Annotated in this window: 45 protein-coding genes and 1 pseudogene (1 of these 46 only partly in view); 11 read left to right on the top strand and 35 right to left on the bottom strand. The window is 39.5% G+C overall.

Translation table 11 applies throughout. The features are described 5' to 3' along the window. From BLR54_RS08535 to BLR54_RS08595, 13 genes are all read right to left on the bottom strand, one after another. A protein-coding gene (locus BLR54_RS08535; protein WP_090419563.1) for a response regulator transcription factor crosses the window boundary here: on the bottom strand, positions 1-1,519 show its 5' portion. It extends 62 nt beyond the left edge of the window; 1,519 of the gene's 1,581 nt are visible here — the first part of the coding sequence; its start codon is at positions 1,517-1,519; the stop codon falls past the left edge of the window. Next, the gene (locus tag BLR54_RS08540) at positions 1,519-3,126 is read right to left on the bottom strand and encodes a sensor histidine kinase (RefSeq protein ID WP_090419566.1); all 1,608 of its coding nucleotides are present in this window, start codon (positions 3,124-3,126) and stop codon (positions 1,519-1,521) included. Before BLR54_RS08540 ends, BLR54_RS08535 begins: the two co-directional genes overlap by 1 nt. Positions 3,127-3,145: 19 nt before the next feature. Then, positions 3,146-4,699, bottom strand: coding sequence for a glycoside hydrolase family 43 protein (locus tag BLR54_RS08545; RefSeq protein WP_090419568.1), 1,554 nt, complete (start codon positions 4,697-4,699; stop codon positions 3,146-3,148). Positions 4,700-4,866: 167 nt separating this feature from the next. Continuing rightward, positions 4,867-6,570 carry an SGNH/GDSL hydrolase family protein gene (locus BLR54_RS08550; RefSeq protein WP_242871222.1) on the bottom strand — a complete coding sequence of 568 codons (1,704 nt, stop codon included), beginning with the start codon at positions 6,568-6,570 and terminating at the stop codon, positions 4,867-4,869. A 13-nt stretch (positions 6,571-6,583) separates the two neighbouring features. Then, a complete protein-coding gene (locus BLR54_RS08555) occupies positions 6,584-8,725 on the bottom strand; it encodes a glycoside hydrolase family 3 C-terminal domain-containing protein (RefSeq protein ID WP_090419571.1) in 2,142 nt (713 codons plus the stop codon). Continuing rightward, positions 8,697-9,350, bottom strand: coding sequence for a DUF624 domain-containing protein (locus BLR54_RS08560; protein ID WP_090419574.1), 654 nt, complete (start codon positions 9,348-9,350; stop codon positions 8,697-8,699). The genes BLR54_RS08555 and BLR54_RS08560 overlap by 29 nt, the downstream gene beginning before the upstream one ends. 157 nt (positions 9,351-9,507) lie before the next feature. Continuing rightward, positions 9,508-11,175 (bottom strand): type 2 periplasmic-binding domain-containing protein, encoded by a 1,668-nt coding sequence (locus tag BLR54_RS08565; RefSeq protein WP_090419578.1) that lies wholly within the window; start codon positions 11,173-11,175, stop codon positions 9,508-9,510. A 75-nt stretch (positions 11,176-11,250) separates the two neighbouring features. After that, positions 11,251-12,216, bottom strand: a complete 966-nt coding sequence (locus BLR54_RS08570; protein ID WP_242871223.1) for a carbohydrate ABC transporter permease — start codon at positions 12,214-12,216, stop codon at positions 11,251-11,253. A gap of 11 nt (positions 12,217-12,227) precedes the next feature. Continuing rightward, positions 12,228-13,187 (bottom strand): ABC transporter permease, encoded by a 960-nt coding sequence (locus tag BLR54_RS08575; protein WP_090419581.1) that lies wholly within the window; start codon positions 13,185-13,187, stop codon positions 12,228-12,230. A gap of 146 nt (positions 13,188-13,333) precedes the next feature. Further along, positions 13,334-14,014 (bottom strand): GntR family transcriptional regulator, encoded by a 681-nt coding sequence (locus BLR54_RS08580; protein WP_090419584.1) that lies wholly within the window; start codon positions 14,012-14,014, stop codon positions 13,334-13,336. Between the two features lie 253 nt (positions 14,015-14,267). Further along, positions 14,268-15,533: a serine hydroxymethyltransferase gene (glyA, locus tag BLR54_RS08585; RefSeq protein WP_090419587.1), complete on the bottom strand. Its 1,266-nt coding sequence runs from the start codon at positions 15,531-15,533 to the stop codon at positions 14,268-14,270. Between the two features lie 96 nt (positions 15,534-15,629). Further along, complete coding sequence (locus BLR54_RS08590; protein WP_090419591.1) at positions 15,630-18,263, bottom strand: bifunctional diguanylate cyclase/phosphodiesterase; 2,634 nt, start codon at positions 18,261-18,263, stop codon at positions 15,630-15,632. Next, a complete protein-coding gene (locus BLR54_RS08595) occupies positions 18,242-19,306 on the bottom strand; it encodes a branched-chain amino acid aminotransferase (RefSeq protein WP_090419594.1) in 1,065 nt (354 codons plus the stop codon). Before BLR54_RS08595 ends, BLR54_RS08590 begins: the two co-directional genes overlap by 22 nt. A 313-nt stretch (positions 19,307-19,619) precedes the next feature. On the opposite strand from BLR54_RS08595, the gene BLR54_RS08600 reads away from it, so the two are divergent. Further along, a complete protein-coding gene (locus tag BLR54_RS08600) occupies positions 19,620-21,452 on the top strand; it encodes an EAL domain-containing protein (protein ID WP_176761900.1) in 1,833 nt (610 codons plus the stop codon). 20 nt (positions 21,453-21,472) lie between these two features. Continuing rightward, positions 21,473-21,997, top strand: a complete 525-nt coding sequence (locus BLR54_RS08605; RefSeq protein WP_090419600.1) for a hypothetical protein — start codon at positions 21,473-21,475, stop codon at positions 21,995-21,997. 718 nt (positions 21,998-22,715) lie between these two features. Here the strand turns inward: BLR54_RS08605 and hisS are convergent. The 4 genes from hisS to BLR54_RS08625 are packed head-to-tail and all read right to left on the bottom strand — an operon-like array spanning position 22,716 to position 28,400. Continuing rightward, positions 22,716-23,975 (bottom strand): histidine--tRNA ligase, encoded by a 1,260-nt coding sequence (gene hisS, locus BLR54_RS08610; protein WP_090419603.1) that lies wholly within the window; start codon positions 23,973-23,975, stop codon positions 22,716-22,718. After that, complete coding sequence (gene hemZ, locus BLR54_RS08615) at positions 23,966-25,405, bottom strand: coproporphyrinogen dehydrogenase HemZ (RefSeq protein WP_090419604.1); 1,440 nt, start codon at positions 25,403-25,405, stop codon at positions 23,966-23,968. Before hemZ ends, hisS begins: the two co-directional genes overlap by 10 nt. 57 nt (positions 25,406-25,462) lie before the next feature. Next, positions 25,463-26,089 (bottom strand): MBL fold metallo-hydrolase, encoded by a 627-nt coding sequence (locus tag BLR54_RS08620; RefSeq protein WP_090419608.1) that lies wholly within the window; start codon positions 26,087-26,089, stop codon positions 25,463-25,465. A 1-nt stretch (position 26,090) separates the two neighbouring features. Continuing rightward, the gene (locus BLR54_RS08625) at positions 26,091-28,400 is read right to left on the bottom strand and encodes a RelA/SpoT family protein (RefSeq protein ID WP_090419611.1); all 2,310 of its coding nucleotides are present in this window, start codon (positions 28,398-28,400) and stop codon (positions 26,091-26,093) included. Positions 28,401-28,570: 170 nt separating this feature from the next. On the opposite strand from BLR54_RS08625, the gene BLR54_RS08630 reads away from it, so the two are divergent. Then, entirely contained in the window at positions 28,571-30,211 is a 1,641-nt protein-coding gene (locus tag BLR54_RS08630) for an ABC-F family ATP-binding cassette domain-containing protein (protein WP_090419616.1), read from the top strand. Between the two features lie 128 nt (positions 30,212-30,339). Here BLR54_RS08630 and BLR54_RS15230 read toward each other — a convergent pair whose 3' ends face one another. Further along, positions 30,340-32,241 carry a glycoside hydrolase family 11 protein gene (locus BLR54_RS15230; protein WP_090419618.1) on the bottom strand — a complete coding sequence of 634 codons (1,902 nt, stop codon included), beginning with the start codon at positions 32,239-32,241 and terminating at the stop codon, positions 30,340-30,342. 203 nt (positions 32,242-32,444) lie between these two features. On the opposite strand from BLR54_RS15230, the gene BLR54_RS08640 reads away from it, so the two are divergent. Next, on the top strand, positions 32,445-32,960 hold the full coding sequence (locus BLR54_RS08640; protein WP_090419620.1) for a hypothetical protein: 516 nt from the start codon (positions 32,445-32,447) through the stop codon (positions 32,958-32,960). A 43-nt stretch (positions 32,961-33,003) separates the two neighbouring features. On the opposite strand, the gene BLR54_RS08645 is transcribed toward BLR54_RS08640, so the two are convergent. Next, positions 33,004-33,447: a hypothetical protein gene (locus tag BLR54_RS08645; RefSeq protein WP_090419623.1), complete on the bottom strand. Its 444-nt coding sequence runs from the start codon at positions 33,445-33,447 to the stop codon at positions 33,004-33,006. Between the two features lie 220 nt (positions 33,448-33,667). On the opposite strand from BLR54_RS08645, the gene BLR54_RS08650 reads away from it, so the two are divergent. Then, positions 33,668-34,936, top strand: coding sequence for a hypothetical protein (locus tag BLR54_RS08650; RefSeq protein ID WP_090419625.1), 1,269 nt, complete (start codon positions 33,668-33,670; stop codon positions 34,934-34,936). Positions 34,937-34,958: 22 nt separating this feature from the next. After that, the gene (locus BLR54_RS08655) at positions 34,959-35,933 is read left to right on the top strand and encodes a hypothetical protein (protein WP_090419628.1); all 975 of its coding nucleotides are present in this window, start codon (positions 34,959-34,961) and stop codon (positions 35,931-35,933) included. A gap of 93 nt (positions 35,934-36,026) precedes the next feature. On the opposite strand, the gene BLR54_RS08660 is transcribed toward BLR54_RS08655, so the two are convergent. Further along, positions 36,027-38,528 (bottom strand): DUF1266 domain-containing protein, encoded by a 2,502-nt coding sequence (locus tag BLR54_RS08660; protein ID WP_090419631.1) that lies wholly within the window; start codon positions 38,526-38,528, stop codon positions 36,027-36,029. Between the two features lie 305 nt (positions 38,529-38,833). On the opposite strand from BLR54_RS08660, the gene BLR54_RS08665 reads away from it, so the two are divergent. Further along, on the top strand, positions 38,834-39,520 hold the full coding sequence (locus BLR54_RS08665) for an immunoglobulin domain-containing family protein (RefSeq protein ID WP_090419634.1): 687 nt from the start codon (positions 38,834-38,836) through the stop codon (positions 39,518-39,520). Between the two features lie 86 nt (positions 39,521-39,606). Here the strand turns inward: BLR54_RS08665 and BLR54_RS08670 are convergent, their stop codons facing one another. From BLR54_RS08670 to BLR54_RS08685, 4 genes are all read right to left on the bottom strand, one after another. Continuing rightward, positions 39,607-40,080 (bottom strand): hypothetical protein, encoded by a 474-nt coding sequence (locus BLR54_RS08670; RefSeq protein WP_090419637.1) that lies wholly within the window; start codon positions 40,078-40,080, stop codon positions 39,607-39,609. 89 nt (positions 40,081-40,169) lie between these two features. Beyond that, positions 40,170-40,796, bottom strand: coding sequence for a GNAT family N-acetyltransferase (locus BLR54_RS08675; protein WP_090419639.1), 627 nt, complete (start codon positions 40,794-40,796; stop codon positions 40,170-40,172). A gap of 170 nt (positions 40,797-40,966) precedes the next feature. Next, positions 40,967-41,440 (bottom strand): flavin reductase family protein, encoded by a 474-nt coding sequence (locus tag BLR54_RS08680; RefSeq protein ID WP_090419642.1) that lies wholly within the window; start codon positions 41,438-41,440, stop codon positions 40,967-40,969. A gap of 937 nt (positions 41,441-42,377) precedes the next feature. Then, positions 42,378-44,252: an AAA family ATPase gene (locus BLR54_RS08685; RefSeq protein ID WP_090419645.1), complete on the bottom strand. Its 1,875-nt coding sequence runs from the start codon at positions 44,250-44,252 to the stop codon at positions 42,378-42,380. A 239-nt stretch (positions 44,253-44,491) separates the two neighbouring features. Between BLR54_RS08685 and BLR54_RS08690 the strand changes: the two genes are divergently transcribed. Next, on the top strand, positions 44,492-44,695 hold the full coding sequence (locus BLR54_RS08690; protein ID WP_090419648.1) for a helix-turn-helix domain-containing protein: 204 nt from the start codon (positions 44,492-44,494) through the stop codon (positions 44,693-44,695). Positions 44,696-44,823: 128 nt separating this feature from the next. On the opposite strand, the gene BLR54_RS08695 is transcribed toward BLR54_RS08690, so the two are convergent. The 11 genes from BLR54_RS08695 to BLR54_RS08745 form a co-directional block, all read right to left on the bottom strand. Beyond that, positions 44,824-46,338 (bottom strand): sodium/proline symporter, encoded by a 1,515-nt coding sequence (locus BLR54_RS08695; RefSeq protein ID WP_090419651.1) that lies wholly within the window; start codon positions 46,336-46,338, stop codon positions 44,824-44,826. A gap of 162 nt (positions 46,339-46,500) precedes the next feature. Further along, positions 46,501-47,262, bottom strand: coding sequence for an amino acid ABC transporter ATP-binding protein (locus BLR54_RS08700; RefSeq protein WP_090419654.1), 762 nt, complete (start codon positions 47,260-47,262; stop codon positions 46,501-46,503). A 14-nt stretch (positions 47,263-47,276) separates the two neighbouring features. After that, positions 47,277-47,933, bottom strand: coding sequence for an amino acid ABC transporter permease (locus tag BLR54_RS08705; protein WP_090419657.1), 657 nt, complete (start codon positions 47,931-47,933; stop codon positions 47,277-47,279). Between the two features lie 20 nt (positions 47,934-47,953). After that, complete coding sequence (locus BLR54_RS08710) at positions 47,954-48,796, bottom strand: transporter substrate-binding domain-containing protein (protein WP_090419660.1); 843 nt, start codon at positions 48,794-48,796, stop codon at positions 47,954-47,956. A gap of 290 nt (positions 48,797-49,086) precedes the next feature. Then, positions 49,087-49,854, bottom strand: a complete 768-nt coding sequence (gene nadE, locus BLR54_RS08715; RefSeq protein WP_090419663.1) for an NAD(+) synthase — start codon at positions 49,852-49,854, stop codon at positions 49,087-49,089. Positions 49,855-49,978: 124 nt separating this feature from the next. Continuing rightward, positions 49,979-51,742, bottom strand: a complete 1,764-nt coding sequence (aspS, locus tag BLR54_RS08720; RefSeq protein ID WP_090419666.1) for an aspartate--tRNA ligase — start codon at positions 51,740-51,742, stop codon at positions 49,979-49,981. Between the two features lie 110 nt (positions 51,743-51,852). Continuing rightward, on the bottom strand, positions 51,853-52,173 hold the full coding sequence (locus BLR54_RS08725) for a hypothetical protein (RefSeq protein ID WP_090419669.1): 321 nt from the start codon (positions 52,171-52,173) through the stop codon (positions 51,853-51,855). Between the two features lie 2 nt (positions 52,174-52,175). Continuing rightward, positions 52,176-52,571 carry a hypothetical protein gene (locus tag BLR54_RS08730; protein ID WP_090419672.1) on the bottom strand — a complete coding sequence of 132 codons (396 nt, stop codon included), beginning with the start codon at positions 52,569-52,571 and terminating at the stop codon, positions 52,176-52,178. A gap of 108 nt (positions 52,572-52,679) precedes the next feature. Next, entirely contained in the window at positions 52,680-53,249 is a 570-nt protein-coding gene (locus BLR54_RS08735; protein WP_090419676.1) for a hypothetical protein, read from the bottom strand. An 8-nt stretch (positions 53,250-53,257) separates the two neighbouring features. After that, on the bottom strand, positions 53,258-54,190 hold the full coding sequence (locus tag BLR54_RS08740) for a leucine-rich repeat protein (RefSeq protein ID WP_090419679.1): 933 nt from the start codon (positions 54,188-54,190) through the stop codon (positions 53,258-53,260). Between the two features lie 21 nt (positions 54,191-54,211). Then, positions 54,212-54,640, bottom strand: coding sequence for a hypothetical protein (locus BLR54_RS08745; RefSeq protein ID WP_143008415.1), 429 nt, complete (start codon positions 54,638-54,640; stop codon positions 54,212-54,214). Between the two features lie 185 nt (positions 54,641-54,825). On the opposite strand from BLR54_RS08745, the gene tnpA reads away from it, so the two are divergent. From tnpA to BLR54_RS08760, 3 genes and pseudogenes are all read left to right on the top strand, one after another. Then, a complete protein-coding gene (gene tnpA / locus BLR54_RS08750; RefSeq protein ID WP_242871224.1) occupies positions 54,826-55,209 on the top strand; it encodes an IS66 family insertion sequence element accessory protein TnpA in 384 nt (127 codons plus the stop codon). Continuing rightward, positions 55,206-55,553 (top strand): IS66 family insertion sequence element accessory protein TnpB, encoded by a 348-nt coding sequence (gene tnpB / locus BLR54_RS08755; protein ID WP_143008416.1) that lies wholly within the window; start codon positions 55,206-55,208, stop codon positions 55,551-55,553. The genes tnpA and tnpB overlap by 4 nt, the downstream gene beginning before the upstream one ends. A 77-nt stretch (positions 55,554-55,630) precedes the next feature. After that, positions 55,631-55,989: pseudogene (locus BLR54_RS08760) on the top strand (IS66 family transposase); the annotation flags it as partial.

Below are 55,989 nucleotides of genomic sequence, written 5' to 3' on the forward strand. Positions count from 1 at the left end.
AGTAGTCTGAGTCTTTGTAGCCAACGGCTTCTGCCACCTCATATATTTTCATATCGGTTTTACGAAGTAGGCGTGCGGCCTCCTCGATTCGTTTTCTGTTAAGATAATCCTTGAAGGAACAGCCGTATTTCTTTCTGAAAAGCTGGCCTAAATATGCAGAATTTACAAAGTACTTTTCACTTAAATCCTTAAGGGTAAGATTTGATGCGTAGTTCTTTTTAATCTCCTCTTCCACATCACCAAGAACACCTCTTGATACGTTTTTACGAAGCTGAGATAAATACTCTCCATAAGCATATGACATTCTGCAAAGGTGAGTCTTTCCACCACGGCTAATACCTTCCTCTGAAGTCGTCTCAGAAATAATACGAAGAATCTCTTCCTGGTTTACAGAGCTATCAAGCTCAGTAGCAAGATGAATCAGCTGAAACAAAAGATAATTGATATTAAGGTTCATAGTTGAACCTGTAACACCTGTCTTTTGCATTTCTTCATAAAAGTCATCTACGCATTTACGAATTTCAACATGCTCTCCACGTTCGATAGCGGCTATCAGTGCATCCAATTCCTTTTTACAAATAATAAGACCGCTTTCTCCAACCTTGTATTCTTCCTCGTAGAAGTAGATATTTTTCTTTTCTCTAAAGCCCTGGAGAGAATGAAGCATGTTTGCAGTACCGTAAGACTTTGAAATGTTTCTGATTCCACTTACGTTCTTTCCTACCAACATGGTGATTGGAAGATTTGTGTTTGCCACCAAGTAATCCAGAAACTCCTTCAGATAATCCTTATCAGTGCACTGAAGTCGCTTACTCATTGAATCATTGTAGATGAAACCAATATCAAAAACCTGCTCACTATTTGAAATATCCCTTATACAGAAAATCTCGTCATCCTTAAGATATTCACAAGCTGCAGAATAAATCTTCGCCAACTGAATCTTTTTATCATCATCTAAGGCTTCGTCATTGCAAAGCTCATCATCAAGCTGTATCTCCACATAGCAAAGGTCATCACCTAAAGTGGTTTGCTTTGCAATATAGTCTATATCGTTTACATCATATTTTCCGCTTAACAAACGCATAAGAGTGCGTTCCATATAAGCCTTTTCCTTTTTCAAAACATCCTGCTTTCGGGATGCCTTTTCAACATTTAAGGCTGAAACCTTCTCCAAGATAGAAAGTAGTTGCTCCTTCTCAACAGGCTTTAATATATAATCTGTACAATCATATCTAAGAGCTTCCTGAGCATAGCTGAACTCAGCAAAACCACTTAGAATGACAAAATATACATCCTTTTTCAACTCTGTTCTAAGAGCCTTTAACAGTTCAAGACCTGTCATAACCGGCATCTTGATATCTGCAATTACAAGATCCACTGGGTAGTCCTTGATATAATCAAGAGCTTCCTTTCCATTGCTGGCAGTGGAAATATGATAGCCCGCCTTCTCCCAATCAATAAGTAACTGTAAGCCTTGGAGAATAAAAGGCTCATCATCAACTAATAACACTTCTAACATTAAATTAACCCCTTTAAATATATAACCGGTACCCTTATTTGTACTAGTGTACCAGTTCCAGGTTCAGAATCCAAATCAAAGGAAGCCTCTTCATCTGATATCATCTTCAATCGAAGACATGCATTTATTATGCCAACTCTACCCTTTTCCTTGAGCATCTCAATATTGGCAAAACGCATCTTTCGAAGTAGATTTCTGCTTTCCTCTTCTCCCATTCCGTTTCCTGTATCTTCAATCTCCATTGTGAGAAACTCTCCATCTGAAGATATTCTAACGAAAATCCAACCTGGTGTAATTTTACTTTCAATTCCATGTACACAGGCGTTTTCTACGAACGTTACTATAGTAAGCTTTGGAACCAATAAATTCAAGCATTCTGGCTCAACATCTATATCAAATGATAATCTATCCCCAAAACGATACTTCTGTAATTCCAAATACGCCTTTACGAATTCAAGTTCCTTCTCAATGGAAACTTCATCTTCATTCCACTCTGTATATTGACGTTGAAGCTTGGCAAGCCTCTCTACCATTTCAGAGGTCTCAGTTTCCTGTTTTAGAAGTGAATGCATTCGAATACTTTCAAGTGCATTAAACAGGAAATGCGGATTAATTTGACTATGAAGCGCAAGTAGCTCCGCATTCTTTTTTGCCACAACTGTCTGCTGCTCTTTAAGCTTATTCTTATAAGCTGTACCCATAAGATTACTTACGAAAAGTGGAAGCACCAGGTTAATTACAAGCAGTAAAATAAACTGATACCATTTTCCCTTCATAATGCTAATCAAAGGATTAGTATTATTTATGATTTCAATACTAAGTTCCTGACCATATAGCTTGAATTCCTGAGTGAAAGCAATCTTATTAATATCCTTCTTATCAGCATAGTCTTTATTAACATTACTATACTTACTATTAGACATTATCACCTTGGTGCTATCACAGATATATGCTCGATTTTCATAGTTCAAGTTTGAAAGACTATCAGCACATTTTCCATAGTCAATTATAACAAGCACAAAATTGTTGGAAGTGTTGTTGTAATAATTCAGACGCTGGAAGTAATAAATAGTTCTGGCAGTCTGTCCATCTGCTGTCTTTCTTCTTCCAAAGTAAAGCCCCTTGTTTCTGCCAGAGGCCTCCATATATTTATACCAGTCACTTTCATAAGCCTGGCTAAGTTTCTGAAATTCGCCACCGTTTGTAATTGTATCGTTATCCAAATAAATTGAAAATTTAAGACCTGACTGACCCTCTACTAATTTAAGAAGAGTGTCATCAAAGAATTTCTGATATGCATTATAATATTCAAGATTTGAATCGTATTTACGATTTAAAAAATCGTCTACGTACAAACTGCTGTACAGAGCATTACCAAGCTTTGCAGCCTGGTCTATCTGATTAGTAAAAGTGTAATTGATGGCGTTGGCCTCATTCTCCATTATGTGCTCTTGAGAAGCATGCTCTGCACGATAAATTCCAGATACAACAAGAGTATCTGACACAATAATTGGGATTATAACAAAAACAATATAGAATAATACTAATCTCTTTTTTGTGTTTGTCTTTTCAATTATTCTGCCAATCCTTGAACTAATACCAGCCATCAATTCCACCTAATTATTCTTATATACTTTTTTCCAGAGTGAGCCATGCAAAATCACAGTGATTCTGACTTGGCTTTCCATTTGAAGAAGTGTACATACCAACTGTACATCCTACAAAGCCACCGGCCTCCTCTGTTGTGTAAGGTAATAAATCAATGTCAGCCTCTAAAAGAATATGCTTATTATTCTCAATCAAATAAGCCTCAGCCTTCTGATTTTCTACCTTAAGTTCTAAAGTAATAATCTCCCCTTTCACTGGAAGGCTTCCGCCAACCTGTTCCTGACCTTTAACAGTCTTTCTAATCTGAAGCTTTCTTTCTCCGCCTCGGTTTACAATTTCCAGTGACAAATGGTTTGCGTGATTTTGGAATAAAACAATACCACCACACTCATCTTCATTTGCAGGGGTAAAATCAACTCCTGCATTTACTTTAAAGGAATAATCCTTCTGACGCAATCCTAAAAATGAAGGATAACAAGTATCCTCTGCCCTTTCAGGACGTGTATATAATCTTAAGAAACCTGGACGTTCCTTCAAAGAATAAATATCTTCATTTCTCTTTTCGATTCCAACCAGTCTCTGGTCAAGCTCTTCTGTATAGAAATGTAGCTGATCACTCCACTCATTTTCCGCTGGAAATTCGTGCTCTTCAAATGGAAGAACTACCTCATCCTCAAGCTTTCCAACGCCTGGATTAATAACTGGCCATCCCTCTTCCCATACAACCTTTGCAAGGAATGTCTCACGGCCAATGCTACAGTGCTTTTCACAAGGACGAGAAGCAAGCATTACTATGTACCAGTTGCCATCCTTGTCATCCACAAGATCACCGTGGCCAGCATAGATAATTGGGTAATCCTTACCAAGATTTCTGTGAGAGAAAATTGGATTTCTTGGACATCCCTCGAACCATGCAAAAAGCTCCTTTGAACGAGCTACTGAAATTGCATGCTCTGGACCAGTACCGCCCTCTGCGTGAAGAAGATAATAATAGCCATCCTTCTTGTAAAGATGTGGACCTTCTGGCCAAATTACATCCTTAACAGCGCCCTTCCAAATTGCCATGGACTCGCCAACGAGCTTCATGGTGTTAAGATCAAGCTCCTGTACCCAGATTTCCCAATCTCCATTGTAACGTACTCCCTCAGGATTTGGACGAGTACCAACATAATAACATCTATCGTCATCATCAAAGAAAAGTGATGGATCAATACCAGGTGCATCTTCTCCAAGATAATATGGATCCGACCATGGTCCCTTAGGGTCCTTTGCTGTTACTACAAAGTTTCCTCCGTGGCTAACATTTGTAGTAATCATATAATAAGTTCCTTTATGTTCTCTAATTGTTGGAGCAAAAATTCCTCTTGAGATTTCGCCGCTAACTGGAAGCTGGCTTTCTCTATCAAGCACATGTCCTATTTGCTCCCAGTGTGCCAAATCCTTGCTGTGAAAGATTGGAACACCTGGGGCGTATACAAAGCTTGAGCAAACAATATAGTAGTCGTCTCCCACTCGGCATGCCGAAGGGTCAGGGTAGAACCCTTTAAGTATTGGGTTGTGTGCAGTTACCATAATATACCTCCTGCCAGCAGACCTTAAATTTCACATGCTCCCGCAAGGCATCTCCCATATCAGTGCATGGGTCCCCCCGCCGGTGTGGGCCCCATCCCATGCACTGTATGGTGCCCCCTTGCTCGCGCAGCCATGTTTTTCTTGTCTGCTGTCTATTTTTATATTTATTATCTTACAAGTCCGAATCCTAATATGGTGAACTTGTTACGTACGACGTCTGGGTCTACGACAACCTTGACGTGGTGTTTTGCGGTTACGGTTTCATCGATTACGATGAGTGGATTGCAGTGGCACCAGCGGTTTACGTATGGATCTAAATCACGAACGAATTTGTCGTCTACGTATACTTTTGCTGTGGCTGCATCAACTTCACCTGAGTCTTTCATTACAAGCACAAGCGCTTTGCACTCCACATCCATTTCGAAAGGTTCTGTGCTTCCCTTGCCGCCATCATACATCCAGTTGTTAGGAAGCTGTGGTGTAAGATGTAAGTCCATATCTCTTTCTACTGACTGAAGAACATCATCCGTATATACGAATCCGCCTTCCTTAATCTGGACAAGATTTATGTTATCCTTCTTGTCCACAAGGATTACATCATCAAAGGTATTTCCAATTGCTGGTGCATCTTCAAAACGTGGATCATAAGACTCATCAGCCCCCTTTTCAATAGCAAGCTTCATTATGTTAATCAAAGTGTCAGCCATGATTGTATGTCCAAGATTTGTTGGATGGAACATATCATAAAAATACTGATGCTTTGTAAGAATACGATTATCTCTATCATAGAACTGAGGTGTAACTGCATCCTTTACACTTGCCATTGGAAGGTCATATCTAAAACCAACAGGAGCAAGACGATCCTGAAGATTATAGTCATCCGCAAATACGGAGAACATAAGAAGAACTGCAGGATTGTTAGGAAGCTTTAAAGCACGTCTTACTAAGCTTTCATAGCAATTGCCCTTTGTCTCATCTCCTTCATCATTTACTGCAAATTCGATAACAACAATGTCAGGAGTAACAGCTCCATCTTCAAGTACATCTCTATCAAAACGAAGCATACCAAGCTCTGAAGGTGTACCCCCTACACCTGCTTTGTGATAATGAATGTTGTCACCATCCCCCATAAGCTTTTTAAAACCTAAGAAAGACTTATAAGCATAACATTCTGTGTTGATTGGTGTAGCCCCCGCACCTTGAGTGATGGAACCTCCAATATAGCTGATGTGAACCTCTTCACCAGCCTTGGCTTTGCTTACCACATCCATAAGGCGTTTTGTATTTCCAAGATTTACCAATGAACGGTCTATCATTTCCTTGTATTCCTTAGAATTTGTATCAACAGGCTTTTCCTCAAGCTGAGGTGGAGCCTCAAAACCATCATTCAAGAAAAATCTTACAGAAAGAAAAGCCTTCTGCTCAGGAGCATCTGTATGAATACGAATCTGACCAGGAACATCATCATCCTCTGTCCAATCAATATCCTTCATGTAGATTCTTTCTTCCTGAGAGTTTGTTGATACATCGCAGATAAGATTTGCACCACCGCCGTACAAATCCTCCTTGCCGTACATTTGAAAAACAAACTCTGCCTGCTTGTCCTTATCATCCATTTCAACAGAAACACCTACAGAATGAACTAGCTCTTTAAAACCATCTACTGTTTCCATAAGCTTGAGAATATGCTCATCTGTTACATTTCCTGTAAAGGTAGCTGAGCTAATTAATCGTCCATCACTCTGATATAGAAAAGAAACACCCTTGCCCTCCTCATCAGACTGAGTAAAGATTTCCTTGTCTTTTATGATGTAAAAATATGGGCGATTCTTCTCAGGATCTGTTGGTGCTTTTGCGATTTGCATTTCCATTACATTATTCCTCCTAGTATTCTACTTCAGTAACTTCACCTGACAACTTCACTGTGAATTCATCGCATTTTCTTCCTGTGAGCTCTGCACTTCTAGCATCTGGCTGCTGGCCGCCAACAAAGATTTTGAATTCACCAGGTTCAACGATACATTTTCCCTTTTCATCTATGATTGCAAAATCACGAGCTGAAAGCTCAAAGCTTACCTCCATTGATTCCCCAGGAAGTAGTTCAACATTTGCAATCTTTCTAAGTGTGAAGTTAGCAACTCTTGTGCTGGCCTCCACATCCTTTACATAAAGCTGTACTGCTTCATGTCCCTCGAAGTCTCCAGCATTTTTCACATTAACCTTAACTGTAAATGTATCTCCAATGCTTCCCTCATTTTTATCAATAGAAGCATCTGTATATTCAAACTTAGAATAGCTTAAGCCGTATCCAAATGGATAAAGTGGTGTACCCTTGAAATATCTGTAGGTACGACCTTCCATAGAGTAGTCCTCAAAGGCAGGCAAATCAGCATCTGACTTGTAGAAGGTAAGAGGAAGTTTTCCTGATGGAGTGTCCTCGCCGAAGAGCACCTGCGCAACAGCCTTTCCACCTCTAGCTCCTGGATACCAGCAATGAATTATCGCATTTACGTTTTCATTAGCCCAGCTTAAATCCATAGCAGAACCAGCAAGTACCAACAAGATAACTGGCTTACCAATTGCTGTGACAGCCTCCACTAAATCCTGCTGCACACCTGGAAGTCTAAGTCCTTTCTTATCACCACTACCAAATTCATTTCCGGCATCACCTTCTTCTCCTTCGATGGTGGCATCAAGTCCCATACAAAGCACAACAACATCTGATTGTTCCGCTACTGTCAGCGCTTCAGCGAAGCCATCCTTTGCCTCGCAAAGTCCCTGAAGTCTATCCTTCCAAAGATGTGCACCTTCTGCATAAAGAACTCTAACATCCTCATCTACATATCTCTGGATACCCTCAAGAACTGTAATATATTCCGAAGATGTACCCTCATAATTTCCAACAAGAGCAATTCTTGAATTAGCATTTGGTCCGATTACACCAATAGTCTTAAGTGAGTCCTTCTTAAGTGGAAGTGTTCCATCATTTTTAAGAAGAACCATACTTCTTTTAGCTGCCTCTATAGCAAGCTCCTTGTGCTCCTTACACTCAACCACATCATAAGAAATATCATCATACTTGCTTCCTCTTTCAGGAAGAGTTCCAAGACGAAGTCGAAGCTCAATTAATCTCTCGCAAGACTCTGTAATTGTCTCTTCTGTAACAAGTCCTGCCTTGTAGGCATAAATTAACTTTTCATATACACAACCGCAGTTCAAATCGCATCCGTTATTAACAGCAAGAGCTGCTGATTCCACTTCACAGGTGGTTACCTTATGATTCTCGTGGAAATCCTTTATTGCCCAGCAGTCTGAAACAATGTGACCTTCAAATCCCCAGTCGCCTCTTAAAATATCCTTTAAAAGACGTTTACTTCCGCAGGCTGGCTCACCGTTTACGCGATTGTAAGCGCCCATCACAGACTCTACCTTTGCATCCTGTACAAGACGCTTAAAGGCATAAAGATATGTGTCATATAAATCCTGCTCATTAACCTTGGCATCAAAGTGATGTCTGTCTGCCTCTGGTCCAGAGTGAACTGCAAAATGCTTTGCACAAGCCGCAGCTTTTGGATTGTCTAAATCTGGTCCCTGGAGACCTTTTACATAGGCCATTCCAAGCTGACCTGTAAGATATGGATCTTCACCGTAGGTCTCATGTCCTCTTCCCCAACGTGGGTCACGGAAGATATTTACATTTGGAGCCCAGAAAGTAAGCCCCTTATAAATATCTCTATCATCATGCTTTGATGCCTCGTTAAACTTTGCACGTCCTTCAGTAGAAGTTGCATCACCAATTTGCTCTACCAAATCTTCATCAAATGTTGCTCCCAATCCAATTGCCTGTGGGAACACTGTGGCAACACCAGCTCGTGCAACTCCATGAAGTGCTTCGTTCCACCAGTTGTATCTTGGAATGCCGAGTCTATCAATAGCCTCAGCATGATACAGCATCTGAGAGCACTTCTCCTCTATTGTCATCTGCGATACTAATTCCTTAGCACGCTTCATAGTCTCCTGATTCATTACTAACCTTATCCTCCTTGTTAAGCATTTCTAATTGCTTGTTAAATTCTTTGCTTATGTAATAAAGGGTTACTGTTGTACAAAGCAACCATATTGCTAACCCCCACTGGATGTACCATGCACAAACTACATATGGTAAAAATGTAACGATAAAAATCAAAATCATTCTTGGTAAATTCAAAAGAGCCATTACCATGGATGCCTTAAAAAGCTCTTTTAAAGTCACCTTGTATCTAGCTTCAAAAGGAAACATACAATAAGCCACTGACCATACCACAAAAGTAAGAAGGCCAAGACCGACCTTAAGAATAAAAGGCATACTAGCTCCTCTTCCATAAAGTACGTTATACCAATCAAAGGCAAGAATTACTCCAACAGCCAAGATAATCATCCAGGCTCCTGTAACCTGTATGAAATTATCCTTAAAGGACTTAAAATAGCTCTTTACCGCACTTGGTTCCTCGCCTCGAGAAATCTTCATTGCTGTATAAAATTTTGCAGTATGTGCTGCTCCTAATGTGATAATTGGAATAGACAACAGAAGGGTTAACAAATTAATGATGATATAATCTGTCACCTTGCTAAGAAACTCCATTACTTCACTATCTGGTCGAAAGAAATTCATAATCTCACTCTCCTATTCTTTCACTATAGTGAGTATTTTATGAAATCTTGCTACTAACATCTACTGACAAAATTAAGATATTAACAGGAAAAAGTATAGGGCTGAGAATCCATAAAATTCTCAGCCCTACCCGTAATTGTTATTTAGATTTTAAGGATTACTCAACTGATGTTGAATCACCATATACTGCCTCAAACTTCTGAGTTCTTTCATCCATAATAGCCTGACCGCCAGATGCAAGATAATCCTCAAGGGCATTATCCCAAACCTTATCGAAATCAGATTCCTTAGCTGCAAGAGCTGTATCATAAACAACATCTCTCTTTGAACCAAGAGCCTCGCCCATACCGTTCTCAGCAAGAACTTCAGGAACCTTTACATTCTTTGCAATCTTGTTATCAGTAGCTGCAATATCAAGTGCCTTCTGAACATCCTCAGGATCACATGATGGATAGCTGTGAGCTAATGAAAGAAGTGTAAGGTCCTCATCACCAAGTGAAAGACCATTACATGTGATTGTGTAGTCAATGTTGTTACCAGAGTTCATAATAGGGTCGCCTGTAGCTGGAATAAGCTCAATAGCGCCATCCTCAAGAACCTTATGTGTTACACCCTCATCACCAATCTGTAAGTACTTGATGTGCTCTGGAGCAGAAATCCAATCAAGGTAAAGAAGTGATGCAAGTGGCTCATCATTTGTTGATGGGAAGAAGATCTTTCTATCACCAGCTGTTGAGTCAACATACTTAAGGTGCTTTCCTTCTGAGTTTTCGAAGCAGTCAACTGCTACATACTTAGCATCATCGCCAACGATTCTCTTAAGGTTAGCCTGGATTGAATCATCACCACTACGGAAAGGATAATCCCAGTTGTGCTGGAAGGCACCAACATAACCAGCCTTCATCATATCATCCTCTGTAGAGTCACCAGCTGTGTAAAGTGCGAAATCCTTCCAAAGAAGACCTTCGTTGTACCACTTGTTAAGTGTCTTCATAGCTTCCTTTGTGCCCTTCTGTGTAAGCTTTCTGTCATCGAAGCCGTTGATGTAGAATTCCTTATCTGTAATCTTTGGATCCATCTCTGACTCAATAAGAAGTGCTGCTCTCCAGCCTACATCAAATGAAACTGAGAATGGAACCATCTTGTCTGCATCCTTGCCAAGGAGCTCCTTAGCGTTGTCGCGGAATGCGCAAATGCAGTTGTAGAACTCTTCCTTTGTTGTTGGCTCTTCAAGACCAAGCTTATCAAGCCAATCCTTTCTCATGAAAGTGTTGATACGTCTGTTGTTAGCACGCTTACCTTCAATTGCCCAAAGTGTACCCTTCTCATCATCTAAATCCCAATAGATGTTTGTATCGCCAAGCCAATCCTGAAGGTTTGTAAGCTCGCTACCATACTGATCCATAAGTGGCTTTAAGTCTGTAACACCACCCATGTTAGCGTATGTCTGAATTGTTGGATATGAATATGTAAGGCAGATATCTGGAGCTCCGCCTGAAGCAAGAAGGTTGTTGATTTCTTCTGTCTCTGTCCAACGTGGAACTGATACGAATTCAACCTCTACGTTGTGATCCTCAAGCATTCCCTTCTTGATGTACTCTGTGTACATGTTGTCTGTTGGATCTGTACCACCATCGTTTCCTCTGTCGTAAACCTCAACAGTGATGTGCTTTGTCTCTGTGAACTTGCCATCTACAAGCTCTGACGAACCTGATGATGCGCCATCAGATGAGCTCTTTGAACCGCTACCAGAAGAGCTGCCACATGCTACCATGCTAAGTCCCATAGTAGCTGCAAGCACAAATGCTACAATTCTTTTTTTCATTAGTATGCCTCCCAATTTTTAATTAATTAGTTCTTTATAAATTAAATAAGCTTTATGCTTAAGTAATTCCCGCCATCATTCTTTAACAGCACCCAAGGTAACACCATGGATGAAGTACTTCTGTAAGAATGGATAGATACAAAGGATTGGAATCGTTGAGAACATAACGATTGCAGCCTTAAGTGATTCAGAAAGACCAGGTGTTGAGAAGCCTTCCTGTGTAGCTACCTCTACAGAGTTCATGTTGTTAAGAATGTTGTAAAGTAAAAGCTGTAATGGATAAAAATCCTTGTTCTTCATATACATCAAAGCATCTGAATAACCGTTCCATCTTCCTACTGCATAGAACAAAGCAAGTGTTGCGATAACCGGCTTTGAAAGTGGTAAGTAAATGCTCCACAAAATTCTAAAGAAGCTTGCGCCATCGATTTCAGCTGACTCTCTAAGTGAATCTGGGATTCCATAGAAGAAGCTTCGCATGATAATCATGTTGTAAACACTTAAGCAACCTGGAACAATAAGTACCAATGGATTATCAAGAAGGTTTAACTCCTTCATAAGCAAGTAGTTTGGAATAGTACCTGCGTTGAAGAACATTGTTATTGTAATTACTACGTTAAAGAAGGAACGTCCCTTTAACTTGTTGAAGATTAAAGGATACGCACAAAGTACTGTCATAGTTAGTGAAAGGAAGGTACAAATCACTGTAAGGATTACTGTCCATACAAAGGATTTGATGTACTTTGGATCTCCTAAAACTGTCATGTATGCATCAATATTGATGCCCTTTGGTAAAAGATAAACCTCTCTTCTAACTAAGAAGTCAGAAGCTGAAAGGGAACGTGCCAAAAGGTTTATCATAGGTATTACACAGATAAGTCCGATGATTACACAGATCGCTACAAAAACTACATCTCCTGCTTTTGTGCTATCTGATTTAACCATTCTTGTAATAGATGAATCCTCATCCTCTTTTTTCTTAGAAAGTGCAAAGCCTTTTGCGTTTAATTTTCCTCTAGTCATTGCTAATCCTCTTGCCATCTTTACACCTCCTACCAAATACCGCGCTCGCCAAGTCTACGTGAGAGCCAATTTGCAAAGAGAAGGAAGAATACTCCTACTACTGACTGGAACAAACCAACTGCAGTGGTAAGTGAGAACTGCAAGCCCTTAATACCGTTTTTATAAACGAAAGTTGAAATAACTTCTGCGTTCTGCATTACAAGGTTGTTCTGTAAAGCAAATGGTCTATCAAAAGCTGAACCCAAGATATTACCCAAGGCCATAATAAGAAGAACTACAATTGTGCCCTTGATACCAGGTAGAGTAATGTGCCACATCTTGCGGAAACGTCCTGCTCCATCAACTGAAGCTGCCTCGTATAATTCAGGAGAAATTCCTGCAATTGCTGCTAAGTAAATAATTGAGTTCCAACCAAAGCTCTGCCAAATTCCAAGGAAGATATATGTTCCTACCCATTTACCAGGATCATTAAGGAATGGTACCGCCTCGCCGCCAAGCTTTGTAATAAGCATATTTACAAGACCGTTGCTTGGTGCAAAAAGCTGAATTGCCAAACCGTAAATGATAACCCATGAAAGGAAATGTGGCATGTAAGCGATTGTCTGGATTGTCTTTTTAAACCACTTAATATTCAACTCATTAAGGATTAATGCAAAGATAATTGGAATGGGGAATCCAATTACTAAATCCAAAAGGTTAAGAGAAATTGTATTTCTCAATGCATTTAAGAAATCCCTATTGTGAAAAGCCTGAATAAAATACTGGAAGCCGTGGTTGTCGGCCCATGGCATTTCTGAGACTTTTTGAACAATACTGTACTTCTTGAAAGCAATAAGTACGTATTTCATTGGGATGTACTTGAAAACCAGAAGATATACCATTGGCAAAAGCAATAACAAATACAATTGCCAGTATCTCTTGAAGTAGGCTTTCCAGTTTGTTTTCTCAGCCGTTGCCACTGCTGAGTTTCCTGCTGCAATAACTTTCATTTCTGTCCTCCACTTTTTTCTTGTAAACTAGTATACAAGTATATTAGTTTTTAGTAGGACAAAAATCTATTCTAAAAAAACAACCAAAATGCCATAGACATTTTGGTTGTTTCAAACTAATTATTTGGTTTTCTAATACATTCTTGCTAAGTATTTTCGAAAAATTGCGGATAGGTTTTAATAAGCTCCTCCTGATCCACTCTGTAACGATTAAGATGCTTCTCTACAATCTCTCTTGCTTTAGCTTTATCCTTATCTTTTATTGCTTTAAGCATGATTCTATGATCATCCACAATCTTTTTATCTTTTACAGTGAGCATTGCCAACGTACGAACCCTATCAAAATGAATCATAAGGCTTCGACGCATATGATGGATAGTCTCCTTCTTTGCAGCAACATAAATCATTCTATGGAATTCATTATCAAGCTCAAAAATCTTCTGAGTGTTGTCCTTTTCAAGATAGAATTCCTGCAGAGCTATATTTTCTTCTAACTGCTTTATATCATCTTCTGTGGCCAGGTCACAGGCCTCCTCAATAACAGCAATATCAAGAACCTTTCGTAAGAAAACTGCTTCCTCCACATACTGAGCATTAATCAAGGATACATAGCTTCCTCGCTGTGGATATATCTCTATAAGTGCTGCCTTATGAAGCTCCTGTATTGCCTCCCTAACTGGGGTTCGGCTAACGCCAAGAAAAGAAGATATTTCATTTTCACTAATGGCTTGGCCAGGCTCTAAAGCTGTAGACTGAATGTTTTCAGTTATTGCTCTAAGGGCGTATTCTCTGGCTGTCTCAAGTCCTAATCTTTCAATTTTTTCCATTGAAAACTCCAATTGACTCAAACATTGGTTAACAGTTACCTTTACTAGTTTACGTTTTGGTTGATATTTTATACTAGTTTACTAAATGATAATATCGCGACTAGTATACAACATATTCTTGTATACTAGTCAAGTGTAAATATATTTCTTGAACTATTTTCACAAAACCGCCCTTTAAATTTTGTTATTATTTCCATTAAAAAAGCCCACCTGGATTTACCAGATGAGCTAATATTATTACCTTCTTATAATCTTAAAGCTCCGCCTTAAACTCAGCATCTCCTGGAAGTGGATACTTGTCTGTAAGCTCTTTGATAATAGCGCGAGCCTTCTCAACACCAGCTTCCTGCTCCTTAATTACAATTGAAATTGCCTCGGCAACCTTATCGAAATCCTCTTCCTTAAGACCACGAGTAGTTGCTGCTGGAGTACCAAGACGAATACCTGAAGTTACAAATGGTGACTTTGGATCGTTTGGAATTGTGTTCTTATTTGCTGTGATGTGAGCATCATCAAGAAGCTTCTCGACAACCTTTCCTGTAAGCTCAAATGGAGTAAGGTCGATAAGCATAAGGTGATTGTCTGTACCATCAGAAACAATCTTAATACCTCTATCCTGAAGCCCCTTGCAAAGAGCCTGTGCGTTCTTTACAATCTGTTTTCCATATTCCTTAAAGGATGGATCAAGAGCCTCCTTGAAGCAAACAGCCTTACCAGCAAGTACGTGCATTAAAGGACCACCCTGAATTCCTGGGAATACAGCCTTGTTGAAGTTATACTTCTCATTAGCTTCAGCTGTAGCCATAATCATACCACCTCTAGGACCGCGAAGAGTCTTGTGTGTTGTGGTAGTAACAATATCTGCATAAGGGACTGGGCTCTCATGTACACCTGCTGCTACAAGACCAGCAATATGAGCCATATCTACGAAAAGGACAGCTCCAACCTTATCACAAATCTCTCTAAAACGCTTGAAATCAATCTTACGGCAATATGCTGATGCACCTGCAATAATCATCTTTGGCTTGCACTCTAAAGCGATTCTCTCAACATCATCATAATCGATAACACCATTATCGTTTACTCCATAAGGAACGATGTTGAAATAAACACCAGAGAAGTTTGCTGGTGAACCATGTGTAAGATGTCCGCCGTGATCCAGATTCATTCCCATTACGGTGTCTCCTGGCTGAAGAACTGCAAACTGAACAGCCATGTTAGCCTGAGCTCCTGAATGTGGCTGAACATTAACATATTCACAACCAAATAATTCCTTTGCACGCTCTCTAGCAAGATCTTCTACTACATCAACCTCGCCGCAACCACCGTAATAGCGCTTTCCTGGATATCCTTCAGCATATTTGTTGGTAAGAACCGAACCCATAGCTGACATAACAGCTGGAGAAACCCAGTTTTCTGAAGCGATAAGCTCAATATGCTCTGATTGACGATTGTATTCTTTTACAATTGCCTCTGCGATTTCTGGATCTGTGTTTTTGATGTCCTTTAATGTGTACATTACTTTCCCTTTCTAATACTTATATCATTTAGTTCTTGTGCCAGAAAACCCAAAGATTGTCTGGACTTTATATGTGATCCGATTCCTCGGTAGTCACTAAAGATACTTTTGACCAAACTCTTCTTTTGTAAGAGGTTTGTCAAAGAAAAAGCCTTGAGCAAGATTGATAGGAAGCTGTTCTAGCATATCCATCTGCTCACTCTTTTCAACACCTTCCACGCATATATCCATGTTAAGAGAATCTGCTAAATCAGCAATGGTCTTAACAAAGGCCTGTGAAAAATTGTTTTTAGACATATCTGAAACAAAGGATTTGTCTATCTTGATAGTGTTGATTGGCAAACTTCGAATATGATTAAGGGCTGAATAACCAGTACCAAAATCATCAAGGGCCACTCTACAGCCAAGATTTCTAATGGCAAAGAGTGTCTTTACCGCCTTATCCATATCATCTACGGCTAAGGACTCAGTTATTTCAAAGGTAATATTCTTTGGATTAACTGCTGTACTCTTTAGAATATTATCCAAGACATTTACAAAGGATTTATCAAGTAGCTGACGCACTGAAAGGTTGATGTTTACCTTGTATTCTGGATGGCCAAAGTCATTCCAGTGTTTGCAGCTCTTTGCTGCTTCAAAGATAACATGCTCACCTATATCCTCAATAAGATTTAGCTGCTCTGCATCTTTTATGAAGTCATTTGGCTCTAACATGCCAAGCTCTGAGGAATCCCATCTGACCAAAGCTTCTGCTCCGCAGCAATTTGGTATTCCACCAACGAACTCCATAATAGGCTGATAGTAAACAATAAACTCTCTACAGCCTTTTTCAACTGCTCTGCGCAAAGCCTGCTCTGACTTAACCTTTTCAGCCATAATCAAATCAGACTTTTCATTGTAGTATTCAAAGCTGTTCTTACCCTTATTCTTGGCTCCATGAAGAGCAATTGTAAGACGTGTAAGAATAGCTGATGCATCGGTAATACCAGCTGGTGCTTTAACACCGCCCATACTTATGGTGCAGTAATACTGCTGATCCTTAATGGTCCATGGATTCTCAAAGAGATTCATAATTCTCTTAACCACTAAATCAAGGCTACCATAGTTTTCATGGTCCACAAGAACTGCAAACTCATCTCCACCTACACGATAGCATTTGCCATTTATAGCAGAGATATCATTAATACTGTGAGCAATATACTCTAACAAATCATCACCAGCCTGATAGCCTAAGCCTTCATTTACAAGGCTGAAATTGTCTATATCAAACATCAATACGGCAAATTCCTTGCCAAGCTTTTTAGCTACGTGATATTCAAGAGATATATCTTTTTCGCAGGCCTGGCGATTTAAAAGACCTGTAAGACCATCTTCCTGAGCCTGCTTTTCTGCCTTCTTTTGGTAATTTCTAATATCAGTGGTGTCATAGAAGGTGATAAGTCTAACCTCTCGTCCGTCCACCCATTTAATGTTGTCCAGAGAAATATCAAACCATTTACCTGAGCCGTTGGCTGAATATCCATTAAGCTCTGATATTTCATAGCGCTCGTCAAAAATAAGCTCCTGAACTGCAACTCGGTCAATGTCGTTTTCAAATAACACGCCGAAGGTATCATTAGTGTAAAGAATCTTCTTTTGCTGAAGATCTGCAACCACAACTCCATAGCCAGCATTCTGAAGAATTGCCTCTAAGGCAGAGTAAGAGCTAGCCAGAGAATTAGCAGTGATTTTCTTAACTAAAACATTATGAAGGATATGCTTTATATCATTGGCAAAGCGAATATCCTCTACGCTCCACTGCCTGTCAGTTCCTACTGAGAGAAAACATAAATACATGGCTGCAGAATCATTTACATTTATAGGAAGAAGCATAGCTCCCTTAATGTCAAATTTATCAAAGAATTTTGCGAAGTCTTCTGGAAGAGAAGCATCGCTAGAAATGGTATATGGCTTACCATTCATAAATGGCAATTCACCAATTTCAATATTTTTAAAGCTATCTGATAGCTTGTTGTCTGTTGTGGTCCACTCGGAAATCATATCAGCAGTTTTGCCATCAGCAGACATTTGAACAAGAGCTGTATGACTGCACTGAGTATAGTTTCCAGCCTCCTTAAGAATATCCTCAGATATCTTTGCAAAAGACTCCTCAGACTCCATATGACGAAGAATTGAAGTCATTATTTCATTCTTCTTAAGCTTGTCTTCTGTAGCAAGGCCTGCATCCTTTTCTTCAGAAAGCTTTGATTTCAATTTGAAGCTATGAAGCTTTTCCTTGAAATAAAATTTTGAAAGAGTTTCCACCAATGACACAGCCTTATCAAACTGAGAGGCTGTAGTGGTCATAATTTCAGCAGGCAACACCTTAGTCTCAGGAAGCTTAGTCTTATCAACGCCAAAGCAAACCCAGGCGCCAATGACCTCCTGCTCCTGACCACGTATTGCAACTGCCTTACACAAAAAATAATCCTCTGCTAAAGCATGCTCCACAATGTTTTCTGGAGCTCCATCAACAAAGGATTTAATCATTTCTTCTTGTAATGCACTGGAAAAATTAGCACACACAAATTCCTCCTCAGGCTTTGAGCCTGAGAAGGATGTTAGCTGACCTTTTGTTTTACCAATGCATGTAACATACATGTTATTGGAATGACAAAATGCATCCTGAATATTCTGCAAATCGTCATTATCAATTTCTAATTCATAACTTATTCTATAACCTGTGTCCATCCATATTTGTCCTCGAGTCTACCCCACTGGATACCGGTCAAGGTATCATAAAGCTTCTGAGTGAGCTCGCCGGTTTTACCTCCATTTATTACGGCAACATCATCCTTGTAACGGAGCTCTCCTACTGGAGAGATAACTGCTGCTGTTCCTGTACCGAAGACCTCTTCAAGCTTGCCTTCCTTAGCAGCCTTCATAAGGTCATCAATTGCAAGGCGTTCTTCACGGACTGTATATCCCCAATCCTTCAAAAGATGAATCATTGAATCTCTGGTAACACCTGGAAGAACTGTTCCAACTGTAGGAGCTGTCCAAATCTCACCATCAATCTTGAACATAATGTTCATTGTTCCAACTTCTTCAACGTACTTTCTCTCGTTACCATCGAGCCAAAGTACCTGAGAATATCCAAGCTTTTCAGCCTTTACCTGACCTGCGATAGAACCTGCGTAGTTTCCACCACATTTTGTAAAGCCAGTACCACCTGCAACTGCTCGAACAAGTTCATTTTCTACTAAAATCTTAACTGGGTCAAGACCTGTTGCATAATATGCTCCAACTGGACAGCAAAGAATCATAAACTTGTATGATTTTGCCATATGTACACCAAGTGCTGACTCTGTTGCGAACATAAATGGACGAATATAAAGTGAAGTATCCTTCTGAGAAGGAACCCATGCTTCCTCTGTCTTAACAAGAGCTTTGATAGCATCAACAAAATCCTCTACTGGAAATGCTGGCATGCAAAGTCTCTCATTTGATTTAATCATTCTCTTAGCATTCATTTCTGGTCTGAAAAGCTGAATCTTTCCATCTTCACGACGATATGCCTTTAAGCCCTCGAAGGTCTCCTGTGCATAATGAAGAGTCATGCAGGCTGGATCTAATTCAATTGGTCCCTCTGGAACGATTCTTGCATCGTGCCATCCAATCTCTCTATCCCAATCACAGATAAACATATAATCTGTCATGTACTTTCCAAAACCAAGGTTATTCCAATCTGGCTTATCTTTTAATTTTTCGCGTTTTTCAAATCTGATTTCCATATTAAGCCTCCGTTACCAATAGAATCACTATAATTAAACTTGAAATTCATTATCGTACTTTTCCGTCGATACGTCAACACTTTAGCGCGCTAAATTATTATCCTGTTAGTTTTCAACAAATATACTTTAATAATTGTGTTCTGAATAGTAATATTTTGTGAACTCTTTTAATTGCACAAACTATAAAAAGATATATATGCTATAATTCTGATAAGTCAATTATAGTGGGGCGATTTATATGAACATTTACACTCAAATATGTGGCTTGGTTATTATTGCCATCCTACTCTTTTTCTATAGGAAACAACCTACAATGGGTTTAAGCTCCGAAAGAAAATTCAAGCATACTCTTGCAATGATTTTACTTTGCGTACTTCTTGATATACTGTCCTGCTATTTCATCGTGAACTCCACCCGCTATCATCTGTGGGCGGTATTAGCAGTATGTAAGATGTACCTTGTATCGCTTGAATGCGTAGCAATTTCCGCCTTAGCTTACACCGTTTCTGATGCCTTTGAAATACTTGGATCAAAACAGGAAAAAATACTAGGGATTTGTTACCAGGTTTTCTTTGTTATCGGAGTAATAGTAACCCTTATTTTACCTGTGCAAGTCTTTTATGATGGAAATGCACTTTATTCTTACGGACCTGCAGCAGAAGTCACCTATCTATTTGTAGGCGTCTACATTATTTCGCTGATAGCTTCTACAGCCTTACTAAAGGATTACTTGAAGCCAAAGAAAATTAGTGCACTCTTCCTTTGGATGGGATTGTGGTTAGCTTCAGCTCTAATTCAATATTGTAAGCCTCAATTTTTGGTAGTTAGCTTTGCCACCTGCATCGGGGCACTGATAATGTATTTTGAACTGGAAAACCCTCAAGGTTTTATCTCCAGAAAAACCGGTCATTTCAGTTCTGCTGTAATAAGAGAATACCTAGATCATCTTTATCAGACCAAACAGCGTTTTTCTCTTATGATGATTTCCTTCAAAACTAGCGCTGATTCTGCAGAAGAAAACAAGCTGCTACGCAAAACTATTGAGATGCTATCCGAGTTTTTATTTACAGTAGATAATGCCAAAATATTTGACACCGCTGAAGGATACTTCCTTTTAGTATTTCCAAGCACAGATTTTATTGAAAGTACCAAATTTAAAATTTCAACATATATTAGCTCTGTTGAAAGTAACGCCGAACTATCAGATGCAATAACACTACTTAATCCTTATTACACAATCGTACCTGACGGAAACATTGCATCATCACCTGAAGAAATGATGCTGCTACTAGCCAACTTTATTCCTGGTGACAATAATCTTCTTCAGGGAAATGAAACCGTGGTTGATGATGAAATCATGGAAACAATTCGCCAGCAAAGACAGATTGAAAAGCTGGTGGTTGATGCCATGGAAAACGACCGCATCGAGGTTCACTATCAACCTATATATGACATAAAATCAAAATCCTTTACCACAGCTGAAGCCCTGGTAAGAATCCAGCTAGATAACGGTAAATATCTTCAGCCAAATGAATTTATTCCTATAGTTGAACTTACTGGAAGAATTATTCCTCTTTCAGATGCAATCTACAGAAAGGCTCTATCCTTTATTAACTCCTACCATGTTGAACGAATTGGCGTAGAACACATAGAGCTGAACCTTTCTGTTAAGCAAGGTGAAAGTCCTATCTTTACCTCCAAGTTCTTACAACTATTAGAAGATTACCAAATAGATCCAGATATACTAAATTTGGAAATTACTGAGACAAGCTCTCTTAGAAGCAAGGAAAGCCTATACAACAACATGAAAAAACTGGAAGAGCACGGCTTAACCTTCTCTTTAGACGACTTTGGTTCTGGCAGCTCTAACTTGAACTACATCGTAGATATGCCAGTTAAAATAGTAAAATTAGCAAAAATGCTATCGGAAGAATACTATGACAACACTAAGGCTCAGGTAATCGTTAAGGCCGTTATCGAAATGGCTCACTCAATGGATATTGAAGTCATTGCTCAAGGTATAGAAACCGCAGAAGAATTTGAAACTATGAAGGAACTTGGCGTTGATTACATCCAAGGTTTCTATTTCTCAAAACCTTTACCAGAGCGAGAATTTTTGAAGTTTATGCAGGTCAATAACTTATAACACAGAAAGGAAGGACGTTTATGCACACTTTTCAACCTTATCCAATTAACATGCTTGAATGGAATCCTATTAAAAAGCTTTCAGATGAAGGCGTGGCCATTGTAGCGGAATCCGGCGACAGAGTTAATGCTACCTCCTCACACAACGGAGGTGTAGGACACATCTGGGGTAAGAACGTACTCTACGCCTTCCTTCGTAATACCCGATACACCAAGGAGATTTTGGACGAAGGCGAATTCTTCTCAGCCTGCTTCTTCGATATGACTGACGTAAACAATGCACGCCTAATGAAAATCCTAGATCAGCTTTCTGGTCGTAACGAAGACAAACTAAAGGCTTGCCGCGTAGAAATCGCCCATGCCATGAACGTTCCTTACATCGACAGCGCCAACTTCATTATTCTGTGCCGTAAGATTGCCGCCGTCCCTATGACCGAGAACACCATCCTCGATCAGAAAATCCTGAACCTCCAATACACCGAGCGCCACATGGACGACTTCCACACCATGTACATCGGAGAAATCCTCGACATTCGCGCCAGATAACACATAGTATTGCCAATCCGCGGCCCTCATTTTTTTGGGGGCCGCTATTTTATTGCTCTCATGCAGACACCTAGGAAGTAGCCCGCCCTGCCGCCAGTCCAAACCGGTTCTCCTGCACAATCACAAAATGTTGTTTTTCTAAAGCTGCGTGTCGCATTTTTTTATTAGTGGGTGTTCTTTCAATTATTTGCACTTCTATCGCCACAGTATGTATTGCGCAGACACACTCTATTTTTAGTAATACTCCCCATCAGGGCATATAACTATCAGTTGCTGGAATTTGGAGTGCGCTTAGTAAAATAAAAAGCAGGTTTTGCATGTATAGGCAGCAGCCGCTAGGATGGCGGCTGCAGTGGTCACTTGAGACACGATGTTGAATGTGCCACGGTGACTATACATTCAAAACCTGCTTTTTTAATTTTACTTAGCAAACGGAGTATGGAAGCAACTGATAGTTATATACCCTGATGGGGAGTATTATTTAACCTACCAGTGTCTGCGCAATACATACAGTAGCTTCGAAGTGCAAAATCAGTGAAAGGACACCCACATAATGCTCCACTTGCAGCTTAAGAAAATCTAACATTTTGCTCAAATGATGCAGGAGAACCGGTTTGGACTGGCAGCAGGGCGGGCTACTTTCTAGCAATACAAAAAAGAGCAATAAAATAGCGGCCCCTAGACTGAACTAAGGGCCGCGGATGGGCAATATAAAGGGTTAGCGGTTGAAGAATTCGACGAATTCTTCGTAGCCGTCGTTGGTGAGTTGTTCCTTCTGGAACTTCTTGTTTTTGTTCATGCGTACTACGAGGACTGTCTGGCCTGCGGCACGTGCAGCCTTAGCCTGAGACATAACTTCGGCAAGCTTCTCTGCTGGGTAGCCTTTCTCAACGAGGTAGGCAACTTTCTTGCTGGCGCCAGGTACCTTGAAGCCCTGCTCCATAAGAAGAAGGATGATACGCTCGAATCCGATTGAGAAGCCGCAGGCAGGTGTGTTCTGGCCTGTAAAGTTTCCAATCATCTTGTCGTAACGTCCACCGCCACCGCAGCTTCCGCCAAACTCAGGAATGGCAATCTCGAAGATTGTGCCAGTGTAGTAGCTCATTCCACGTACAAGTGTTGGATCAAATACCAGCTCAAACTGTGCTTCCTTTGTTGCGTTGACAGCTGCTGCAATCTCACGCATCCAATCTGCAACCTCAGTGTCAAGGAACTCTCCAAGCTTATCAAGAAGAATGTCCATACCTGCTGCAACATCTTTTGTATCTTTAAGGGCTTCGAAAAGTCCTACGTATTTGTCGATAGACTCCTGTGGGTAGCCAGCCTCTAGAAGCTCGGCTGATACTCCATCAAGTCCGATTTTGTCCATCTTATCAAGTGTGATAAAGATTGAGTCGTAGTCTGCCTCTGCAAAGCCTGCATATGCAGCCATAGCCTTAAGGATACGACGTTCGTTTATACGAATTTCAAAGTTTTTAAAGCCGATACGACCAAGTGTTGTGGTGGTAGCAAGGATAAGCTCGATTTCTGCTAAGTTGCTTGGCTCACCGAGGATATCGATGTCACACTGTGTAAACTGACGATAACGACCACGCTGAGGTCTGTCTGCTCTCCATACTGAACCAATCTGAAGAGCCTTAAATGGTGATGAAAGCTCATTAGCGTGATTTGAATAGAAGCGACAAAGTGGAACTGTAAGGTCGTATCTCATACCAAAATCTACAACCTGCTCCTCTGTGGTAGCCTCTGGGATGTTGAGCTTTTCGCCTCTCTTCATTACCTTGAAGATAAGCTTTTCGTTTTCTCCACCCTGCTTATTTGAAAGATTTCCAATAGACTCCATAGCTGGTGTCTCAATTGGAGTAAATCCAAAGGAACGATAAGTGTCCTTTATAATAGATGTAACATAATCGCGAACTTCCATCTCGTATGGAAGAATGTCCTTCATTCCGTTAACTGGTTTCTTGTTTAAAGCCATTTCAAATCCTCTCTAAGTCTTTCACGTTTTCTTTCTATCATTTCATCAATTCGGTCCATGTAAAGCTGGACATCCTTGACATTTTCACATCTGGTAACGGTCTTGCCATGGTCTGTAACAAACTTGCAGGCCGTGCCGCAACCAAGTGCCATTATAGTTTGTTTCTCCTCCATTATCAAGATATTATATAATCCCTCATTGCCTGGAGTAGAATATCCGATGTTTTCCAAGTTGGCTGCCATATTCTTTTGGCGATATAGATAATAAGGCGCCATGTCCATTCGCTTTGCAGCCTCTAGGCAAATATCCATATGCTTTTGGGAATTATCAATAAGGTAATCCTCATAGGCTTCCTTATCATAATTAAGACGAGCTGAATGCTTCAGTGCCAAGGAATGTACTGTAAGGTTGTCTGGAGCAAGCTTTTCAACCTCAGACAAGGTATATTCCACATCCTCTAAGGTTTCTCCTGGCAAGCCTAGAATAAGATCCATATTGATATTTTTAAAGCCTAAATCTCTGGCCCATCCAAAGACGCGATGAATATCCTCCACCTTGTGGAAGCGACCAATTAAATCTAGTGTCTTTTGATTCATGGTCTGTGGATTTATGGAAATACGTGTGACAGGATGATTCTTCATTACCTGAAGCTTTTCAAGGGTGATTGAATCTGGTCTGCCAGCCTCTATGGTGTATTCCAAGAGGGAGTTTGTATCAAAGTATTTATCTATAAGGGTAAGCAAACGCTCTAGGTGCTCAGCATCTAAGGATGTAGGAGTTCCTCCACCGATGTATATAGTGGTGAGACTCTTTTCCTTGCAGGCCTCTGCTGTGAAAGCCATTTCCTTTTCCAAAGCATCAATATAATCATCAAGCTTCTTTGTCCAAAGACCTATTGGATAAGAAGTAAAGGAACAATATAGACAGGTGCTTGGGCAAAATGGAATGCCTATATATACCGAATATCCATTATCATAATCAATCTTTGATAAGAGCTCATGCTCCTTGTGGGAAACCTGAAGACTCAAGTCAATCTTAGGCTGGGAGGTAAGATAAGTCTGGCGCATGTAGGCTGTTACGTCTGCATCACTGGCCCCCTCTTCTATCATTCCCAGGCTAATTTTGGTAGGACGAATACCTGTAAGGGTGCCCCAAGGTAAATCCTTTCCTGTGCGCTGGTGCAGGCTTTCATATATAGCCAGCTTCAATCGGTTCTTGGTATCGGGGCGATTGGAATAATCAATTTCTATTTCACGTCCATCCAAGGTAAGAATGTTGTCCGAATACTGCACATCCATAGTAAAAAGGATATCCTCATAAGAAGGCGCTTCATCTGTGCCGATTTTAACATCCTCCTTTGGATAAAAGGCTTTTACCAAAGAATAAATATCATATTCAAAATTGTCTTCGTTTAATTTTACGTAAATCATATATATTTCCTTATTACAAAAAGATAATCCGTAGCATTCAAGTACGGATTATAGTGGTTACGACAAATATAAATTGTACATACGCTCATGGCCGATGGTGGTGGCACATTCATGACCAGGATAACAAATAGTGTCATCAGAAAGAGTCATAAGCTTTCCTTTGATGGAATCAACCAGCTGTCTAGCTGAACCACCTGGAAAATCTGTGCGACCAACAGACTCGCAAAACAAGGTGTCTCCTGTGAAAACCTTTTCCTCCTCAGGGAAATAATAACAGCAACCACCTGGTGTATGACCTGGTGTTAATAAGCATTTAATTTTAAAACCTGCAAGTTCAAACTCCTGCTCATCCTTAAGGAAAATATCTGCCTTGTAAGTGGTAGGTCTGAAAATAAAATCACGAGAAAGGTTTACATAAGGATCATTTAAAGTATCCTTCTCCCTCTCATGAACGTAAATCTTTATATCATATTCCTTTGCAATAACCTCTGCAGCTCCAGCATGATCAAAATGACCATGTGTCAAAAGGATAGCTACTGGCTTAGTGCCTGTTTTTTCAACTCCAGCCATTATTCTCTCTGGTGCTGAACCTGGATCTATGATAATAGATTCCCCGGTTTTATCATTTATTGCCAGGTAGCAGTTCATAGCACACACTGGCAATAGAATTTGCATTACTTTCATTTTAGCCTCTAGGTCTTTCTACATCGATAATAGATTCTACCTGCTTAATCTTTTCAACAAGAGATCTGAGCTGTTCCTTGCTTTGTGTACCAAACTTGATGGTGATTGTAGCAACGCCCTGCTTGCTTGTCTTTGAATGGATTGAATCTATATCGATTTCTCTCTCGGTGAAAATACGAGTGATGTCAACCAGCAAACCTGTACGGTTGTTGCCGTAGATGTTGATTTCTGTAAGGTAAACGCCACCGCGCTTGCCATCTTCATCCCCATCTGTTGCCCACTCAGCTTCGATTAATCTTTCCTTTTCGAAATCAGGAAGATTGATCATGTTGATGCAATCTGTACGGTGAATAGAAACGCCTCGACCTCTGGTAACAAATCCAACGATTTCGTCTCCTGGCACTGGATTACAGCACTTTGAGAAACGAACAGAAACGTCGTAAAGTCCGCTAACAGTGATACCATTTTTAGACTTTGGCTTTATCTTATCTGAGCCACCTGCATGCTCTGCAAGAACATCCTCATCAGTAACCTTGACTGGATGATCCTTCTGCCATGCGGTAAACATTCTATTGATAACGGCACCTTCCTTGATGGCACCCTGACCAATTGCAGCCAAAGTATCTTCCCAACTGTGGAAGCCGTATTTGTTCTTAATAAGCTCTTGGTATTTAGGCTTGTTGATGTCGCCTAGCTCAACACCCTTTTGCTTTGCAGAGTTAATGAGAAGTTCCTTGCCCTTGGCAATGTTTTCATCCTTAGACTGGGTGCGGAACCACTGATTAATCTTGTTCTTAGCCTGTGAGCTCTTTACAATATTGAGCCAATCACGGCTAGGACCATTTGTGTTCTGAGAGGTGACAATTTCGATACGGTCACCATTTTGAATCACATAATCAATAGGAACCAGCTTGCCATTAACCTTTGCTCCAATCATTCTGTTACCAACTGCAGAATGGATTGAGTACGCAAAATCGATTGGTGTAGAACCATTTGGAAGGTTCTTAACATCACCAGATGGTGTAAAGCAAAATACTGTGTCAGAGAATAGGTTTAAATCTGACTTTAATAATGATGAAAATTCTTTATTGTCGGAGATTTCCTGCTGCCACTCAAGGATTTCACGAAGCCAAGAAAGTTTTTCCTCTTCGCCAACAACTGTGGAACCTTCGCCACTTTCCTTGTATTTCCAATGGGCAGCGATACCGTATTCACTGGTACGATGCATTTCGTATGTACGAATCTGAATCTCGAATGGGGCACCATTAGGTCCGATGACTGTGGTATGCAAAGACTGATACATGTTAGGCTTTGGCATAGCTATATAGTCCTTGAAGCGACCTGGAATTGGAGTGTACATCTCGTGAATCACACCAAGGGCTGCGTAACAATCCTTAATAGAATCAACGATAATACGAACTGCAAATAAATCATATATTTGATCGATGGTCTTGTGTTGATTGACCATCTTTTTGTAAATGCTAAAGAAATGCTTTGCACGGCCATAAACCTCTGCTTTGATTTCTGCAGCATCAATATGCTTTCTAACATCATCAACTAATGAGCTGATGTATTCTGTACGCTGGCTCTTTCTGAGGGCAATCTTTTCAACCAAATCATAGTATGCATCTGGCTCAAGATATTTCAAAGAAAGGTCATCCAGTTCGATTTTTACCTTGCTGATACCAAGACGCTGAGCCAAAGGCGCATAAATTTCCATGGTTTCACGAGCCTTTTCCTTTTGCTTCTCAGGAGCCATATATTTAAGGGTACGCATATTGTGAAGTCTATCGGCAAGCTTAATAAGGATAACTCTAATATCCTTTGCCATGGCAAGGAACATCTTTCGAAGGTTCTCTGCCTGAATCTCCACCTTATCTGCGTCATAATTCAGCTGACCTAATTTTGTGACACCATCAACAAGCTCTGCAACTTCTTCTGAGAACTCCTCTGCTATTTCTTCCTTGGTGCAGATGGTGTCTTCAACTACATCGTGAAGGAGACCTGCCACGATAGTTTCCTTATCAAGCTCTAAGTCTGCAAGAATGATGGCAACACAAAGAGGATGAATGATATATGGCTCACCAGACTTACGACACTGGCCCTCATGGGCATTTCTGGCAATCATATACCCCTTTTCAATCATGGAAATATCTGTGTTTGGGTGGTATTTGCGAACACGCTCAATAAGCTCACGATAGAGCTCGTCAGGATCTACGAAATCTTCTGTAGCGATGACACCACGGGTCATGAAGGCAGAGTTAGAATTCTGTTCTAGCTTTTCGATTTCTGCTTCGTTATAAACAGCCATGATATCACCACCTTTCCCCATAATTTAAAGATAAATAATTATATAATTTAACGGGCAAAAAAGCAATAATCTTTAAAGCGAAATTTCTTATTATTATAGACTTTTTTTAGTTTTTTTGATAAAATATCACAGGTTTTTTAATAAGATAGTTTTCGAAAGGATTATTTTAAATGATTCAAGCAAATAATGTCACTCTTCGTTTTGGCAAGAAAGCCCTTTTTGAAGAGGTTAATATCAAATTTACAGAAGGAAACTGCTACGGTATCATCGGTGCCAACGGTGCAGGTAAGTCTACATTCCTTAAGATTTTATCTGGCCAGCTTGAGCCTACCAGTGGTGAAATCACAATGAGCCCAGGCAACCGTCTTTCATTCTTAGAGCAGGATCACTTCAAGTACGATGAATTCACAGCTCTTGATACAGTTATCATGGGTAATCAGCGTCTTTACGACATCATGAAAGAAAAAGACGCTATCTATATGAAGGAAGATTTCTCTGACGAGGACGGTATCCGTGCAGCTGAGCTTGAGACAGAGTTCGCAGAGATGGATGGTTGGAACGCAGAGGCTGATGCTGCTACACTCCTTAACGGACTTGGTGTAGACACAGAATACCACTACACACAGATGGCAGACCTTCCTGGTGCATTAAAGGTCAAGATTCTTCTTGCTCGTGCACTGTTCGGTTCACCAGATGTACTTCTTCTTGATGAGCCTACTAACCACCTTGATTTAGATGCTATTGCATGGCTTGAAGAATTCCTTATTAACTTTGAGAACACAGTCATCGTTGTATCCCATGACCGTTACTTCCTTAATAAGGTATGTACACACACTGCAGATATTGATTACGGCAAGATTCAGCTTTACGCTGGTAACTACGACTTCTGGTATCAGTCTTCACAGCTTATTATCCAGCAGCGTAAGGAAGCCAACAAAAAGAAAGAAGAGCAGATTAAGGAATTACAGGAGTTCATCCAGAGATTCTCTGCTAACGCTTCAAAGTCTAAGCAGGCTACATCACGTAAGCGTGCCCTTGAAAAGATTCAGCTTGATGACATCCGTCCTTCAAGCCGTAAATATCCATACATCGATTTCAGACCAGCTCGTGAAATCGGAAACGAGGTTCTTTCAGTTGAAAACCTTACAAAGACAATTGATGGTGAGTTAATCCTTGACCACCTTTCATTTAACGTTGGTCGTGAGGACAAGATTGCATTCGTTGGTTCAAACGAAAAGGCTAAGACAGTTCTCTTCCAGATTCTCGCAGGGGAGATGGAGCCAGACGAAGGAAGCTACAAGTGGGGTGTTACAACCTCTCAGTCATACTTCCCTAAGGACAACACAGAGATCTTCAGCACAGAGCTTCTCATTGTAGATTGGCTTACACAGTTCTCTGAGATTAAGGATGCTACTTATGTACGTGGTTTCCTTGGACGTATGCTTTTCGCTGGTGATGACGGCGCAAAGAAGATGAAGGTATTATCCGGTGGTGAAAAGGTTCGTGTTCTTCTTTCACGTATGATGATTGAAAACTCAAACGTTCTTATGCTTGATGAGCCTACTGACCACCTTGACATGGAGTCAATCACAGCACTTAACACAGGTCTCCAGAAGTTCTCAGGTGTAATCCTCTTCTCTTCTCGTGACCACGAAATTGTACAGACTACAGCAAACCGTATCATTGAAATCCTTCCAAACGGAAGCATGATTGACAAGATGACCACCTACGATGAGTATCTTGATTCTGATGAGATGGCTCGTAAGCGTACAGTACTTGAGCTTTCTGATGATGAGCTTGCAGATGACTAATATTTGATTTTTGACAGGTGTCCACCGGGCACCTGTTTTTTATTGTCTTATATGCATTAATAAAGGGCCTCCTGACGGAGACCCTGTTTGTGGTTATATATCCCTTTATATATTTTATTTTCCTATAATTACTTTACGTTAGACCAAATCTTATATTCTACGTCAGGATTTACACCCTTCTTTGCGAATAATTCGCTTACTGTAACAAAAGTGTAGCCCTGGCTCTGAAGACCTTCGATAATCTGAGGTAATGCCTCAACTGTCTTTGAATTACCCTGGAAGTCATGAAGAAGAATGATATCTCCATCCTTTGTGTTTGAAAGTACTGAGTTTACTCTCTGAGATACAGATGTGCTGTTCTCCCAATCATTGTGCATGCTTCCCTGGATAAATGGAAGGTCAATATTCTGATACATTGAGTTGTTAACAGAAATATAAGGTGGTCTGAAGAACTTTACATCAACACCAACAGTGTTCTTAATTGCTGAAGATGTCCAGTTAATCTGATTTTTGATATCATTTGCACTCATTCTTGTCATATCTTCATGGGTGTATGAATGACAAGCAAGTTCACAGCCCATGTTAACCTGACGCTGCATGATTGATCTTGTGTTAGAGTTTACATTCTGACCAATAAGGAAGAATGTTGCCTTAACATCATACTTATCAAGAACATCTAACACCTGGCTTGTTGTGCTTGTTGGACCATCATCAAAAGTGAGAGCTACCAACTTCTGGTTCTGCTGTACTGGTGCAGTCTGACCTGGCTGGCTATTGCTACCACTATTGTTTCCGCCATTATTTCCTGTATTACCTGTATTTGATGAGCCAGAGTTATTTCCTACACCAGCTCCATCAATTTTTAAATAATCAAGATTTGCATCCCACTTTCCATCGTCTGCTGTAACCACAAGCTCCACTGTCTGATTGCCCGTGCCATGGTTTACATTTTTGATGGTGTACTCTGCTGGATAGCTACCTCCATAATAGAAGGTGCCCTTATACTGACCGCCGATTTTCAAATCCACACGAGCCATGTTGTTATTATTTGAACATCCTCTCAGTGTAAAATCATGGGTTCCATTTGCAAAGTACTGTGTATATTTCACAGAATCATTATTAGCATAAAGAGCAACACCATTGAATGGTGAAGAAATGTTGCCGGTATACTGGCCACCCTTTGTCATCTTCTCACACTCAACCTTTGTTCCTGTTGAAGTGGATGTTGATGGTGTGTTAGAGCCGCCTTGGTTACCGCCTTGATTTCCGCCTTGGTTTCCACCTTGATTTCCACCCTGGTTGCCACCCTGGTTGCCACCTTGGCTTCCACCATTAGATGAGCCGCCAATTGTCATTACATTTTTGTAAACATTGGCTTTACCACTACTCTGGTAACCTTCTACATTGAGGGCTGCTTCGTGAAGCTTACCCATCTTCATGCCCATGCGCTCCCAAGCCTTAAAGTGCTCTGTTACGCTAATGGTTCCGCTAGTTCTCTTTGTTGTACGTACACTAAAGTACTGTTTAAAGGTTGTTCTTCCAACGATAGATGGTTCGTTGATACGGTCTGCCTCATATACATCATAAGTACCGCCATCAACCGTAATCTGACCCTTACATGGAGTTCCTGGTGGACGCCATGAGCCCCAACTGTCTAAGATGTAATACTCAACCAATGGGTCTTTTGTCCAACCATATACACCAAGATAAGAATTTCCATTTGGCTGATAATCAGCTGCATAATCAAAGGTAATATTACCTATCTGCTGATATGTCTGAGTATCGTTGAATCTCTTTCCCTTTCTAAAAAGTGCATTTCCAATGTTGTTCCATGAACATTCAAACGTTCCCCCGGCGTTTAATGTCATGCTGGTATTACCGTAATCTTTCCATAACTCATAATCATACCCATCATGGGTTTTTGATTCAGTGTCGTAAATGGTATTTGCTGCTTCTGCTGTCAAAGATGTTGACACCAAAGATGCAGTCATAACCACAGCCAACACTGCCGCAGTTAGCTTGTTTTTCACTAAAAACCTCCTCACTTTTTCATTTTTGTATATAACCACACTAAGATATAGTAATTATTTCGTAACAATTCGTCAACAAAATTCTTGCTATTAAATAAAAAAAAGATGCCATAAGGGCTACATCGAAATGATGTAACTCTATTTTTATAACCATTATTTCAGCAATATGTGTTAATATATTTTGAGATGGAGGAAACGATATAATGAAAAAGAAATTTATAATTGCACTAATGCTTACTATGTCATTATTCCTTGTGGGATGTGGTGCATCAAAAGAGGAAAGTTCTGATACAACTGAAACAGTTGAGACTAAAGAAACATCTGAGCCAGCAGAATCTGCAGAAACTGTAGAAGTATCTGAGACATCTGAAGCTACTGAGACAGTAGAAGTGACAGAAAACACTGATGATACAGCAAGTGATTCATCAGAAGTTATAACTGGCGAGCAGGCTTTAGCTGCAGTTCACAATTATTGCCTATCAGTTTTTCCAGAACTCAAGGAATATGAAGAGTCTGGGGATTACGGAATGTACTGGGATATAGCTTCAGAAGATGAAAACGAAATTGTAATCATCTACAGATCCTATACAGGAGCCATAGACCGCTATTATATTGATCCAAAAACTGGTGAGACCTACGTTACTGAATTTGTTTCAGGTATCACTGATGGTGAAGAGAAAACTGGCGAAACCTTGAATATTAAAGACTATATAGAATAATAAAAAAATGCACCGACATCATCATTTAAAGTCGGTGCATTTTTTATAGCATCATATCCATTGCAGCCTGTCTCGAAAGCTCATTAGCAACATACACGATGCCATCTTCATCCACTACATAAGAACCTGAATCATTGGTATCAATTTGAAAGTGATAACCAACCTCATGGCCATCAACATTTACCTTCGTAAATTCTACGCCATCTATGATTTCTGTTCCCTCAATACGATAATTTCCGGCAAAAGCGATACCATCTTTTTCAAACTCAACAAATTTACTCCCGTCAGCAGTTCTGAATATTGCAATATCCAAATCTACATCTTTATCTATAACATATACTCCACCCATATAGATTAGTTTTTCTTCTGTAGCTTCAGAGTCCCCTTTTACTTGTGCATGCACAGTTCTCAGTTCCTCCCCAATAACTGTAACAGCTAAAACTAAAACAGCACATGCGAAAATCCTTCTCAAAAATAAATTTTTCATACTGCCAACTCCTCATTTACCCCAATACCGTTCGCTGACGATGAAATAATATCAAAAGAAATATCACACTAGTATCACACATAATCAAATTTATGTTTAATAAACACCAGTTTTGCAACTAGTCATAATTATTCTCATTTATTCGTGGCATATTTATTAATGTTTTGTTACAATATATTACGATGCGTTTAGCAACACATTAACTAAGGAGAATGATGTAATGAAGAAAAACTTAATAGCAAGCCTTTTAGCTATGACTATGGTGGCATCTATGTTCACTGGTTGTGGCAAGGGCTCAGAGGATTCAGCAAGTAAGGCTGACACTAGTACCACTGCTGAAGAATCAAAAGAAAAAAAATCTGACAGCAAGTTAGATGATTCAAAGGGCCGCGTGGTTGGCAAAGATTCTAAATGGGATGGAGTCTTCACTGACAGCGACGGCAGAAGATTTTGGGCTGGAATGACCATCAATGAAATCGTTGAACAGGGATGTTTAGTAAGCCCTAACTATTTCTCAGATGATCACGAAGTAATCAAAAATTCAATAACAGAAATGTCTATTCCACCACTTTCAGATAGTGAAAACTTCGGAAGCGGCTACGATTGCTTAGAGGTATGGAACGTAGACGGCGATGACTTTTCTACAAACGATTTTGATGAGCATCTATGGTATTACAATCCATATCCATACGCTGTTTCCTTTGGAGAGTGTAAGGTTGGAGCTATTATTGCCGGTCTTGATGACATTGAAAATTCAGATTCTTGGGATAAGGATGGGGATGAGAAAATCTCTGCAGAAGAATTAGAGGCGGTATTTGATATTGCTCCTATTACAAATGAATACGAAACACATATTTATCCATTTGAAGGCTTTGCCGTTGATTTTAATGTGGATAATGGTCATGTAATGCGCTCTCCAATTCAAGCTGATGCCTATGATGCGCACCCTTCACACGCTAAAGAATTAGCTGATTATGTGAAGCCTTTCACCCATGAATATGAGTCGGAAACTCTTGATAATTCACTTGATTCATATACCTTCAAGATGGCCTTAGATGAATACACAATTGATTTATCATTCTTTGAAAGTATCGAAGAAATTACCAGAAGCTATTTAAAGGAATCAGATTACACTAAAAATATCACCATAAAAGGAAACACCGTAGATGGTGACTATGTAACTGTAACCCTTGAACATGGCGATGAAAACATATATGGCTATGATATGGAAACATATGCTAAAAAGAATTACCTTGATAGCGAAAAGGTTGGAAGCGAAACCCTCTATTGCAATAATGGAGCCTATAACTCTGTATCAAAATTTGCCAATGGTACAATCAAGCTGGAGGTAAGCGTTGAGGGAGTACCTGATGCTGCTCATACTCTTGAGGTTACACATAAAGTAGAAAGTGTCATTACAGCAAAGGGCCAGGCTCCTGCAGCAAGCGAAGACACTTCAGCAGACCCAGCTGCTGAAACAGAAAATTAGAGAGATATTTGGAGAATAATTAATGAAAAAAACAAGATTAATAGCTTTAGGCACTGCGGCACTGCTTTTAGTTGGATGTGGAAGTGGCAACAAAACAAGTGTTACTTCTAAGGAGGTTGCCGCTCCTGAAAAAGAGGTAAGTGATATCAACGTTGTATCTGCTGAGGAATTCGACGCAGCATATCCAGGCGCTGTTATTTTACCTGAGGGAGTTGAAGACGTTGTCTACACTTTAAACACCTCTGACAACCCAATTTCTGAGGTTACCTTCAAGGCTGATGGTGTTGACTACACTTTAAAGATTAAGCAGACTGATGATTACAATGAAGACATCACAGGACTTGATAAATCAAAGGAAGTTAGTTTTGATATGGATACCTACACTGGTCCATTTTTGGATTTAAATTTCCAGTTTTGGGTTGATGATAAAACATACCAAGACGGCGACACAACCTATAAGGTTTCTCCATGGCATGGTCACGTAAACGGAATCCACTACGACTACGCTCTTATTGTTTCAGGCACTGATTTAGATGGTTTCGATATTACAACAATGGTAAATAAAATTCATGACTGCTACTTAGCCTATGTTACAAAACAGGGTAATGATGCAGTATACAACCCATCGGAGTTTCCTGACGGTACTTATTTTTCTGATGTTACTATGATTAAGAATATCACTATTGACGGTGACATCCTTACAGTTGAGTACGACAGATTATACCCTCGTGGAGTTGAGGTTCCTGGTGTAATCTACGGCACAGGCGACACACCATTTATTTATAATTCTACAATTTCAGGAAACGTAAGTGAAATCGAATGTGTATTTAAGGATTTGACTGGTTATAATGATGATGGCAGTTTTATCTTTGAAGAAAGAAGTTACTCTCTTGATAAAATCACACATTATACCTTTGGAGATAAAGGTGAGGGCAGCCCTACCGAATTAACCTTTGACCTTGTTGGCGGTAAGATAACCAAGGTAACCGTATACTAAAATATACCACGATTGCTTATATAACTTATAGACACTCGACCTAATACACAAAAACGCAGAGCTTAATGCCCTGCGTTTTTTATTATTCGTTTCTTATTCACTAACAAGCAAATCCTTCCAGTCAACTGATAACTCAGTATTATAATCTCTTTCTATGCTTGAATATAATCTTTCTGAGCCCATAGTCTTTAATGCAGTCTCTATATCCTCAATAGTCTGGTTTGAATTATCATCTACCTGTGCCAGTCTAAACATTTCACCATACAAATAGCATTCGTGAATATCAGCAAAGCTTTTGTATTGCTTTTGAAGTGCAACATCTAGATTATGGACAAGTCCCATATACTCATCATCGCTCAAGTAGCCACAATCATTGAACATATTAATTACACGAAGAAGTCTCTCATAATCATAAGCCGCTAGGCCATTTTCGCCAAATCTAACATTAGCGCAGGCTGCACCCTTTACAGCATAAAAATACTCGATAGAAATATCATTCTTCTCAAAATATGCCTCATCAATTTCCATTGAATCTTCAAATGAAAAACTATCGCCATAGTCAGCTTTAATAGCCGAAATCAATTGTTCTACCTCATCACTAGATTCAGTATATGCTCTGCATTTTGACTGATGACCATAGGTGATAACATCATCGATTTTCTTTTTAGCAGATTCTCTGTCAGTGATTTTCCAAGCCTTTTCCAGGAATAGCTTCTCTTCTGTTTTGGAATCATAAGTACGTGGATGTCCACCTATATATTTTGCATCTCCATATTCCAAATAAGCATAAAGGGCCGTTGCATCTGCCGCCCATTTGTAGGTATCGGTGTAAATCTCAGTGTAATCCTGTGGAAATACTTTGCTAGAGCCTGATGGATCATTCTCATCAAAGGAATCCTCGTAATCATACAGGACCGCTTCATAGTTGTCATTCTCGGTAAGATTCAAGCCCTGTCTACCCTTAACCAAATTGTTAAGACCGATACTTCCGAGTATTAAAACAACCTCTAACAGAAGATATAAGAACACCTTTCTAACGTACTTACTCTTGCCAAAAGGCTTTTCCTCTGAACCCTCCACACAATTAGGAACTGCAGCTGGATTCGCCCAAATATATGTAGGCACATTGTAAAGAGCCTCATAATCAGCCTGAGACATTTTTTTATTAATCTCTAACGGTTCGATTACACGGATTTTATCGCCACTGTCATAGGCATACATGACTGTCTGCTCTTTTGAAAGCAAATCAGCCATGAAAATTGTAGCCTTGTAACAAGTTGCATTTCTTGTAATGTCCTTGAAGCTAATCAAATCATCAAGGCTTGATACCAAAAGCATTCCAACAAAAATTGTTCCTGGTATAGCAAGTGCCGGAATAAAACCGATAGCGTCTGCTCTGCAAGCTATCATTGTTATTATTAAGGTGATGGATGATATGAAATATAAAGCCCTAATGATTCTAGCCAATCTCAAATGCTTCTTTATGTAGGCATCATATTCTCCATCCACAGCCAATTCCTTATCAAGAATACGACCTTCAAAAAGTCCATTTTCAATTACATAATCATCGTTGCAAGTAAAAGCGTGTTCTTCCTTATTAAGGATTTCATGGATTTCTTTCTCACTGTTTTCTTCAACTGTTTCATAGGTAAGAAGCTTTCCTTCTTCCAAAGAAAATGGAACATCATAGTCTTGAAGGTATGCTAAAAATAAATCATAGGATTTGTAGGCACGGCTTATATTTCCAGATAAGCTTAATATTTCATCTCCAACGTGAATCTCAAGCTCTTCAACATCATAACCTCCGGTGTTTGTGGAGTGATGCTTCAGCTCATTATGAACCCAGCTAATATCCTTTACATTTAACTTTACAGGCTTCTTAAAGGAACTTCTAATCTCAATATTTTCACCATCAACATAAATCGTCTGTGTCATTTTTAATGCTAAAAATACCCAAAGAGCAGTGTACGCAAGAATACATGCCAAAAGGAAAAGTCGTAGTCTCATAGACTCTTCCTGGAATATCCAAATTCCAAAAGGAACATCCAAGAGAAGTGTGAGAACTATAAAGGTTATATACGCTCCCACTCTTCCTTTCTGATACATCTTAAAATGATAATTATGCTTTCCAGGCTCTTTGTCTTTTTCAAATGCTCCTACTCGTCTGATTTTGATATTACAATTTTTCAGAGTAGCAGTAACTGCATCATCAACTTCATCTGGAAGATGGATTAAATCGATGGTTGTCTCTTTTCCCTTATCATCCACAAGAGTCATATAGCTGCGAGAACTATAAAAACAAAAATCGACTTTATCTAATGGAATTCTTTTCCTAATAATACCATGCTTTATGATAATGCTGTCTGGTCGAATGATATATCTTCGTTCAACAATGTGGAGCATACGCCAAACTAACAAAATAAATATTGCAACATAAAAGCAGGTCTCATCCCAATCAGAAATAATAATATATAAAAATATCAACTCAAATATGCTGAACAATATATCGAAAAGAAGAATTGTTCCACCTATTTTGCATTCACTTACAACGATTGCATCTCCCTTGTTTTTAATATCATATCTTTTTGTGAACATAACTTACCTTTTATTCTTTCTAAATAGTCTTTGGCAATAATACTATGACTTCTTGTTTTTCTGATGAAAAACAAAAAATCATAGTATTATTGGATTAACACAACGCACTATTATATTTTACTCTATTTTTCACATCTAAAACTTATTTTTTTCAATTTTAAAGGGTAAAATTTTCATAAACTATTCTTAGCAAAGCAATAAGACTTCTTGTGAGCCACTTAAGGAAAAGCCCACAAGAACCAATGACTTCTTGCTAGCAGAACAAAGAATTGCCAGCAAGAATCTACAGTTTATGGAGGTTTGAGATGAAAAAAACATTTATTCTTTCTTTGTGTTGTTTATTAATAGCTTCATCCTTGATAGCTTGTGGTGGGGATAAGAGTGCTGATGACTCAGAGATAATTACATCTGAGAATGGGTCCTCTGAAGAACCATCTTCTGAAGACGCTACTGAAAAAGATGCTGACATCATAACAGCAACTGTATCTGATGGAGCCTCTGAGGATTCGTCCGATACAAGTGAAGCTTCTACTGGAGAAACAAATCTTTCGCTGGATGTTAAATTTGCTGTGTTAGCATATCAGCATATTGCAAGATGTCAGTCAGTGCTTGTTGTTTCAGAGGTTACCAATAGCTCTGACAGAGATTACGATATTAGCAACGGCTTCAACCAAGAGCTGGTTGCAACAGCCACACAAAATGGCGTGCCACTAGAAACTCTTCGTTTAGGTTCCGACAGTATCAGAGATCCACTAAAAGCTGGTTCTACAATGCTTATTATGGATGGATTCAAAACGGAAACACCAGATGACATCACTGTTACTTGGTACGAAAACGGTGTTGAAATTGCCACAAAGACTTACACAACAAATGAGTTAGTCCAGACCTCGCAGGATTATCTTGATGGAAAGTTTGATACATCAGCCTACGATGAACAGTTCCTCTTCTTATCAAAAGATATTAAGAAAATAATTGATGATATTAATCCTTAGTAATAGCAAGAGCACCCCGAGGGGTGCTCTTGTTGGTACTAAGTTTACTTCTTTCTTCTTATTTACAATTACAGCACTATTATCACCTAGAATAATTGAACATTATAATTAGTTTTACAAACATAATTAAATCTCTCAATATCCTCCCAGGCAGATGCATTTACAAAGCCTGATGCGTGTTTTACCCCGGCTTTAATTCTATCTTTTCTTGACAAAACTTCTTCTGAAAATCTATCTATTATTTTATCTTTATCCAAAGAAAATGGTGCCAAACCATTTTGTTCTTTAAATAATATGCTTGTTAAATAAGCCCCTACCATGTATACATCAAAATCATCTCCATCTAACATTTCAAGCAAGCCATTTTCAAAAAGAACCTTTATAGAATTATCTTCTTTATATAATTTGTAGATGCCACGTGATAAAACTTTACTAACATCAGTCTGTTCTGGAGCTTGAACCATCTCGTTATGTTCACACATGTATTCCCCTTCTCCTCGCAAGAATGGAATTATTTCTCCCTTTGAAATTGCTTCTTTTAATACTGCTAATACATCCATAGAATTACTACTCCTACTCATAAATTAATATTAGCCAAATGCAACAAGAGCACTCCCATGGGGTGCTCTTGTTGTTGGGTCTTATTTGTCTAGAAAAGCTGTCCTGGTAGCTTTAACTTCTCCTTAGCAGGAAATGATTTGTCAAACTCATCTACATCTGCATCATCCACATAGTATCCCTGTGGAGTCTGATATACTCCTGTAACCTCACTAAGATACCCCGGAATCAACTCCTTGCAAAGGAAGAATGATGAATCTGCATCTTCCGGCAAATCATGATACCTGATTCCGAATTTACTGGCGTAGTCAAAGCCACTCTTTCCATAGAAATCAATATTGCCTTCAAACAATACCGCACCAAATCCCATCTCAGTTGCTTTTTCCAAAGAATAGTCCAAGATTCTTTTGCCATAGCCTTTTCGCTTCAATTCTGGAGTAATCCCAATTGGCCCCATTGTAAGAACCGGAACAACTCTTCCATCATCCGCCTCAATGACCGTCTTCATAAACATGTTCTGCCCAAAAATCTGGCCATTCTTCTCCATGACAAAATCAAGCTCTTTTACAAAAGCTGGATCATCTCTAAGTACATGCATCACATAGTGCTCGCTGCACCCTGGACGATATACGTTCCAAAACGATTCTCTGATAAGATTTTCTACTGTTCTATAGTCTTCCTGTTTTTCTAAACGAATTATAATGTCATTTTTATTCAATTTTTTTACCTCCTGAATTATGTTGACCTACATTGCCTTTCTGGCGGGAGGTTTGTGTGATTGTGTTTGCAAACCTCCCGGTTAGCCGACAATCTCTCGTGTGTTGTACTTTGTCAAACAGCACTTCTCCTTTTTTATTATTTAGCCTTATGGCTTTTGATAGCTATATTTTACCTTATTATCTCCACAACTTCACCTATAAACATATCATGCTGAGCTTCTTTTCCGTAGAATTGCTCTGCGATATCAGGATTCATATTTGATGGTTCAAGTGGCTGACACATAAGCTTTCTACATACAAAAGTTACCTCTGCTTCTGCAAATGTCATGCCGTTCTCCACTTCTCTTGGTGTAAGTCCTGAATCCTTCATCTTGTCCATATCACGTCCCGACTTTGACCCAAGCACGCCGAGAGTCTTCTTATAGTCTTCTGGATAAAAGCTTACTGTGAAGTACTCATTGTTATCCATGAATTCATGTGTATAGCGATTAGTTCTTACATAAACTGTAGCTACAGGCTTGTTCCAGATAGTTCCAAAACCGCCCCAGCTAATTGTCATTGTATTAAAACTATTCTTATCCCCTGCTGTAAGAAGCGCCCACTTCTTATCATACTGCTCAAAAATATTTGTATTAAAATCCATAATCTATTATCCTCCTTGTGCTATGAATAAATGAGTTTCAAATGAATGAAGCCGCTTGCGAAATGTTCATGATGTTACACTAACAAAAAGCGACCTAAAAAGCAAAGTTTTAGGGAACTTTTTATTGGTATCTGCATTCAAAAGTTCCCTAAAATGTTATTCATAAAGTACCACCATCTTTTAATTGCTCTGCTTCAGAATAAATAATTGATTTCAATTGGAGCGCCCTTCGGGGTGTTCCTAATTTATCGCGGCATGTCTAAAAATCCTTATTTTTCGCTTGCTCATTGATAAAATTGGGCTGATTTTGCTGATTTTTTATCACAGGATTTTTGAAATAGTAGGCTAGCTGAAGGTGCCGCGATAAAAAATCGCGGATTTCCGCTGATTTTTATCAATTGAGGCTTTGTTAACCCACATGTTCTCGTTCAGCCGCGATAAATCGAGATAGCTAAGCCAGTATTCTTGTTGTACCGCGATATTATAAGGCTGACTAGATTAGCATTCTTGTTTGATTTCTATAGTATCGGACTGACAAAACTAATGAACATACCACTCTTATCAATTTGACCTCGCATATGCCGCATTCTTTCGTTATGCAATGATAAATATTTATAGTTAATTATGATAATTTGACTGTTTTATCAATTTCACTCCTAATAAACCGCATTACTTCGTTCTTGATTGATAAAATTATTGCTTTTTGTAGTGAGAGCCAAAGATTATCCTAGATTTTTATCAATTGAAGTCCCGCGAAGCCCCATTCCTCGTTTGAGTTTTGATAAATCCCTCATTTTCAACAGTGATTCTCAAAATTTTTATCAATAGCATGTCCGCAACACAGCATAGAACCGTTTATAAATTGATAAACACAACAAGAGCGCCCCGAAGGGCGCTCCTGCCTACACTCAATACTTAGATTAATCTGTTATGGTTATTATGGATTTTGATTGTTACCTGGGTCTGTATTATTTCCAGGATCTGTGTTACTTCCTGGATCTGTGTTGTTTCCAGGGTCTGTGTTACTTCCTGGATCTGTGTTGTTTCCAGGGTCTGTGCTTGTTGTGCCATTAAGAGCATCCAATTGAGTCTGCAAGTCACCACTTTTTTCTGTTGCATCATCTATTACAGCCTGTGCATCATCGATGGCCTGCTGTGCCTGTGCAACCGCTGTAGTAGCCTCATCATAAGCTTCTGTAGCATTTTTAGCAGTGGTTAAAGTTTTAATCTCAGCATTAGCTTCACTTATAGCTTGTGTTGCACCACTCTTATCATTTCCTAATTGTGTCTTAACACCATCAAGACGGTCAACCTCATCTTGTGCAGCATCTAGTGCGTTAACAGCTGTGATATATTCATCCACACCAGCACCCTCTTCTGCTTCTGTAACGGCTGCGGCAAGTGCAGCATAATCCGTTTCATCTATTTCTGCAGCTTTATCAGCATACTCCTCAGCATACCAATCTGATACATCATCATAAGAGTCTTTTTCTGCCTCATCTGGATGAGCAGCATTGTATGCAGCAATAGCATCTGTTTTCAATTTATCTGCTGCTTCTTTAGCTGCTTTAGCTGAAATGTACGTCTCAATACTATCCTTATTTTCTGCACCTTCAGCAGTCAAATCATCAACAGCAGTCTGTGCTGCTGTGACATCTCCAGATGCCTCTGTAAGTGCATCCTGCACACCTGCTAAGCAAGTCTCAGTATCAGCCAACTTGTCATTGTCTGCATCAACGCCATCCTTGAGAACGTATTCGCCCTCATCATTCTTCTCAACATCACAAGCTTTATAATAATCATCACCAACTTTGACAGCATTAATTGTATCAAGAGTTGCCTGTGCAGATGTTATTGCAGCTTCCGCTGTGTCTATATCACTCTGAATTTCTGCAGCAGTTTTAGCTGCCTCTTCTGGATCATATCCAGCTGCTGCCTGAGTCTGACTCATAAGTGACTCTGCTGAACTCTGAACACGTTCTGCTTGGCTCTTTAATGATTCTGCAGCTGCTTTCTTCTGAGTTGCCTGTGCAGCAATATCGTCAACTTCATCCTTTACTGCAGCCACTACTTCAGGATCATCGCTACTTAATGCTGCATCTACATCTACTTCTGATAATCTTGTTGCCAATGCACCAACATCTTCCTGTAAACCTAATGCATTATTCTTAATAGTAGTTGCCGAATTCTTTACATTAGCGATACTACCATCAAGACTAATACCGCCACCACCTGACGAATCGTCTCCGCCACCAGAGCTTGCTGCAGAACCAGAGCCGGCCTTTACGCCACCTGGAAGAATGCCTTCAGATGGGAAGCCACCGAGAGTTCTGTGCTCTTTCTGTCCGAAAGTAGCAAAGTGAATATAATACTTAGCCATATCAGCGCCAAAAGCATTCTGAAGATCTGGATATGCTTTCTTATAAGCGTTGATATCGAAATATGGGCTGATGTTTCTGCCTTCCTTCATACCGAATGTAAGGAAGTGAGCAAAGAGCTTGTTAACATCATTGCCAAATGCTGCAGCTACATCAGGGTTCTTCTGAGCGTAGAACTTAGCATCAAAAATAGAACGGAGAACTTCAATGTACTCTTCCTCTTGATTTGATGCACGGCCTTCGTTCTTGCCAAAAAGATTATAGTGCTGCTCAAGAGCCTTTGGTGTAGTGCCAACAACAGCAACTACATCTGGATTCTTAGATGCATAATAGTTTGCATCAAAAGGAGCTGCCATAACAGGCATAGATGTTGCAAGTGTTGTTGCAGCCACAGTGACTGCGAAAAGTCTTGCTAATTTCTTGTTTCTAGTCATAGTGTAAAATCCCTCCTATAAATTGAATTTCTCCCCATGTCGACCAACTGATGTAACCATACGGTAGCACGCGAGAGCTAATTATGGGTGCAACCATATGGTAGCACCAGCAACATTAATATACCACCAAATGGTAGCATTGTCTTAGAAATAATAGTTTTTTAACACACTTTTCACACTTTTCCATAATCTGATTATTATTTTCTGACTTTTGCCTATAAATAGAGGGGAGGACACACTTGCATATCCAAAGGCTTGAAGATCTTAGAATTGATCATGACTTAACTCAACAAGACATTGCAGATATCCTTTTCTGCAAAAGAGAGGTTTATCGCAGATATGAAAAAGGCATACGAGAACTTCCGCTCTCCTACGCCATAAAACTTGCTGATTATTATAATGTATCACTTGATTATCTAGTTGGAAGAACTAATAAAAAATAAATCCCACCAGTAGACAAAATCAATGTCTAACTGAGTGGGATTTTTATTGCAAAATACCATATTATTCCTGATGACATTATTCTTATTTATCCATCAGAAATCACAATACCCAAATCTAAGTATTTTCCCTACTTCACCGACTCAAATTCTTCCACAATCTCTTTTTCTGGGGCTGGTGTAGCCAAGCTTACAACTACGCAGAGAACCAAGCCTACGATGAAGCCTGGGAGTAATTCGTAGATTCCGAAGATGCCGCCCATAGGCTTGATAAGGAACTTCCATAGGAAGATCATAACACCGCCGCCAAGCATACCTGCGATAGCGCCGTATTTGTTTGCACGCTTCCAGAAGAGGGCCAGGAGCATGATTGGGCCGAAGGCGGCGCCGAAGCCTGCCCAGGCAAAGGATACAATACCGAAGACTGAGCTGTTAGGGTCACGGGCGATGAAGATACCTATTGCAGAAATAACAATAAGTACCACTCTAGCGAGAACCATCTGCATGTGCTCTGAAAGCTGGACGCCAAGTGTCTCATGGATAATATTCTCAGACACTGAAGATGAAGCTGCAAGCATCTGCGAATCACAGGTGGACATGGTACATGCCAAGATACCTGCAAGGATAACACCTGCAAGAAGTGCCTGTAAAATACCAAGCTCTGAAAGCTTCTGAGCAATAGCGATGATTCCACGCTCTGAATCTGCAAGCTCATCGATGACGCCAACATTAACCATAGTTCTTGTCATAACACCGATGAAGATTGCAACTCCCATAGCGATGAATACCCAAACAGTAGAAATACGGCGGCTAAGCTTGATTTTTTCTGGATTTTCAATAGCCATAAATCTAAGGAGGATATGAGGCATTCCGAAATATCCAAGACCCCAAGCCATAGTAGAAATAACTGTGATTATGCCGCCGTAAGAGACATAGCTGCCTGTAGCAAAATCGTGCATTCCCATGAGGCTGATGTAGCCGTCTAAGGAATTGCTGTAGGTGTTGATGGTCTGAAAGCCACCAACTGAATTAACACCAAAGCAAACAACTGCAATGAGTGCGATGGTCATGATAATAGACTGAACGAAGTCTGTGGTTGAAGCAGCAAGGAAACCTCCTGTAGCTGTGTAGCCTACGATTACTGCTGCTGAAGCAAGCATTGCCACAGTATAATCCAAACCAAACAAAGATGAGAAAAGCTTTCCACAGGCAGCGAAGCCTGAACCGACGTAAGGAATGAAAAATACCACGATGATAATTGATGAAATCAGCATCAAGACATGACTCTTGTCTCTAAAACGATGCTCGAAGAAATCTGGAACGGTAACAGAATTGTTAAGTTCTGAGTACTTACGAAGTCGCTTTGCTACAAGCAACCAGTTCAGATAAGTTCCAATTCCAAGACCTAAGGCTGTCCAAAAGACGTCGCAAACACCGGTAGCATATGCTACGCCAGGAAGGCCCATTAAAAGCCAAGAGGACATATCAGATGCCTCTGCACTCATGGCTGTAACAAATGGTCCTAGCTTTCTACCACCAAGGTAGTAGTCATCAACTGTGTTGTTTTCCTTTGCAAAAGACACACCCATAATAAGGAGCGCTGCAAGGTAAACAAGAATCGCAATTACGATACAAACTGTATTCATATTGTCTCCCCTTTAATGTGAGTTAATAGTTACAAATTTCCTGTGGGCTACTTTAGGATAACATCTATAAGTCCACAGCTTTGAATGGGATTATTTTCTATCAGAAAATATTAATCCATATCAGGTTATTATTTTGAAGAAAAAATTAACCTATATTATTTATCAGCTATGTCCAGAATAGTTGGACAAAAACTGTTTTGTACGTTCGTTAATAGGATTATCAATCACTTGCGAAGGTGTGCCCTTGTCGGCAATAATGCCGTCATCCATAAAGATGATTTCATCAGAAACATCTCTGGCAAAGCCTATCTCGTGAGTAACGATAATCATTGTTGTGTGCTGGCTTGCAAGCTCCTTAATAACCTTCAGAACTTCACCTGTAAGCTCAGGATCAAGAGCTGATGTAGGCTCGTCAAAGCAAAGGATATCTGGCTTTAAAGCTAGGGCTCTTGCAATGGCCACACGCTGCTGTTGTCCTCCTGAAAGCTGATGAGGATAATTGTACATGCGATCTGAGAGTCCCATCTTAGAAAGCAGGTCCTTGCACATTGCGTCGATTTCTGAATCTGGTACCTTACCATTGTTGAAAAGCTTTGGAGCAAGGGCAACATTTTCTAAAGCTGTATACTGAGGAAAAAGATTGAACTGCTGGAACACCATTCCAAAATGCACTCTCTTCTCTCTGATTTCTGCTTCAGAATATGGCTGCTTCATTGCGTCAAACAGCAAATTTCCATTTACAGAGATGGTGCCACAATCTGGTGTCTCCAAAAAATTGAGACATCTAAGCAAGGTAGTTTTTCCTGAGCCTGAGCTTCCGAGGATGGAAAGGGTCTGGCCCTTTTCCATGGAAAAACTGATGCCTTTGAGAATCTCTGTGTTATCAAATTTTTTCTTTATGTTGTTTACTTCTAGTATTGACATTTTCGTCGCCTCATTTATTTAAAGAAATCCAACTTCTTCTCAATATATCCAAACAATAGTGTAAGCAATCCACTGAATATCAGGTAGAATACGCCTGTGTAAAACAGTGGCCAAATGATACCTGCGCTTTTGATGAAGCGCTCGCCTTCCCAGATGATTTCGTAGAAGGCAATAACTCTAGCAAGAGAGGTATCCTTTACAAGAGTGATTACTTCGTTTGAGATAGGTGGAACGATTCTCTTTATAACCTGAAGTAATATAATTTTAAAGAAGGTCTGAGATTTGCTCAAACCAAGCACTGCTGCTGCTTCATACTGGCCCTTTGGAATGGACTGGATACCACCTCTGAAAATCTCGCTGAAATAGCAGGCATAGTTAATTACAAAGGCAACAAGAGCTGCGGTAAAACGTCCGCCGTCTCCGGAGCCCCACACATTAACTCCAAGGAAGATTCCAGGTCCATAGAAAATAATAAGGAGCTGAAGCATAAGTGGAGTGCCTCGAACAATCCATATTATAAACCTTATTGGCCCGCGAAGTATTATATTTTTATTCATTGAACCAAAGCTTATTACAAGTCCAAGTGGAAGTGCAAATAAAAGTGTCAATGAAAACAATTTGAGGGTTCCTAAGAAACCCTCAAAAAGTGATATCGTAACAGATGAAAACATATCCTATACCATCCTAGTTTTTACTGTGCAACTACTGCATCCTGAACGCCGTATGTCTTTGCGATTTCCTGCATAGTGCCATCGTCGTATAAAGCTTTGAGCTGCTTGTTGATGTATTCAGCAAAGTCTGAACCCTTGCGGCAACCGATTCCGTATTCCTCAGTTGTAAGCTCAACAGTGTGTGCAAGATTAGGATAGCTTGTGCCTTCACCAATCATAGCGCCTGCCATAAGTAAGTCGATTATGCATGCATCAGAGGTTCCAGCTGCAACTTCCATAACAGCGTCAGCCTGAGTCTTTACAGCGATTGATGTGAGACCATTCTCATTTGCTGCTGCCTCTCCTGCAGAGCCAGACTCAACAGCAAAGCTTAAGTCTTTCAAGGAATCGACATCCTGGTACTTGTCAGCCACATCGGCATTAACCACTACCACCTGTGCATTGTTACAATATGCATTTGTGCATTCCATCGCATTTGTAACCTCAGGTGTAAGAGTCATACCATTCCATACCACATCGATTGACTTGTTCTCAAGCTCGAGAATCTTGTTGTCCCAATCAATCTCTACAAATTCCACATCAACGTTCATAGACTCAGCGACCTTACGTGCCATATCTGCATCAAAGCCAATCCACTCCCCAGTGTCATCTTTGTAATCCATTGGTGCGAAATCTGTAATACCAACAATAAGTGTACCCTTATCCTGAATATAAGCAGCATCGCTCTCTGCAGCTGAGCTTTCGCCACCTTCCTCTGTAGAAGCTGTTTCACCACCAGAGCTTGATGATGAATCTGAACCACATGCTACCAAGCCAAGTGTCATAGCACCGATTAATAACCCCACTAAAATTCTTTTCTTCATAATATTGTCTCCTATCGGATTCATTTGCTTTATTTCTTTATCACTTTACCATACTAAACCAAGAATGTAAACCTACCTTTAATAAAAATATGAAAATTTATTTGAGGTAACTTCTCAATAAGGATAACTCCATGTGCCTAAATAGCTGTCTGTAAAGCTTAAAACATAAAAATAACCCTCCCTACAAAACTTTTCATTGTCTTGTAAAGAGGGTTAATATTAATCATATTAAACTAGTCAAAATTAATTCTATATTAAGTTCCTTATTCAACCATCCAGCAATATAAAACTTACTGTCTTGCAAAAGAAGGAAGTGTCTTAAGCTTGTGAAGGTTTGCAACATGCTTCTTTTCAATAACCTCAACAAGAGAAGCCTCAATTGGGCACTCTCCTGCCTTGTCATCATCAAGCCACTGAATGTAGCTATCAAGAGCTGCATATGTGAAGCCTAAGTTGTCTTCGTCTGTCTTGCCGCAAAGACCATCACTTGGAGCCTTGTGAACAAGATCTGTAGGAAGACCAAGCTCATCACCAATAGCACGAACCTCACAAACCATTAAATCCTGAAGTACAGAAACATCGCCAGCAGCATCACCGTACTTTGTAGAGTAACCAACGTAATCCTCTGAACGGTTGCAAGTGTTAACAACAAAAGCTGGCGCATTCTGTCCCTGAGCAACAGCGTAAAGTGTAGCCATACGAAGACGTGGAGCAAGGTTTGTAAGAAGCTGAGAAGTCATGGAAATCATGTCGTTAGCTTCGTAAGTCTTCTTAGCAGCATCAAAGATTTCACCGATATTTACTGTAGTATGTCTGATTCCAAGGAACTCGCATACCTTCTTAGAATCTTCAATATCTGACTGAGTTGTGTTTGGCATCATAACGCCAATAACTCTGTCTGCACCAATTGCTTCCTTTAAAAGAGCTGCAGCAACTGTTGAATCCTTTCCTCCTGAAATACCAATAACAGCAATAGACTTGTCAGAGAAACCATTAAAGAAATTTCTAAGATAAGTCACATCCTTTTCAATTACTTCCTTTGCATTAAAATTCTTCATAATAATTCACCTCTTATATTTTTTACTTAAGAACAAGAATTACCTGCCCTTAAAAAGTATAAAAAGCCCTCCGCAGCCCACAAGCTATATAGCTTGCCGGCTTAACGAAAGGGCTCCATTGTCCTTAATCTTCTTTTGGCATTACTATTGCAATGTGGACATCATCAAGCTGCTTCTGCTCAACAGTTGCAGGAGCATCCATCATAATATCCTGTGCATTCTTATTCATTGGGAATGGAATAATCTCACGGATTGATTCCTCACCAGCAATAAGCATAATCATACGGTCTACACCAGGAGCGATACCGCCGTGTGGTGGAGCACCATAAGTGAAGGCGTTGTACATAGCTGGGAACTTAGCCTTAACATCATCCTCGCCAAGACCAACAAGCTTGAAGGCCTCAATCATGATTTCAGGGTCATGGTTTCTGATAGCACCAGATGAGAGCTCAACACCGTTACATACTAAGTCGTACTGGTATGCAAGAATATCAAGTGGCTCCTGGTTCTTAAGAGCATCCATACCACCCTGTGGCATAGAGAATGGGTTGTGGCAGAACTCAAGCTCGCCAGACTCTTCACCGATTTCGTACATTGGGAAATCAACAATCCAGCAGAACTCGTAACAATCCTTCTTCATGTGTCCCTCTGCTGCTGCGCCGAGAAGCTTTCTGAATACACCAGCTGTCTTCTGAGCAACAAGAAGTGGACCTGCAGCAAGACCAACGAAATCACCAGGCTTAAGACCAAGTGCATCGATGACTGCCTGCTTTCTCTCCTGAAGGAACTTAGCGATACCTCCAACGATTTCGCCGTTCTCATCAAGCTTGAACCAGTATGTCTTCTGAGCTGTAGCAACCTCTACCTCAGCGATCATAGCGTCGATCTGCTTACGTGTAGCTGTAAGGTTATCAACAACGATAGCCTTAACAACGTTGCCCTCGAATGGACCGAATCCACAATCAGCCATAACCTCTGTAGCGTCCTGAAGAACAAGGTCGATACGAAGATCTGGCTTGTCTGAACCGTACTTGTCCATTGACTCAAGATATGGAATGCGTACAAATGGAGCTGTTGAAGCTGTGTTGTAAACGCCGTACTTAGCAAAGATAGGTGGAAGTACATCTTCGATTACTGCGAAGACATCTTCCTGAGATGCGAATGCCATCTCCATATCAAGCTGATAGAACTCTCCTGGAGAACGATCTGCACGAGCATCCTCATCACGGAAACATGGTGCAATCTGGAAGTATCTGTCGAAACCAGATGCCATGAGAATCTGCTTGAACTGCTGTGGTGCCTGTGGAAGTGCATAGAACTTGCCAGGGTGATTACGTGCTGGAACAAGGTAATCACGAGCACCCTCAGGTGATGAGCATGTAAGGATTGGAGTTGTAATCTCCATGAAATCGTGAGCAATCATAGACGCACGAAGCTCTGCTACGATTTTGCTACGAAGGATAATCTTGCTCTTAACGTCTGGATTACGAAGATCAAGATAACGATATTTAAGACGAGTATTCTCATCTGCTTCCTTTGAACGATTAATCTCGAATGGAAGCTCGTTGTGAGTACACTTGCCAAGGATTTCAATCTTTGTAGGAACTACTTCAATCTCACCTGTTGGAAGCTCTGTGTTCTTTGAAGAACGCTCGCGAACCTCACCTGTAACAGAGATTGTAGACTCCTTGTTAACAGAATCGATAACAGCCATCATCTCTTCTGTCTCAATAACTATCTGTGTTGTGCCGTAGAAATCACGAAGGATAACGAATCCAAGATTCTTAGACACCTTTCTAATGTTTTCGAACCAACCAACTAATGTAACCTGCTTGCCAGCATCTGCAAGACGGAGCTCGTTACAGTTGTGTGTACGTGACTGAGTCATGATATATCTCCTCTTCTAAATACAAAAACATGGACTGTCTAGCTAACGCTAAACAGCCCTTTAATAATACATCAGAATATCTATAAATTCAACTATTGCAGCATGGACAATCAAATGATTTCAGCCTTAATGTTATCAGACGACATCAAATCTGCAAAGTTGATATTATCTTTAGCTTTATCAAGTGTAGGAACTATTTTTCCTAACAGTTTTGGTTGCCATGAATTGCTTGAATCAAAAATGGTACAAAACAACTGAGACACACATACCATAGACTCTGTGCCAACAATATCCAAGGTGCTCTCAAATAGATTATAATCCACCAAAAGATTCTGTGATGAGTCACTCATGCTATCAATTAATGTTTTAAATTTTTTATTATTTAAAAATACATTTTTTTCTGAAGTTAATTTTGTTATTTCCTTTGCCATTTTTAACGTCCTGCCTCTTGTGCTTCCTCTGCCTCTATTTCTGCTATTCTATCCTGACATCTTCTGATTTCATCTTCCAAATCTCTAACCATTTTCCAGGCATTTGAAATACAGGTTTCAAGGTCAGAAATAAGATTTTTTCCAGTGCTATCAGATAATGTGTACTCCAAACCTGTTATACTTCTTTTATTGCTAGCATTGTTACAAAAAGCCATCTTCCAACTGCTTCCTGCAGTTACATCGTAATCATCATTGCCACCTTTACAGAAACCCATCAAGGTAAGCTTTCCGTTTACTGTTGAAATCTCCCCTTCCATGTTGGCAATGTCTGTTTTGATTGTTTCTATTTCAGAATTGCATTTGCTAATGCGGTCGTGTAAATCTGTTGTTTCGCTCATAATTATGTCTCCATTCTCTAGTTGTTGTCTTGGTAGGTTATTTCTGAAGCTGCAGCTTCTGTTTTTTGTTTTCTTAATGCTTCCTCCTCTTCAGTTATTGGACGGAAATTACTCATTATCTTCCATTTTCAGAATCTCATCATTTAATTTATAATCGGGGTCTTTATACAAATAATAAAATTCAAGTTGCTGTTCTTCAGTCAACCTAAAAAAATTAAACTCTTTACCATAATATTCATAAGCTAATTGCTGCTCCTCGAGATAGATTTTTTCTACATTTTGTTTTTGTCTATATGATAAATCTGCAAAAATACAATCATATTCCTTACTTGTTATATACTCAAACCCCCAATATATCTCTTTAATACAATTCCCACTGAATAATTCAAGATAATTTGAATATATTTCATTTTTCTCAAAATAAGCATGTTCTATATCTTTACCTGTATAATCTGTTCCACAACACATATTATACCAAAAGGCAGCAACCTCAAGCATATCTTCATTAAAATATATTTTATCTGGATCAGTTTTATCTCTAGAGCCATAAAATGAAGAAATGTAATCTGGTTCTACTGTAGGTCTACTTCGATGCGTCATATCAGTCAAAACTATTAGCACCACAATAAGCATCATTATTAATGCTGCAATGATTTTTAAATCTGTTTTATAACTCATTGTTTATGTCACCATTTCTCGTTTTCTTGGTAGGTTATTTCTGAAGCTGCGGCTTCGGTTTTTTCTTTTCGTATAGCTTCTTCCTCTTCTGTACTCTCTTGGAATTCTATATCATTGTCCTTACAGAATTGCTCAACAGGTGCACCCTTTGGCGCTTTAATTATACTTTTTACATCGTACAAATCATCATATGATATGTCTTGATTGTTCCCATAAAAAATAACCTCGTTCTCATATCCAAACTCCAAGCACATGTTTAATGAATCTGGAAGATATACAATCTTTGTTTCATCCTCATTTTCTTTTCCTATGACACAATAATGATTAATACTTTTAACCCCTTCTGGAATCACAATTTCTTCCTTTGAGCCATGATAAAACAGCAAAACACCATCACCAACCACGTAATACTTATCATTTTTGTGAGCTTCGCTATATCCTGTTTCATCAAAGTCAAAAACTATTTTTTTTACAGAACTAGGTATGACAACACTATTCAGTTTGGGACATGCTAAATAATCTCGTACGATTTCTTCTAACCCATCTGGGAAAACAACCTTTTCAAAATTTTTACAATTAACTACTGTAACACAATCCCTTTTTCTACCGTATTCGTATTCCAACTCCTTCAAAACATTGTTCCCTATAACCATTGATTTATATTCAATATCAGGCGGAACAACTATCTTTTCTACTGTTTTGCTATTACTGAATGTTTCTTTTGTAACATATTTAATTTTGAATGGCCCAATATGTGTAGACAACACAACTTTAGTATCATTTCCTGTATACTCAGTAAGCCTAATTGTCCACCTTTCATCTGTATTAAACTCATATTTGTAATCACCTATGATACCGTTCATACTCAGCACGAGAATTGTGACTATAATTATTATTATGCAAAGGCAACAACTCCCCAATATTATCATTTTGCGTTTCAATATATTTCTCCTTCTTACTCGTCAATTTATCAAATCATCTTGCACATAAGGGATTTTTACTTCCATTTCCTCACGAATATTCTCACTAGCATTTGAAAAAGCTTTACTCAGACTATCTTCATCTACTATAAAAGTATCTTCAAAGGCATTTATACATTGTAGAGACAGGTCTACTGGTATATCTGTAAATGATTTATACTTTGCGTTATTTCCCAAATTTGTATTTCCGTATAAAAAGAAATTCAATGCAGATTTTTTGTCTTCAACAGAATACTCGTCGCCTCCAATCTGATTAATTACATCATCTACATTATCTGTAAATCTATCTTTAATCGTACTGTATGCATTTTCATTATACATAAATGATATTCCACTTTGCTCCCACTCTCGCATTGCTTGTATCCTATAATAATCATTTATTTTAAGATAATAATTATCTCCATCACTCATGACAGAGTAAAACATCATAGCCTGTTCTATATCTTCTAAGCTTTTAATAGTAAGCGCTTAGTGTTCCACCGTCGTGACTGACAGCGGATTTTCTGAAACAATAATAACAACTAAACATATGGAGCGTTTCACTCCAATTCTATTCGTGATAGTGGAGCGTTTTACTACAAATGGAGGTTGTTATTATGAGAAGTAGATTTACCAAGCAACAAAAGTTTGACATGGTAATGGAATGCCGCTCAAGCGGCTTATCCGATTATATGTGGTGCAAGCAGCACGACATACAAACAAGCACATTTTATAGCTGGGTCAAACAATTGAAACGTGATGGCGCGAATGTTCCTGACAGAACATATGCGGAAGCATATCACGTCGATACCAAGCCAGATATTGTTAAGCTTGAAATTGTTGACGAATTACCAATGGAACCAGCGCCTGTAATTCCATCGATTACATCAACTCAGTGTGCTCTAGAAATAACTATAGGAAAAGCATCAATCAAGGTATTTAATGATGCAAATCCTAAGTTGTTATCTCAGGTTATGTCCTGCCTAGGAGGTCGCTTATGATTGGTGACATCTCAATGGCAGATAACATATATATCATCTGTGGATACACAGATATGCGAAAGTCCATTGATGGACTTTGTGCCGTAATTAAAGATCTGCTCGAACTCGATGCAGAAAATACTAAATCGCTATACCTGTTTTGTGGTAAGCGTAATGACAGGATAAAAGCGCTCTATCATGAAAATGATGGATTTTTGCTTTTATATAAAAGGCTCGATTATAAGCTTGGAAAATACAAATGGCCTCGTAACAAAAATGAGGTCAGAACCATCACCTGGAGACAGTTTGATTGGTTAATGTCAGGGCTTGATATCGAGCAACCAAGGGCAATAAAAAGTGCCTAAAAGCCTTGATTTTACTGGGTTTTTAACCCTAAATCTGCTATAATAAATATATCAGAAAAAGGAGTTTTAACTAGTAAATGTCAGGTGCAAATGATATCCAACTCAGAGATCTGAGGGATACAATTTTACAACTGAATAATACAATCAACACTCAGACTACGCTTATTATGTCGCTCCAAAAGTCTGTTGATGAGAGAAATGCAAAGCTTGATGAAAAAGATCAAGTTATAGCAAATCTTCAGGCTCAGCTTGACTATCTAAAGACAAAGCTGTTTGGTTCTACAAGCGAAATCCGTAAAGGCGATATTCCTGGGCAGTTAAGCTTATTTGATTCATCTGATGAAGAGGATACGCCTGCCATTCCTATCGAACCTGAAATTGTTGAAGTTAAAGCTCATACTCGTGAACGTAAGCCAAAGGCAACATATGACGAGAT

It is taken from the genome of Pseudobutyrivibrio sp. YE44, from assembly GCF_900104335.1.
Classification (GTDB): Bacteria; Bacillota; Clostridia; order Lachnospirales; family Lachnospiraceae; genus Pseudobutyrivibrio.

What these genes read in the sequence shown, in the direction of transcription:
- BLR54_RS08540 (WP_090419566.1), bottom strand. Translation starts at nt 3,126, where the DNA reads ATGGCTGGTATTAGTTCAAGGATTGGCAGAATAATTGAAAAGACAAAC.
- BLR54_RS08545 (WP_090419568.1), bottom strand. Translation starts at nt 4,699, where the DNA reads ATGGTAACTGCACACAACCCAATACTTAAAGGGTTCTACCCTGACCCT.
- BLR54_RS08550 (WP_242871222.1), bottom strand. Translation starts at nt 6,570, where the DNA reads ATGGAAATGCAAATCGCAAAAGCACCAACAGATCCTGAGAAGAATCGC.
- BLR54_RS08555 (WP_090419571.1), bottom strand. Translation starts at nt 8,725, where the DNA reads ATGAATCAGGAGACTATGAAGCGTGCTAAGGAATTAGTATCGCAGATG.
- BLR54_RS08560 (WP_090419574.1), bottom strand. Translation starts at nt 9,350, where the DNA reads ATGAATTTCTTTCGACCAGATAGTGAAGTAATGGAGTTTCTTAGCAAG.
- BLR54_RS08565 (WP_090419578.1), bottom strand. Translation starts at nt 11,175, where the DNA reads ATGAAAAAAAGAATTGTAGCATTTGTGCTTGCAGCTACTATGGGACTT.
- BLR54_RS08570 (WP_242871223.1), bottom strand. Translation starts at nt 12,216, where the DNA reads ATGGCAAGAGGATTAGCAATGACTAGAGGAAAATTAAACGCAAAAGGC.
- BLR54_RS08575 (WP_090419581.1), bottom strand. Translation starts at nt 13,187, where the DNA reads ATGAAAGTTATTGCAGCAGGAAACTCAGCAGTGGCAACGGCTGAGAAA.
- BLR54_RS08580 (WP_090419584.1), bottom strand. Translation starts at nt 14,014, where the DNA reads ATGGAAAAAATTGAAAGATTAGGACTTGAGACAGCCAGAGAATACGCC.
- glyA (WP_090419587.1), bottom strand. Translation starts at nt 15,533, where the DNA reads ATGTACACATTAAAGGACATCAAAAACACAGATCCAGAAATCGCAGAG.
- BLR54_RS08590 (WP_090419591.1), bottom strand. Translation starts at nt 18,263, where the DNA reads ATGGACACAGGTTATAGAATAAGTTATGAATTAGAAATTGATAATGAC.
- BLR54_RS08595 (WP_090419594.1), bottom strand. Translation starts at nt 19,306, where the DNA reads ATGGAAATCAGATTTGAAAAACGCGAAAAATTAAAAGATAAGCCAGAT.
- BLR54_RS08600 (WP_176761900.1), top strand. Translation starts at nt 19,620, where the DNA reads ATGGGTTTAAGCTCCGAAAGAAAATTCAAGCATACTCTTGCAATGATT.
- BLR54_RS08605 (WP_090419600.1), top strand. Translation starts at nt 21,473, where the DNA reads ATGCACACTTTTCAACCTTATCCAATTAACATGCTTGAATGGAATCCT.
- hisS (WP_090419603.1), bottom strand. Translation starts at nt 23,975, where the DNA reads ATGGCTTTAAACAAGAAACCAGTTAACGGAATGAAGGACATTCTTCCA.
- hemZ (WP_090419604.1), bottom strand. Translation starts at nt 25,405, where the DNA reads ATGATTTACGTAAAATTAAACGAAGACAATTTTGAATATGATATTTAT.
- BLR54_RS08620 (WP_090419608.1), bottom strand. Translation starts at nt 26,089, where the DNA reads ATGAAAGTAATGCAAATTCTATTGCCAGTGTGTGCTATGAACTGCTAC.
- BLR54_RS08625 (WP_090419611.1), bottom strand. Translation starts at nt 28,400, where the DNA reads ATGGCTGTTTATAACGAAGCAGAAATCGAAAAGCTAGAACAGAATTCT.
- BLR54_RS08630 (WP_090419616.1), top strand. Translation starts at nt 28,571, where the DNA reads ATGATTCAAGCAAATAATGTCACTCTTCGTTTTGGCAAGAAAGCCCTT.
- BLR54_RS08640 (WP_090419620.1), top strand. Translation starts at nt 32,445, where the DNA reads ATGAAAAAGAAATTTATAATTGCACTAATGCTTACTATGTCATTATTC.
- BLR54_RS08645 (WP_090419623.1), bottom strand. Translation starts at nt 33,447, where the DNA reads ATGAAAAATTTATTTTTGAGAAGGATTTTCGCATGTGCTGTTTTAGTT.
- BLR54_RS08650 (WP_090419625.1), top strand. Translation starts at nt 33,668, where the DNA reads ATGAAGAAAAACTTAATAGCAAGCCTTTTAGCTATGACTATGGTGGCA.
- BLR54_RS08655 (WP_090419628.1), top strand. Translation starts at nt 34,959, where the DNA reads ATGAAAAAAACAAGATTAATAGCTTTAGGCACTGCGGCACTGCTTTTA.
- BLR54_RS08660 (WP_090419631.1), bottom strand. Translation starts at nt 38,528, where the DNA reads ATGTTCACAAAAAGATATGATATTAAAAACAAGGGAGATGCAATCGTT.
- BLR54_RS08665 (WP_090419634.1), top strand. Translation starts at nt 38,834, where the DNA reads ATGAAAAAAACATTTATTCTTTCTTTGTGTTGTTTATTAATAGCTTCA.
- BLR54_RS08670 (WP_090419637.1), bottom strand. Translation starts at nt 40,080, where the DNA reads ATGGATGTATTAGCAGTATTAAAAGAAGCAATTTCAAAGGGAGAAATA.
- BLR54_RS08680 (WP_090419642.1), bottom strand. Translation starts at nt 41,440, where the DNA reads ATGGATTTTAATACAAATATTTTTGAGCAGTATGATAAGAAGTGGGCG.
- BLR54_RS08685 (WP_090419645.1), bottom strand. Translation starts at nt 44,252, where the DNA reads ATGACTAGAAACAAGAAATTAGCAAGACTTTTCGCAGTCACTGTGGCT.
- BLR54_RS08695 (WP_090419651.1), bottom strand. Translation starts at nt 46,338, where the DNA reads ATGAATACAGTTTGTATCGTAATTGCGATTCTTGTTTACCTTGCAGCG.
- BLR54_RS08700 (WP_090419654.1), bottom strand. Translation starts at nt 47,262, where the DNA reads ATGTCAATACTAGAAGTAAACAACATAAAGAAAAAATTTGATAACACA.
- BLR54_RS08705 (WP_090419657.1), bottom strand. Translation starts at nt 47,933, where the DNA reads ATGTTTTCATCTGTTACGATATCACTTTTTGAGGGTTTCTTAGGAACC.
- BLR54_RS08710 (WP_090419660.1), bottom strand. Translation starts at nt 48,796, where the DNA reads ATGAAGAAAAGAATTTTAGTGGGGTTATTAATCGGTGCTATGACACTT.
- nadE (WP_090419663.1), bottom strand. Translation starts at nt 49,854, where the DNA reads ATGAAGAATTTTAATGCAAAGGAAGTAATTGAAAAGGATGTGACTTAT.
- aspS (WP_090419666.1), bottom strand. Translation starts at nt 51,742, where the DNA reads ATGACTCAGTCACGTACACACAACTGTAACGAGCTCCGTCTTGCAGAT.
- BLR54_RS08725 (WP_090419669.1), bottom strand. Translation starts at nt 52,173, where the DNA reads ATGGCAAAGGAAATAACAAAATTAACTTCAGAAAAAAATGTATTTTTA.
- BLR54_RS08730 (WP_090419672.1), bottom strand. Translation starts at nt 52,571, where the DNA reads ATGAGCGAAACAACAGATTTACACGACCGCATTAGCAAATGCAATTCT.
- BLR54_RS08735 (WP_090419676.1), bottom strand. Translation starts at nt 53,249, where the DNA reads ATGAGTTATAAAACAGATTTAAAAATCATTGCAGCATTAATAATGATG.
- BLR54_RS08745 (WP_143008415.1), bottom strand. Translation starts at nt 54,640, where the DNA reads ATGAGTGATGGAGATAATTATTATCTTAAAATAAATGATTATTATAGG.
- tnpA (WP_242871224.1), top strand. Translation starts at nt 54,826, where the DNA reads ATGAGAAGTAGATTTACCAAGCAACAAAAGTTTGACATGGTAATGGAA.
- tnpB (WP_143008416.1), top strand. Translation starts at nt 55,206, where the DNA reads ATGATTGGTGACATCTCAATGGCAGATAACATATATATCATCTGTGGA.